Here is a 57671-nt window from a genome sequence, read left to right on the forward strand (position 1 = left end):
TGGAGATCAGCGCCGCCACGATAATCGCGGTGCCGGTGGCCGACAGCCAGTCGAATTTAAACACCGCTGCGTAAGGCGTGATGGCATTGACGACAGGCGGCATCTTCGCCACCAGCTTGTCGAGGAACGGGATAGGGATATTCACTACCAGGTTGTAGAGCGCGCCGCCAGGGGCAAACAGCGCCTTAAACGGGGGAATGCTCCACAGCGTGACGGTGGCCGTCAGGAACAGGAACGGCATCCAGGCGCGGACAATCTGCCCGGTGCGGTATTTTTCCACCACCAGCGGCTGTTCAACGCTGTTATCCGCAGGCTTAAAGCGAAAGATGCGTACCGGCTTCCACACGCGCAGGAACAGCGTCAGGCACACCAGTGAGACCAGCGAAGAGATGATGTCCGGCAGTTCAGGGCCGAGGAAGTTCGAGCTGAGATACTGCGCGAGGGCGAACGATCCCCCGGCGACGATCACCGCAGGCCAGGTCTCTTTGATCCCGCGCCAGCCATCCATGATCGCCATGATCCAGAACAGCACGATCATGGTCAGAAATGGCAGCTGGCGGCCAACCATCTGGCCGATCTCGAAGCTGTCCAGTCCCGTGACCTGCCCGGCAACGATAATCGGTATCCCCATTGCGCCGAAGGCCACCGGTGCAGTATTGACGATCAGGCACAGGCCCGCCGCATACAGCGGATTAAAGCCAAGGCCGACCAGCAGCGCGGCGGTGATCGCCACCGGCGCACCGAACCCGGCGGCCCCTTCAAGAAAAGCACCAAACGAGAAGCCGACAATCAGCATCTGCAAACGCTGATCGGGGGTGATCGACAAAATTGAGGCGCGAATAATATCGAACTGCCCGGTTTTCACCGAAATTTTATACACAAAAACGGCGGCGATAATAATCCAGGCTATCGGCCATAGGCCATAGAAGAAGCCATACACCACCGAAGCCAGCGCGCGATCCACCGGCATGCGGTAAAGAAACAGCGCCACCATCAGCGCCAGCACCACGGTGATGGTGGCGGCCAGGTAGCCTTTCAGCTTGAGCTTAATCAGCGCAAAGAAGAAAAACACGATCGGGATGGCGGCGATCAGGCTGGATAGCCAGATATTGTTGAGCGGATCGTAGACTTGTTGCCAGGGTTGCATGCAGGGTTCTCCAGAGTTTTTTCTCCCCCTGCTGATTATGGTCCTACCAATTCAGCTGTCTGGGGTTAACAGCTGCTGATAGTTAATATTTTGTTAGTTGAATACAATGATTGTTGCTTGATTTTTGCTTTTTTGTGGCCGGGATGGTTCTTTTTTTACGATTGGTAGGACCATATTAAGCAGGGAGGAGAGGCCAGGCTGAGGAGATAAAAAAACGCACCCGGGGCGGGTGCGTCTGAACAGGCTGATGCCGGGTTAACGCCAGGCGCTGTTGCCGACGACCGAATATTTGCCGCCGCCCTGGAACAGGATCACCAGTGAGGCGAACGCAAAGAATACCATGCTCTCAATCGCCCAGGCACCGACCGGGCTGAGGCTGAAGGTGTCGCCAATACCGGCCAGCAGCCAGGCCACCACCATGGTGCCAATCAGGGTCAGGGCCGACAGGCGGCAGAGAATGCCGAAGATCAGCAGCAGCGGTGCCACCACTTCTCCCAGCAGCACGCCGTAACCGATAAAGGATGGAAGGCCGTGTGCGGCCAGCATGCCCTGAATGCCACCAATGCCGGAATGCAGCTTATGCCAGCCGTGGAATAGCATCAGGCCGCCCACCGTCAGGCGCAGCAATAATTTGGCAAAATCAGGATGAGAAAACATCTGGTTAAAGCGGGTAAGCGTATTGGCTATCATCATTGTTATTCCCGTGTGAGGTTATCATCAGATAATACTCATTCTCATCTTTTGGCATACGACTAGTGACGGAAGCGTTGTCCGAAGTCAAAAAATGCGGGAAAGAGTGGGACGTTTCAGGAAGGGCGGTGATGGGTTCAACGGGCTGACCGGAACAGAAGGTCAGCCCTTACGGGAATTGTGTTACGCCGTGTTGTTGATTCTGCTATCAGAAGCCCATCGTTACACCCGCATAATACGCGCGGCCCGGCTCGTTATAGGTAGAAGCGCCGTCGTTTTCACGGTAAATCTTCTTATCAAACAGGTTGCTGACGCCGCCTTTCACGCTTACGTCTTTGGTGAATGCGTAATTGAGGTTCAGCCCGACAACGGAATATGCACCGATCTCGGTCGTGGACATCGGCGAATCGATTTCCATGCGGCTTTCCACGAACTCACGCGGTTTCTGGCGTCCGTACAGCGTCCAGTTCAGCTCGGTGGAGAATTTATCGGTAATCTGATAATCCAGCATCGAGTTGATAGTGTACTTAGGAATGATCGACAGCGGGTTGCCGGTTTTCTTGTCTTTCGACTCCAGCATATAAGTGGCATTGGTGCGCCAGTCGAGCACGTCACTCACCACCGGAATGGTCAGGCTGGCTTCCAGCCCTTCCACCAGCGCTTTGCCGCCATTTTCCCATTGCAGGATATTCCTGTCATCGGAGGCGGTGCCAATCAGCTCGGTGCCGGAGACAATTTTATTTTTGTAGTCATTGCGGAACCAGGTGACACCGGCTGCATAGCCGTCGGCAGCAAACTCCAGCCCCAGCTCTTTATTGACGCTGACTTCTGCATCCAGATTGGTGTTACCTAACAGGTAGCAACCGACACCATTGTTAATGCCTGAAGGGCAGCCGTTACCCCGGGTGCCCAGCAGATAGCCTTCGCTTGACTGGTACAGGTTCGGGGCTTTAAACACCCGCGCAATACCGGCTTTCAGTTTGAACCCTTCACCCAGATCCTGAGAGAAGTTGAAACTCGGGCTGAAGTTACCGCCAAATTCACTGTGGTGATCAAAACGCAGGCCCGGGATCAGGAAGGTGCCTTCCCACGGCTGGATGTTGTCTTCGAAATAGAGTGCCGCCGTGGTCGCGCTGTTCTTGCTGCTGCGATCGGCAGGATTGCCCGACATATCACCGATGATAACGCCGCTGGCGTTGGTGGCCGACATCGAGGCGCTATCGTCCAGTTTTTCGTGGTTCCACTCGGCGCCAAGGGTGACGGTCTGCTCAATCCAGCGGTCCAGCGGGATATTGGCCTCCGCGCTGGCATGATAGTTTTCCAGGCGGCTGGTACTGTACTCGTCGCTGTTAATCATCCCTTCCACACGGCCAGTAGAGCCTTCTTTCAGGCGTGTGTTATTGGTTTTTTCATAGTTGAAGGCGAGCTTAGAGTCGCCCCATTCCCAGAAGCCATTATGGGTCAGGCCGTAAGACTGACGGTACAGGCGGTTGGTCTCGGAACCGTACAGCGAGTCGACCAGGCCACCGGGGCTGATGTTGCCGTTGCTGTACTGGGTATCTCCGGCGTAGATATTGCCCTGGCGGCTGTAGCCGTAGCTGAAGTCGAGGATCTGCGATGGCGTCATTTTCCAGGAAACCAACGCATTAATATCTTTGTTGCGCACCCCTTCACGGCCTGCGGCATAAGATCCGTTTTGCGCCTGGTTGATATCGGCGGCATCGGCGTCGGTTTTGTTGAGGTTACCGTACAGGCGCATGGTCAGTGCATCACCGGCCAGCGGGCCGCTCAGGCTGAAGTTGGTGCGTTTCGTGTCGCCTTCTTTGCTGTTTTCCGGCTGATTGGTAAACAGGGAAAGTGAGCCGTGCCAGTCCTGGGTTGGACGTTTGGTATGGATGTTAATCACGCCGCCAGCGGCACCGGAGCCGTAACGGGCAGCGGCCGGGCCACGCAACACTTCAATGCGCTCGACCATTTCAGCAGGCACCCAGTTGCTGTCACCACGGGTATCACGCTCACCTTTCCAGCTGTAACGCACGGAGTTACGTGAGCTGACCGGCACGCCGTCAATCAGGATCAGGGTGTTTTCCGGGCCCATGCCGCGAATATCAATCTGGCGGTTATTTCCCCGGCTGCCGTTGGCGCTGTTTCCGGTCAGGTTGACCCCGGGCATTTTGCGGATGATGTCGGATAAATCGTTAACCGGCGGGTTCTTAGCGATATCCTCTGCCGTAATGATAGAGACGCCAGGCTGTTGTTTTAACTCCTGTTCCGCTGTTTTATGAACGGTCAAAACATCGTCATCTTTGCCATCAGTCTGGGTGTCGTCGGCAGCGACGGCTGTTCCGGCAATCATCGCTGTCAGTAAAAGCGCCAGAGGGTGTAATCGAAAGCGTCCATTCCAGGTCATCGCATCATCTCAAGTGTAATACCCATCATATCGAATTATTGTGGGCATAATTTTGTAAGTGAATGTGCATGATAACGATAATTGTTATCATTTCTATCCTAGTTAGTACGAATCCTTAAAATCTCCACAATTGGGTGCTTTTGTCAGTAAAGGTAAGGGTTTTTATTTTATCCTTTTATTAACAGCAGGTTAAGGTGAGCATCTTTTCTCCATAATCTGCTTAATTGATCCGAATTATGGATTTTGGCTTTTTTTTGCACAGTAAATAACCCGTTCTGTCTATCCATCCCGCCATGTAGCCGTTATTATCCGGCAACAAAATCAAACGCGAATCGTTCTCATTTTTGCTACTTATCTGATTCTCAGGAGAGAAAATGCGCTTCCCTCAGGCCTTCGCTTTATCGCTGTTTTCCGTCTTGCTTGCCTGTACGCCTGCGACCTTTGCCGCTGATGCACCTGCACTGACGGTCGTTCATGCGCAGGGTTCCACTGCCGTGCCGCAACATCCGCAGCGCGTGGTGATCCTCAGCCCGGCAACGCTGGATATTGCTGATGCCCTGGGGATTAACCCGATGGGTGTGCCACAAACCAGCGCGCACTATCCGCAGCATCTGGCGAAGTACAGCGGTAAGGCGTATCTGAATGCCGGTACGCTGTTTGAACCCAACTTTGAAGCCCTGAGCAATGCCAAACCCGACCTGATTCTTGCCGGCGCCCGTGCTCATGATGCCTACGATAAGCTGAGTGAAATTGCCCCGACTCTCGCACTGGATCTGGACCCGAAACACTTCGTGCAGAGCCTGACCGAACGCACTGAACAGCTGGGTGCGATCTTTGGTAAAGAGGAGAAAGCGCAGCAGGTGATAGCGGCGTTTAACGCACAGATTGCCGACCTGCGTAAAGAGTCGGCCACCGCCGGTAGCGCGATGATGCTGATGATTAACGGCGGCAAGATCAGCGCACACTCACCGGGTTCGCGTTTTGGTTTTATCTACGATGTGCTGGGCTTTAAACCGGCCACGGCTTTCCCGGAAACCGGTAAACACGGTAATGCGGTCTCCCCTGAATTCATTATGGAAGCGAACCCTGACTGGCTGTTTGTGCTGGATCGCGACAGCGCCATTGGCCGCAAAGAGGGCGCGTCCGCACAGCAGGTGCTGGATAACCCGCTGGTGCGTAAAACCAATGCCTGGAAAAAACAGCAGGTGGTGTATCTCGATTCCGGTTCGCTTTACATCGCTGGCGGTATTCAGAGCTACAGCAATCTGATGACCCAGGTGAAGCAGGTGCTGGATAAAACGAAAACTCAGCCGTAAATGAAATCCGTCGCCTTTATTGCAGGCCTGGCATTACTGCTGGGCCTGATTGTTTGTAGCCTGTTTGTCGGCGTCAGCCGCGTCACACTGATCAACCTGTGGTCAGACCCTTCAATGCGCGAGATCCTGTTGATCAGTCGTTTTCCCCGCACCGCCGCGTTGCTGCTGGCGGGAAGCGCGATGAGCGTGGCAGGGCTGATGATGCAGATGCTGACGCAAAACCGCTTTGTTGAGCCTTCAGTGGTCGGCACCACGCAGTCTGCCAGTCTGGGATTGCTGCTGGTGATGATCATCAGCCCCGCAGCCCCCATCATGCTGAAAATGGGCGTTGCCACGCTGTTTGCCCTCGCCGGTACGGCGTTGTTTATGCTGCTGATCCAGCGTATCCGTATGAAATCCTCCCTGATGGTGCCGCTGGCCGGCATTATGCTGGGGGCGGTTTTCAGTTCGGTTACCACTTTCCTTGCGATGAAGTTTGACCTGCTCCAGTCACTGGGCGGTTGGGAATCTGGTGACTTTTCCAGCGTGATGCAGGGCCGCTACGAACTGCTGTGGGCGGTGGGAGCGATCACGCTGCTGGCGGCGCTGATGGCCGACCGTTTTACCGTGGCGGGCATGGGACGTGACTTCGCGGTGAATGTCGGGCTGAGCTATCGCCGCGTGATGCTGATCGGGATGGCGATGATCGCCATGATCAGCGGCGTGGTGGTGGTGGTGGTCGGCGTGCTGCCGTTCCTCGGCTTGATTGTGCCCAATATTGTCAGCCTGGCATTGGGTGACAACCTGCGGCGCACCGTGCCCTGGGTGGCGCTGGTGGGGGCGATGCTGGTGATCGGCTGCGATATTCTCGGCCGTCTGATCATCCACCCGTTTGAAATTCCGGTCAGTGCATTGCTCGGCGTGCTGGGCGCGATGATCTTCCTGGTGCTGATTGTGAGGTCGAAACGTCATGCGCACTGATGCCTTGTCGCCTGGCAAACGCCTGCTGTTGCTGGCAACGCTGGTACTGGTGCTGATGGGGGTATTTATGACCCTCGATCTGCACGGCAATATCGCTTATATCCTGCGGCATCGCGGGCAGATCCTCGCCACCATGGTGCTGGTCGGGTTTGCCTCAGGCATCAGTACGCTGCTGTTTCAAACCCTGACCCGTAACCGCATTCTGACGCCGTCGGTGATGGGGCTGGAGTCGCTGTTTGTGCTGATGCAGACGCTGCTGATCTTCGCGCTCGATGTCGGCGGGCTGAATATGCTGGGCAGCGTGGGGCGCTTTATGGCTGAAAGTGCGCTGCTGGTGATGTTTGCCACGTTGCTGTATCGCTGGCTGCTGGGAGGGGCCGGGCTGGATCTGCACCGGGTGCTGTTGATTGGGCTGGTGTGCGGCACGCTGTTCCGCAGTCTCTCGGGCCTGATGCAGCGCCTGATGGAACCGGGGGAGTTCGCGGTGCTGCAAAGCCGCATCTTCGCCACCTTTACCCGTGCCGACAGCGATGTGCTGCTAATTTCCGCCGGGGTGATTGGGCTGGTCGCCATGCTGGTCTGGCGACTGCGTCACCGCCTGGATGTGATGGCGCTGGGGCCGGATAGCGCCATCGCGCTCGGCATTGCCTGGCAGCGTCATGTCACCGGTTTACTGCTGCTGATCTCGCTATTGGTGGCGGTGTCGACCGCGCTGGTGGGGCCAATGATGTTCCTTGGCCTGCTGATCGTCAATCTGGCCTATCCGCTGATAGGCAGCTGGCGTCACGCTTACCTGCTGCCCGGCTGTGTGCTGATTGGCATTATCACGCTGGTGGGCGGGCAATTGGTTCTGGAGCGACTGCTGAATATGGCCGGAACGCTGTCGGTGGTGATTGAGTTTAGCGGTGGGGCATTGTTCATCTATTTACTGTTGAGAAAGGGCGCGAAGTGATCGAAATTAAGCACGTCAGCAAACAGTATGATAATCAACCCGTGTTGCAGGATATTTGTGAAACGCTGCCATCGTCGGGGATAACCTCGATCATTGGGCCAAATGGTGCCGGAAAATCGACGCTGCTCTCGGTGATCAGCCGTTTGCTCAAGGCAGACAGCGGCGAGGTGAACGTTGATGCGCTCGACGTCAGCGATGCCAACAGCGAGAAGCTGGCGAAGGTGCTGTCAGTGCTGCGCCAGGAGAACCATTTTACCAGCCGTCTGACGGTGTGGGATCTGGTGAGTTTTGGCCGCTATCCCTACAGCAAAGGGCGGCTCAATGAGAACGATCGCCAGCATATTGAGCAGTCGCTGGCGTTTCTGGATTTGCTGCCGTTGCGTCATCGCTATCTGGATGAGTTATCCGGCGGTCAGCGCCAGCGCGCTTTTGTGGCGATGGTGCTGTGCCAGGACACGCAATATGTCCTGCTGGACGAGCCGCTGAACAATCTGGATATGAAGCACAGCGTGGCGATGATGAAGCAGCTGAGACGCGCCGCCGATCAGTTAGAGAAATCGATTGTGCTGGTGATCCACGATATTAACTTTGCCTCGGCTTACTCCGACTTTATCCTGGCGATGAAGGACGGGCAGGTGGTTTTTCGCGGTACGCCGGAGCAGGTGATGGTGCCAACGGTGATTGAGCAGATCTTCGATCTGCCCGTGACCGTCGAACAGGTCAACGGCCAGCGTATTGCGATGTATTACCGTTAACGAAGCAGGGTAGGGAAAGCGTCCTGCCCTGCACTTCATTGCATTATCCGTCACCATCGATCTCATTTTCAGCCTCGTGCGCGCACAGAAATGTGTCGGCATCATCGACAGAAACCTCAAAGCGCGCTGTCTCATTAAATTCATCTCCTGAGCCATCGATCGCATCAGTCGGATTGCTATAACAAATACCGGGTTCAATATCCATATTATCAGTCTCCTCTATTGCCAATAAGCCAGCATGGCATAAATAAAAAAATAATAAGTTTGTTTTTTAAGATATAACGGCACCTGTCACAATAATGGTTTTTTTATTTCTGCTTTTCGTTTTTTAATCTTTATTTATAGTGGTTTTATTGAGGTTAATTAAAATAAATATCACGTTATCACTCTGTTATTTCCAGCAACTAAAATATCGTTAAAAGAGGGAGGTGAATTCAGTTATGTTCCTGCTATTGTGTTTGCGTCCTTGGTTGTATTAAGAGATATTTACTTCTTAAAATCTTGCTACCAACTTCCGGTGGTAAGGGTTCTTAATAAAATGGAGATTATTATGAATAAGTTAATTGCAAAGATTACTGAAGATAACAACTGGAAAAAATGGGTTGAGTTAAACTCAACAGGCAATGCGGGTTGTGTATCCGGCGAGAAAAATGGGTGTATATCCGCTAAGCGCGGCTGTATTTCGGTGAAAGCAAAGTCCGGCTGCATCAGCTAATCCGTTAAGTTAAGGCGCTCTGCCATTCGGCAGAGTTCCTCTTTTCCCGATACAATGTCAGAAAATAATTCTATGCTTAATCATCATCAACCCTCAGCAGAAGTCATATCGTATGTCAAAGATATTCCTGTTTATCGGCGTGCTATTGATAACCATTATTTTCCTGTGCTGGAAAAACCAGAAATAGCAAAGAATTTCCCTGAAAACTGGATGACACCTCAGCTTGCCGATGCTCTCGCCTCGGGAAAGGCCGAAATGGTGCTCTCCACCGGAACCCACCATGCAAGAATGCAGATTATCCGGCCTCCTCTGTTTCTGCTTCACTCTTACTATGAATTGTGGCGTCAGCACCCGGATATCGGTGTTACGTGGGCACTGGGCTGTCAGAGGATCTCACTGACAACCATGCTGGCGACGGAGCATGTTGCCCGTGTTAATGCCAAAAAAGGCACATCACAGTCGGCGTTACAACGCCGCAGATTGGATGCGCGCACGCTGTATCTGAATAAGGTGCTGGACCCGGCACGCTGGAGCCGGGATGATGTGGTCGACATGCTGGATGATATTAAATCCATTCAACAGCAGCATCCCGCAGGGTTATATCACCTCGACTGTTCCAGTTATCACTTGATGCATTTACTGTTGAAAATAGCAGAGTTCAATCTGGATGATGATTTCCCGGAGCCTGGAAGTATTGTACATGCTTATGAGTACACGCCATCGAATGTCAGGGCGTTTTTAATCAACCGGTTTGCCTGCCCGGTTATTGACCTGTTCGGCAGCACAGAATTGGGTTACTTATACTATAACGACCGCCAGGGTCGCTATGTGCCATATCTCGACAAAATGGCGATAGAATTGATTCCATTTGTTGCGGGTAGCTCTGTTTATAGTCTTATTGTTTCCAGTGTGCGTAATCCCTATATGCCATTAATACGCTATCGCACCGGGGACTGCGTTCAGACTACCGATGGTACGGCAAATCCCGAGAAAGTCATGCGGTTCTGTGGTCGGGAAAAAGAAATGTTGTTCACGCCGAAGGGGATATTATCACAGGCGGATTTTGATGATTTAATCGCTGCTGTTTCTGGTGATATTTTTATTTACCAGTTAAAGGTGAATGAAGATGACTCGCTGTTGTTGTCTTATACCACATTTGGCCAAAACCCGATTTCATCAATGTTAACTGAAAAACTTCATGGCTTAATTGTTAACTCAACAGGGTTGGATGTGTTGATTACGCACCAGACTCATATCCCCATTGGAAAATCAGGGAAATATGCATGGATACAACAGTAAACCGTCAGAGTGAGATGGGCCGCGCAGGGATCATCACTCACGAAAACCTCAGAGAACTGATTGGTAATGAACTTTATAATGAAACGCTGGAATATACCCTGCGTCAAACAGGATTAGGGAGGACAGAAGCAGAACAGCAGGTCATCGAATGTCTGCGATTTCTTTACCTTATCTCGGCTTTTCCACAGCGATTAGGCGGCCTTTTTCTTCCGGTGGAACAGGCTATTGATGAGGTCTGGCACTTCCTTATTTTGCAAACCCGAGAATACAGAATACTTTGCGAACAGAAGCTGCCCGGGCGTTTTTTCATTGAGCACCGAAGCATGCCTTATAACCAGTATGGTCAGGAACCCGGGCGTGAACAGATGGCGGAAGAGGCGTTACGCTGGTTACCGTTATATCGGGCAACGTTCGGTGGGTTTGATGAATGCTCCGCCCCTTGCTGGACAATGGTCAGGTTTCTCCACGGACAGATGAACATGTCGCTGGAGCACATCAACGCGCTTAATGGCGAAATGGACGAATGACCCAAAAAAACATCGTGGGTTTATCTCAGAAGAGAATGGCCAGGCAGGGGGCATTGGTGGCTATCCTGCTTGCTCAACTGATGATTGTGGTTGACGGTACGGTCATCTATACCGCGCTTCCGGCTATTGCGGCGGAGCTGGGGTTGTCGACCGCCACCCTGTCATGGGTTCCCAATATTTATATGCTGACACTGGGCGGGTTTATCCTGCTGGGGGCGCGCACCGGCGATCTTCTCGGGCATAAGCGCGTGTTTATTATCGCCAATATCGTGTTTATTTTTGCCTCCTGCTCTGCGGGCCTGGCAGACTCTTTCCCGGGAATGCTTATCAGCCGGGCATGTCAGGGGATCGCAGCGGCATTCGTTGCGCCAACGGCATTATCACTGCTGATGCTCCTGTTTATCCACGGCCCGGCCAGAGAGAGGGCGATAGGGTTTTATACCGCTGTATCAGGCGGGGGGAGTGCGTTGGGGCTTCTTGCGGGGGGGATCCTCACCAGCTGGCTTTCGTGGCGTTACGTTTTCTTCATCAATTTGCCGCTGGGCTTCTTGCTACTGGTGGCGGGTTCTCGCTATTTGCCTGCCTCCGACAAAGAGAGGGGGCGCTTTGATATACCCGGCGCATTAACCTGTACAACGGGCATGATTTTGCTGGTGTATGGTTTGGTACAAACCACGCAGTCAGCCGCAAGCCATGTGGTGATATCTCTGATGGCGGCGGCGGCTTTCCTGCTGGTTTTCATCGTCATCGAGCGCAGGGTTTCCCAGCCGATGCTGCCGTTAAGCCTGTTTCGTTGCCCGCAGCGAACGGGCGCTTATCTCAGCAAGCTATTGCTGGTTGGAGGGATGCTGGGGACCTTCTTTTTCCTGACACAATATGCCCAAAATATACTGGGTTTTAGTGCTTTCGATACTGCGCTGATCTTTCTCCCTTTGTCGTTAGCACAGTTCATTGTCGTGATTTTTGCGCTGCCCCGCCTCGCCTCCTGTTTTAGCCACCGCAGTCTGCTGATCGCCGGGCTGCTTGTTGCCTCCTCCGGCATGCTGTGGCTGTACAATCTGGATAGCCGCGCATTGCAATTTGCGGACTTTATGGTGCCGATGCTCTTGCTGGGGACGGGTTCGGGGGCGGCTTTGGTGCCTCTGGCACTGTTTGGTGTGAGCGGTGCTACGACAGCAGAATCAGGAGCAGCGTCGGGGATGGTGAATGTCACCCATTATCTGGGGGGAGCGGCAGGTACGGCAGTTATGCTCGGCCTTTCTGAGGCCGTGCACTCTTTTTTCTCTTCCGGCATTTCCGACGGGCGCCAGATGATGGCCATCTCAGCTTCATGCGCAGCGCTGTTCTTTGCGCTGGCCATCGTTATTTCGCTGCTCACTGCACGCAGGGGATCACCGCGCCATAGTCACCAAATATAGTCACAAACAGCCGTTCGGATTGGTCGATTAACCACCCCAGCAGTGCCAGCCCGGACGTATCAAGCGAGCAAGAGAACGGAATAACGTCGTGCCCAAACTCCCTTGCTGAATGATGAAATAAAGCGGGGCATTGCTGCCCCGTGCGCGCTTACGATGTCTGGCTGGGGCCGCTTGCCAGCGCTTTGGTGCGCGTTGACCACCAGCACAGCAGCGACCCGAGGCTGACCATGCCCGCTCCCTGCCAGAAATTCACCGACAGGCTGGAGTTCAGCAGAAAGGCCGCCAGCACGGCCGAGATCACCGGAATAAAGTAGGAGGCGGTGGCCAGCACGGTGACGTTACCGTGCAATATTCCGGTATTCCAGGCCGCATAGCCAAAGCCCATTGCCATCGCAGCCAGCACCAGATTGATCAGCACAGGCAGGTTGAAGGTCATTTCCGGCTGCGGTGCCGAGAAGTATTTCACCCATAACACCAGCGCGGTCAGCATAAAGAACAGTGTGATGCCGTTACTGCCTTGTGCGATCTTCTTCGTCACCACACAATACATTGCCCAGATGATGGCCCCGCTGAAGGCCAGTCCATAGCTGAGAGGATTAGACGCAACGTTGTGGGCGATCTCCGTATAAGAGAGCTGATGGTCCCCGGCCAGCACCCGGCAAATTCCGGCTACGGATATCAATAATCCGGGAATGATCAACAGGCTGCATTTCTGCCGGGTGACTATCACCGATAATACAATCGTCATGCTCGGCCAGAGATAGTTCACCATACCGACCTCAATCGCCTGGGTACTGGTGTTGGCATATCCCAGCGACAGCGACAGACAAAGTTCATAGCAAACAAACAGCAGGCTGCCTGCGATCAGATAAGCACGTGGGAATTTTTTGATATTCGGGGAGCCCACCGTCAGCATTAACAGCAACGTACTGAGTGTATAAATGATTGCGGCCCCGCCGACGGCACCTAATCCCTCACTGACCCCGCGAATCAGCCCGACAATCGCGCTCCACAGCACGATGGCGATCAGCCCGATCAGCGTTGCTTTTTTTTGTGTCATGGTGGGGTCCCTGCTGTGATGATTTTATCCGTCAGGATTTTACAGGGTAGATCGCCTTTTTACATCGAATTAATGGCTTATGATTCATGATCCGCCAACCGGCTGATATGAATGCCAATCCAGGTTAACTCATCGTTGGGTAAACGGAATTGATATTTTTCCTGAATATAATCGCGCACAGTACAGGCGACCGACATTGCTTGTGGGTGGAACTTGACCATCTCGTGATAAAAATCATCACTGTGTTGTGTCGCAACTTTCTGTGCAATCACCCGCTCGGCGAAATAACGCAGGTGCGTAATAAAACGATTGTAATTAACACTGTTAATATCGATATTTTTATTCAGTTTATATCGGACGATTTCGGCAATACGGTTAACTAACTGAACCTGTTGATGCGCATCCCCACTGTCCGCATCGCCGGAGGCATTAATCAGATGAAAGGCGATATGCACCGCTTCGTCATCATCCAGCGCCACCCGGAAACGGTCGTTGGCGAGATCGCGTGCCTGCACGCCGATCTGATATTCACGCGGGTAATAACGTTTCACTTCCCAGGAAAGCTTATTTGCCAGCGGGTTGCCCGCTTTGCAGCGCTCAACCGCATAGAAAAGATGCTCCGCCAGGGTGAAAAACAGTACGTTGTTCAGCTTCTCAACGTACTGCTTTTGCGCCAGCGCAATGATGTCGTGGGTCAGGTCAAAATACGCGGCCGGAACCGTATCGGTAAGTGAGAGAAAGTGCTGTGTTTTAAACCCTTCCAGCGGGATAAACACCTGTTCGATCGTATTCATATCCACCGCAGCACCGGGTTTGGCACCGAAGCCGATCCCCTTGCCGAACACAATCAGCTCTCGCTGGTCCTGTTGCACCAGCAGCATGCTGTTATTCAGCGATTTCTTCACTTTCATCGAAAGGGTTCCTTGACGGTCAGCTCAGGTCGCTGCCGTTACTGGCAATAACCTGTTGATACCAGTAAAACGAATCTTTACGCAGACGCGCCAGGCTGCCGTTGCCGTCATCATCCTGATCAACATAGATAAAGCCGTAACGTTTGGACATCTGCGATGTTCCGGCGCTTATAATGTCAATGGTTCCCCAGCTGGTAAAGCCCAACAGATCAACCCCTTCGTCTATGGCCGCCTGCATTTGTTCAAAGTGTGATCTGAAGTAGTCAATGCGGTAGTCATCGTGTATCTGACCTTCGACCACCACGTCTTTTGCCCCCAGACCGTTCTCCACAATAAACAGCGGTTTCTGGTAGCGGTCGTACAGTTCCAGCAACGAAATTTTCAGGCCGACCGGGTCAATCTGCCAGCCCCATTCGGACGCAGGCAGGTAGGGGTTTTTCACGCCGAGGACGGTATTGCCCGGAATGCGTTCGGCATCCGGCTGGGTGGACTCGGTGATCGACATATAGTAACTGAACGACAGGAAGTCGACGGTGTACTGGCGCAGGATCGCCAGGTCGTCAGGCTGCATTTCAAGGTGAATGCCGCGCCGTTCCAGGTCGCGCAGGATCAGCGGCGGGTATTCGCCTTTGACCTGCACATCGGTGTAGAAGTAGTTTTCCAGGTTTTTCTTCAGCGTGGCTTCTACGTCCTGCGGATGGCAGGTGCGGGAGTAGGTGGTCAGTTTGGTCAGCATACAGCCCACCTGGCTGCCGGGGATTTTCGCATGGCAGTCACGCGTCACCAGCGCTGAGGCAACAAACTGGTGATGCAGCCCCTGATAGATGTCCTGTACTGCCTGGCCGGGCGCGCATTTCTCTTCGCGGATCCCGGCGGTGGTGAACGGGTGGCGATGAATACTGTCGATCTCGTTAAAGGTCAGCCAGTAGCGCACCAGATCTTTATAGCGGTCAAAGCAGGCATTGCTGTAATGCACAAAGGCATCCACTACCTTGCGATCGACCCAGCCGTTGTATTTTTCACTCAGTTTCAGCGGCATCTCGTAATGCGACAGCGTGACCAGCGGTTCGATGTTGTGCTTACGCATTTCACGGAACAGATCTTCATAGAATTGCAGGCCCGCTTCATTCGGTTCGGCCTCTTCGCCCGACGGGAAGATGCGTGACCAGGCAATGGACACGCGCAGTACTTTGATGCCCATCTCCGCAAACAGCGCGAGATCGTCTTTATAACGGTGGTAAAAATCAATGCCGCGCCGTTTAGGATAGCGTGCGTCGTGGGTGCCGTTCAGCGCATCCTGAATGTTCTCATCGGTCAGCGCCATATGGCCGCTGTAATCCGTCAGGTCGAGATTGGATTTGTGCGCAATGGCATCGGCAACCGACGGGCCTTTGCCCGCGACGTTCCATGCGCCTTCGGCCTGGTTCGCGGCAATGGCCGCACCCCACAGAAAGTTTGGGGGGAAAACCGGGGTGTTCTGTTTCATACCGACTCCTTTAAAGTCATCACGTTACAGGGATGATTGACCGCGTTGGCCGAGGTGTTTGCTGACACCTGATAACGCTCACTGTTGGTCACCACCATGACCACCACCGGATCAAATCCGGCGGCGATAATCGCCTCAAGATCGAACTCAACTAACAGATCGCCGGACTTAACCGACTGATTTTCTTTAACCTTAGGAAGGAAGCCGCGACCGTCCATTTTGATGGTGTCGATGCCAATATGGAAAATCAGCTCCGCACCGTCGCGGGTTAACATGCTGAGCGCATGACCACTTTCAAACACGCTGCTGATGGTGCCATCAGCAGGAGCAAACAGCGCGCCGCGCGTGGGGATCACAGCAATGCCATCGCCCATCATGCCGGAGGAGAACACCTCATCATTCACCTGGGCTAAGGGGATCACCGTGCCCTCTGCCGGGCTGTTGAGCGCGAAGTCACTGACGGCCGGGGTAAGGGGGCTGGCCGCCTGCTGCGGCTCTTCATGCCAGAACAGCAGCGTGGCGGCAAAGGTGAGCACAAACGCCAGTGCCGCACCCAGCAGGGCATAGAGAATATTCGACGGGTTATCGGCGGCCACAAACATCGAGATACTTGCCAGCCCCGGTCCCACCAGTGCGAAGGCTTCCACCGCCATCCAGCCCATAAATCCGCCGCCGATCACGCTGCCGAAAATCACCGCATACAGCGCCTTTTTGTTCAGCAGGGTGATGCCATACAGCGCCGGTTCGGTAATGCCGCACAGGGCGGAAAACGCCGCCGACAGCGCGGTGGATTTCTTCACTTTGTCGTGGCTTTTAAGGGAGATCGCGAAGCAGGTCGCCGCTTCAGCAATGTTGTGGGCCAGTGACGCGGGCAGATAGAGCATCTCCCGACCAAACTGCGACATTGAGGCCACGACGTAAGGGATCATCGGTTTGTGCATCCCGGACGCCACCATAAATGGCAGCACGCCCGCCAGCAGCGCGGTGGCAACAAACCCCAGCTTGCTGAACAGCCAGAGGATCGCTGTCGCCATGCCCGCACCCAGCTCATAGCCCAGCGGGCCGAGGAACAGCAGCGTGACCGGCACCGTCACCATCAGCGACAGCATCGGTGAAAGAAACACCCGCACGGCAGAGGGAGAGTAGCGGTTAAACAGCTTCTCGGTTTGCGCATAGAGCAGTACGCACAGGATGGCGGGAAACACCTGCGAGGCATAGGTGACATTCTTCAGATCGAGGGAGAGAAACTGCGCGCCCTCTGCCAGCTGTTTGGCCATCGCGGGCAGTACCATCACCGACACCGCCGAAACGGCCACCAGAATATTCACCTTCAGCTTGGTGGCGGTGGTGATTGCCACCAGGATGGGCAGAAAGTAGAGCGGGGCGGAACCGATGTTATCCAGCACTTTCCAGGTGGAACTGCTGCGGCTGAGCCAGCCGAACAGATCCAGCAGCAGCAGCAGGGATTTTAGCACCCCGCCGCCAGCAATCGCTGGGATCAGTGGCTGGAAAATGCTGATCACGAAGTCGACAAACCAGGCTCCGGGGCTGACGCGTGCAGAAGCTGCTTTCACGCCCGGCTCACGTCCGGCTGCCATCTCGCGCACCGCGTCATAAATGCCGATCACCTCTTTGCCAATAATCACCTGACACTGCACGTTGACGCGCACGCCGAGAATGCCGGGTACTTTTTCCAGCGCACTTTGCTGTACCAGCCCGTTGTCATTGAGCGTCAGCCGCAGGCGGGTTGAGCAGTGCTCTATGTGGTCAATATTATTGATGCCACCCACCAGGGTAATAATCTGCTTTGCCGTTTCCATGTGGTTCATCTGACGACCCTCTTTTGCGCAAAAAAAAAGACCTGAAGCCCCCCGGTGAGAGAGAGCTTCAGGTCTTGCCTGGTGGATACCAGTGACACGCCTGGGATCACTTCTATATTCTGTCGCGGTTAAAGGCAACCAGATTGCATTTTGATGAACAGAATTTGTGAGCCGTACTACAGATAGGGATCAGGCGAGTTTAATCAGCACCATGCCTGTCAGCAGCAGCGCCACGCCAATCCAGCCTTTGTAGTTGAGGCGCTGGCCGAACAGTATCCAGCCTGCGGCAATGGTCGCGACCAGCCCAAACCCGCCCCATAACGCGTAAGCAACGGACAGCTCAATACCTTTTACCGCCTGCGACAGCGCACTAAAGGCAGCCAGTACGGACAGCAGTGACAGCACGCCCCAGGCTTTACGCTTAAAACCCTCCGACAGTTTAAGAAAAACGTTGGCGGCGATTTCCAACAGGGTTGCTGCGCACAACCAGACGGCGTGTACCCATTCAAACGGCTGCATGTTGCCTCCGGCTGGTGGTGCCTGATTTAATCAGGGCAATGCCTGCCACCAGCGTTGCCAGACCGAACATTTTGGCGGGTGAGATCGACTCATCAAATAACAGCACGCTGAACAGCGTAATAAATAAAATACCGACCCCTTCCCACATGGCATAGGCAACGCCCAGCGCAATTTTTTTAATCGAAACGGAAAGGGCAATATAAGAGAGGGCAATCATGATCAGCATAAGAAAATATCCCAGCTGATTATCGCTAATGCTCGACCACTTCATAAACAGCGTCCCGGTGATCTCGAGTGCGATCGCCAGTGCCAGTAACATCCAGTAAAACATGATTTTTCTTCCATAGAATACGTCTACGCGCCAGCCCGAAAAGAAGTCAGGCTGCCTGAAACAGCAGGGGATGTGTTTTAGGAAAGGGGACTAAAGCGCGTTACGCCAGTGTTGTTCACCGGAAAGCGTATAAGCGGAAGAAAAAAGGGAAGAGCGGTTCTGCCAGGCCTTGCACATATTATCCATAATATTTACAACTTATCCGCGCTGTTGCTTCTCATCGGTTGCGGAAAGAAAATTGTCCTCAGTGATTAACGTCGCTCCTCTTTTACCCGAACATTGAGGGTTGTGCTGGTTAATTTTCAATTCTTTACGCTGGTTTTTTCCTTTATTAGCAGTCGATTTCACTAAATTACATGTTGTAAGGCGTGATAACGCTGACTTTGGAAAATTGCGCCTGCTCTGCGGGCGGAGAAATAAAACCGTGAAACGCCAGAATACTGTGAAAAATGCGCCGCGCATCCTGCTGCAATTCATGATGGATAATCGCATCCAGCTTGCCGTCACTGAGTAGCTGACGGTTTTCGCTGTCCAGATCATGGCCGATAAACACCTCAATCGTGCGCCCGGCGTCAGTAAAGGCTCGCAGGATGGCTGTGTTGCCTCCGCCTGCGCAGTAGACCGCCCCCAGTGATGAATGCTGTTCCAGCTGCCGGGACAAGGCGCTGTAGGTTGGAGAATCGATGCCATAGCCTTCGCTGATGCGGCGTATTTTCAACCCCGGCGCCATCGTTGACATCGCGGCACAGAACCCGGCTGCGCGCTCCTCCTCGCCAAGAAAATGCGCGCTTCCCGTGACCACCGCCACGTCGGGCTGATGCTGCGCCAGCAGGCGAGACATCAGCCAGGCAGCCGTTTTGCCCGCAGACGAATTGTCCATGCCCACGTAGCGAATGCGCTGGCTGTCCGGCAGATCGGTCACCAGCGTGACGACCGGCACGCGCTGTTTAAGCAGATCCTCAATCACCCCGGTCAGATCCCGGTTGCTTTCCGCTTTCAGGATGATGCCGTAGCTGTCGCTGGCGCAGCGTAACATCAGCTGGCGGATCTTCTGTGCGCTGATCTCCTCGAAAAGATGCAGTCGCAGAGTGAGACGAAAGGGCGCGAAGCTGCTCAGCTCGGCCAGCAGCGCATCGGTGACCAGCTGGCTGAAGCGAGCGGGAGTATGCATGATGACATCAACGGTCAGGGTTCTGCCGCTGGCCAGATTCATGCGCTGCTGCTGCTCCAGATCGCGGATTGCCTGCGAGATCCGCCGCTCGGTTTGGGCATGAACGGCACCGCGCTTGTGCAGGGCGCGGTCCACCGTTGCTTTACTGACGCCCGCCTGAGCGGCGATCTGTTTAATGGAGAATTTCATCATTGAGGTCTTTTTGAGGTAACCCGGCACGGAGGGAAATAATGTAGCGGTTAAATCAGTTGCAGGAAATCGTTTAATTGTGTAAAAAACAGTGTCAAATCTAACTGATAATCATTTTTATTTGCCTTTAGTTTCTTACCAGGAACCTGCATCCATGAATACCTCTGTGTTTAACCCGCGCGCGCTGGTTTGTGCGTTATCGTTTGCCGTGCTGGCGGTCACTACCTCCGCATCGGCTAAAGTCCAGACTCTGACCGATGTTATTGGCCGGGAAGTGAAAGTCGACCTGCCCGCGAAACGCGTGGTGCTGGGCTTTTACTTCGAAGACTACATGTCCGTTGGCGGCGAAAAAGCGTATGACTCCGTGGTCGGGATTTCCCGCGAAGCCTGGGAAGGCTGGGTGCCAGCGAACTGGAATATGCACGTCGCGCATCGTCCCTCGCTGAAAAACATCCCGGATGTGGGTGAAGTGGAAGCGCAGAGCTTCTCGGTGGAAAAAGTGCTGAGTCTGAACCCGGATCTGGTGATCCTCGCAGACTGGCAGTTCCAGGCCCTGGGCCAGGATGTACAGCGCATCGAAAAACAGGGCATCCCGATTGTGGTTATCGACTACAACGCGCAGACCGTTGAGCGGCACGTTGCCTCAACCCGCGTGCTGGGCACGCTGACCGGGCAGGATGCGCGCGCCAGTGAAATGGCGGCACTCTACGCCGGTGCATTGAAGCAGGTGGCGGATCGCATTGCCACGGCGGGTAAACCTCAGCCGAAAGTGTATGTTGAGTTCGGCAACAAAGGGCCGGAAGAGTACTCCTTTACCTACGGCAAAAATATGTGGGGCTCAATGGCCACCGCCGCGGGCGGCAATAACATCGCCACGCCGTTCGTCGAGTGGTGGGGACCGCTGAACCCGGAGCAGGTACTGGCCTCTAAACCGGACGCGATCTTTATCTCCGGCCGTGAGAACAACAAAAATCCCAACGCGTTGCCGATGGGCCAGGGCGTTAATCTTGCTGACGCTCGCACTAAGCTGAAAGGCTTTGAACAGCGTCGCGGCTGGAACGAGTTACCGGCAGTGAAAAATGGCAAAGTCTTTGGCGTTTATCAGGGCGCATCGCGCACGTTGTCTGACTTCGCCATGGTGCAGTATATGGCGAAGCAGCTCTATCCTGAGCTGTTTAAGGATATCGACCCGCTGGCGAACTATCTGAATTTCTACAAAAAATACCTGCCGGTCACCCCGGAAGGGACATTTGTGGTGAGTGTCAAAGAGTAAGTTGACGAAATCTGCCAGGGGCGGCCGCTGTTTGGGCCGCCCCTTGTTGTTATACAGGACCGCTGAATGAACACTCCCACCGACAACCGTGCAGCCATTGCTGCGCATCGCGCGCGCGAAGGCAAACGCTGGCGTTACGTATTCCTCTTCCTGCTGCTGACCGCGCTCTGCCTGGTGCTGGATATTGCGACCGGCCCGTCAATGCTGGCGCCTTCTGAAGTGATTCGTTCTCTGACCGGTATCGGTGAGCGTGCGGCCATGACGGATGCGATTGTGCGTGAGTTTCGCCTGCCGATGGCGCTGATGGCGCTGGTGGTGGGGGCTGCGCTGGGGGCGGGCGGGGCACAGATGCAAACCCTGCTGAATAACCCGATGGCCAGCCCTTATACCCTGGGAATGGCGGCGGCGGCCGGTTTTGGCGCGGCGTTAAGCCTGGCCTTTGGCGGCTTTGGACTGAATCCGATGATTGCCGTGCCGATTGGTGCGTTTATCTTCTCCATGCTGGCGGCGCTGTTCCTGTTTATGCTGGCCTCAATGCGCCGGGTGCGTACCGAAACCATTATTCTTGGCGGCATCGCGCTGCTGTTTCTGTTCCAGTCGATGCTGTCGCTGATCCAGTTCCTCTCTTCCCCGGAGCTGTCGCAGCAAATTTTATTCTGGCTGTTTGGCAGCCTGACCAAAGCGACCTGGCCGACGCTGATCCTGACGGCGGTCGTGACGCTGGTGTGCTGCCTGCTGCTGATGGCCGACTCGTGGAAGCTGGCTGCGCTGCGCATGGGGGAAATGCGCGCACTCAGTCTCGGCGTTAACGTGCGCTACCTGCGGATGAAAGTGCTGGTGATTGTGGCCGTCATGACCGCCACCGCCACCAGTTTTGTTGGTGTTATCGGCTTTATCGGGCTGGTGGCGCCGCATATTGCACGCATGCTGGTGGGGGAAGATCAGCGATTTTCGCTGCCGATGTCGGTGCTCAGTGGCGCACTGATGCTGTCAGCGGCGTCGGTGCTGTCTAAATCCATCGTGCCCGGCGCGCTGTTCCCGGTCGGGATTGTCACCGCCATTGTCGGTGTGCCTTTCCTGCTATGGCTGATTTTTTCTCCCCGGAGGAGCGCCCTGTGATCCAGCTTGATAATGTCTCTGTTCATCGTCAGGGCCGACCGATTATTGATGCGGTCAGTGCCGGACTGGAAGCCGGTAAAATCCATGTGATTATCGGCCCGAACGGCACCGGAAAAACGACGTTGCTGAGTGCTATCTTTGGCGAGCTGGCGCTGGCATCCGGGCAGATCCGCTGTGGTGGATATCAGCTGGCGGCGGGAAAACAGCCTGGCCGGGTGCTGCATGCCTGGCGTGAGATCTTCGCCTATCTGCCGCAGGACAGCAGTGCTGATATTGGCCTGACGGTGCTGGAAGTGGTGGTCCTTGGGCGGCTGGGCAAACTCTCGCTGCATATTGATGATGAAACGCTGGAAGCGGCCATGCAGCGGCTGGCGCAGGCCGGGATCGCCCATCTTGCCGGGCGCGATATCGCCTCGCTAAGCGGGGGGCAGCGCCAGATGGTGCTGTTTGCCCAGGTGATGATGCGTGAGCCTCTGGCGATGCTGCTGGATGAGCCGGTCAGCGCACTGGATCTTAAGCATCAGCTGGCCCTGCTCGACCTGGTCCGGCGTGAAACCCGGGCGCGGGGCTGGGTGACGGTAATTGTGCTGCACGATCTTAACCTGGCCTGCCAGTATGCAGACAACCTGCTGGTGGTGGCGCAGGGGAAAATCCAGGCTGCCGGGAACCCGCGCGATGTGGTAACCGCCGAACTGATTGCCGCCACGTATGGCGTTGAGGTTGAGATCCTGCGCGATCGCGCAGGAAATCCGGTGATCCAGCCGCTCAGTACGGCGGTGTTGTAAACCCACAGACAGTGGCACGGCGATCCTCCTGTGCCACTATCTGCGGTATTTTTAAAAAAAATTCAGTACCAGCTCGCATTTCAATGAATGATGGAGGGAAAGATCGCGCTGTCCAGTGTATGTTGCTCCCTCAGGAGAATGTGGATTACAGGGCATGTACGAATTTACGTTGATTTTATTGTTGTTACAGCAGATGTGTGTATTTTTGGTCATCGCCTGGCTGATGAGTAAAACCCGTCTGTTCATCCCCCTCATGCAGGTTACGGTGCGTCTGCCCCATAAGCTGCTGTGCTACATCACCTTCTCGATTTTCTGCATTTTGGGCACCTATTTCGGTCTGCATATTGAAGACTCAATTGCTAACACGCGCGCCATTGGTGCGGTGATGGGCGGCCTGCTGGGTGGCCCGGTAGTCGGCGGTCTGGTGGGCCTGACGGGGGGATTGCACCGTTACTCGCTGGGCGGTATGACGGCGCTCAGTTGCATGATCTCCACGATTGCCGAGGGGCTGCTGGGCGGCCTGATGCACAGCTATTTGATCAAACGCGGACGCAGTAACAAAGTCTTCAGCCCGCTGACGGCAGGGGCCATCACGTTTGTCGCTGAGCTGGTGCAGATGGCGATTATCCTGCTGATTGCCCGACCCTTCCAGGATGCCCTGCACCTGGTGCAAAGCATTGCGGCACCGATGATGGTGACCAATACCGTGGGGGCGGCGATGTTTATGCGCATCCTGCTGGATAAACGGGCGATGTTTGAGAAGTACACCACGGCGTTTTCTACCACGGCGCTGAAGGTCGCCGCCTCGACCGAGGGGATATTGCGCCAGGGATTTAACGAAGAGAACAGCATGAAGGTGGCGCAGGTGCTCTATAAAGAGCTGGATATCGGCGCGGTGGCGATCACTGACCGTGAACGCCTGCTGGCCTTTACCGGCACCGGGGACGATCACCATCTGCCGGGTAAGCCGATCTCCTCTTCCTATACCTGGCGTGCCATCGACAGCGGAGAAGTGGTCTATGCCGACGGTAACGAAGTGCCTTACCGCTGTTCGTTGCACCCCAACTGCAAGCTGGGTTCGACGCTGGTGATCCCGCTCAGAGGGGAAAATCAGAGTGTGATCGGCACAATAAAACTCTATGAACCGCGCAACCGCCTGTTCAGCTCCATCAACCGCACGCTGGGCGAAGGTATCGCGCAGCTGCTGTCTGCGCAAATCCTCGCCGGGCACTATGAGCGTCAGAAAGCGTTGCTGGCCCAGTCCGAGATCAAACTGCTGCACGCCCAGGTGAATCCCCATTTTCTGTTTAATGCACTGAATACGCTGATGGCGGTGATCCGCCATGACAGTGAAAAAGCCGGGCAACTGGTGCAATATCTCTCCACGTTTTTCAGGAAAAACCTGAAGCGTCCGTCGGAGATTGTCACCCTGGCGAATGAAATCGAGCATGTTAACGCCTACCTGCAAATTGAGCAGGCGCGTTTTCAGTCGCGACTGAGCATCCGGTTGTGGGTGCCGGAGGAGCTGGCTTACTACCAGCTTCCTGCGTTTACCCTGCAACCGATTGTGGAAAATGCAATAAAACACGGCACCTCACAGCTGCTCGGCATGGGTGAAATTACCCTTAAGGCCAGCCGTGACGGGCAGCATCTGGTGCTGGATATTGAAGATAACGCTGGGCTTTATCAGCCCAAAGAGAGCGGTGGTGGGCTGGGAATGAGCCTGGTGGATAAACGTTTGCGCGTGCGATATGGCGACGCTTACGGAATCACCGTCACCTGTGAACCGGATTGTCTCACCCGCATTACACTGCGGTTACCGCTGGAGGAACCCCTATGATCAGCGTATTGATTGTCGATGATGAACCACTGGCGCGCGAGAACCTGCGCGTCATGTTACAAAAAGAGCCGGATATTGAGATTGTCGGCGAGTGTGGAAATGCTGTTGAGGCGATCGGCATGGTGCATAAACTGCGCCCTGACGTTCTGTTCCTCGATATCCAGATGCCGCGCATCAGCGGCCTGGAAATGGTCAACATGCTTGACCCGGAGGACCGTCCCTGGATTGTCTTCCTCACCGCCTTTGACGAGTTTGCGGTGCAGGCGTTTGAAGAGCATGTTTTTGACTACCTGTTGAAACCGGTGGAGGCTCCGCGACTGGAGAAAACGCTGACGCGCCTGCGTCAGGATCGTCATGGGCAGGATGTCTCTGTGCTGCCGGATAATCAGCAGGATCTGAAGTTTATTCCCTGTAGCGGGCAGAGCCGTATCTATTTGTTGCAGATGGAAGATGTGGTGTTTGTCAGTAGCCGCCTGAGCGGGGTCTACGTCACCAGCCTGGAGGGGAAGGAAGGTTTTACCGAGCTGAAGTTACGTACGCTGGAAAACCGCACACCGCTGCTGCGCTGCCATCGCCAGTTTCTGGTAAATATGATCCATCTGAAGGAGATCCGTCTTGAGGATAATGGCCAGGGAGAGCTGTTACTGAGCAGCGGCCACACTGTGCCGGTGAGCCGCCGCTATCTGAAAAGCCTGAAGGAGGTTGTGGGCTTGTAAGCTAGGTTTTTAACCCGGCAAAGGCTGCACGGATTTCCTCTTCCGGTAGCTCAATGCCGATAAAGACCAACGTGCTGGCAGGCTGTTCATCAGCCTGCCACTCGCGATCCCAGTCAGCACTGTACAGACGCTGCACACCCTGGAACAGCAGGCGACACGGCTGATCGGCAATCCACAGCATCCCTTTGTAGCGCAGCAGCCTGTCGGCAAAACCGGCCAGCAGCCCCTCCATCACTTTCGAAACCGCCTCCAGTGCCAGCGGGTAGTCCAGCTCCAGCACCACGGAGGAGATGGCATTCTGTTGCTGCGGGATAAACTGAAAACGCGGTTTCGGCGTGACAATCGCCTCTTCCAGCATAAATCCCCGGGTATCAAACAACAGCGCCAGGTCGATATCGCCGTGGATCACCGGGTAGATCGGTGCGCGCGCATTGATGCGCTGCAAACGCTCCATCAGTTCCGGTGGCGTGCCACTGATATCCGTTTTGGTCAGCAGAATGCGGTCGGCGTAGCCTATCTGCGACTGCGCCAGCGTAAACTGATCCATCTGCTGCCCGGCATGTACGGCATCGACCAGGGCGATAACGCCGTCCAGCAGATAGCGTTCACACAGGATCTCATGGGAGAAGAAGGTCTGAATAATCGGGCCAGGATCGGCCATGCCGGTGCATTCAATGATGACGCGATCGAACGTGATATCGCCGTTATCGCGGCTGTCGAGCAGGTCCAGCAGCGCGGTTTCCAGCTCGCCTGAACGGGTACAGCAGATGCAGCCGTTAGTGAGGGTGGTGATTTGCGTGGCGCGATCGCCGAGTAGCTGATTATCGACGGCGACGGCACCAAACTCATTCTCAATCACCGCAATCTTGTAGTCCTGCTGTTCATGCAGAATATGACGTAACAGCGTGGTTTTTCCCGCGCCGAGAAAACCGGTCAGTACCGTGACAGCAATGGGGTTCATAGGTTATCTACCTTGATAGTCGTCTTGCATCAGCAGCAGCGCATGCCGCCTTTTCCATCTCCGCCATAGCGCGCCTGCTGGCGCTCTCGGAAGAACTCTTTATAGGTCATCACCGGTTTATCCGGGTGATTGGTCTGCATGTGTTCAACGTAGGTATCGTAATCAGGAATGCCGACCAGCATACGCGCTGCCTGACCGAGGTATTTTTTCGCCGCGCCGAGATTATCAAACATCCATCATCCCCCTATATTCAGGGCGAGGCACGCCTCGCCCGACACATCACTTAGTGGCCTGAAGAGATTTTCACCCCTTCTTTCGGCACAGCGACATATGGTGTTTCAGTATCCGTTGGCGTATCAGACCGGCGTGCGTTCAGCCAGGCTTTAATGCCGTAGAAGATAATACTGTACACCACGATGAGGAACAGAATGCTCAGACCCGCATTTGTGTAGTTGTTGATCACAATATGATTCATATTGCTCAACTGCTGAGCCGTCAGCTCAGCGCTACCCGTGGCCATTTTGGTTTTGTACTCGCTGGCCATATAGAAGAAGCCTTCCATCTGCGGATTGGTGCTGAACAGTTTGAGCGCCAGCGCCCAGGTGGTACAAATCAGCAGCCAGATAGCCGGTATCATCGTTACCCAGATGTACTGCGTGCGCTTCATCTTAATCAGCACCACGCTCGCCAGCACCAGCGCTACGGCGGCCAGCATCTGGTTGGAGATACCGAACAGCGGCCACAGACTTTTCACGCCGCCCAGCGGGTCGACCACGCCCTGATACAGCAGGTAGCCCCACAGCCCGACACAGCCTGCGGTGCCCACAATGCCGGCCAGCAGTGAATCGGTTTTTTTCAGGAATGGCACAAAGTTACCCAGCAGATCCTGCAACATAAAGCGGCCGGAACGGGTACCCGCATCCAGCGCGGTCAGGATAAACAGGGCTTCAAACAGGATGCCAAAGTGATACCAGAAGCCCATATCGGCAAACGGCAGAATCTTGTTAAAGACATGGGCAATCCCCACGGCCAGCGTTGGCGCACCACCCGCACGGTTCAGCACCGACGGTTCACCGATATCTTTCGCGGTTTGCAGGATCTCTTCAGGGGAGATAACAAAGCCCCAGGAGCTGACGGTGGCGGCCGCCTGTGCGGTCACTTCCTGCAGCTGCGCCATAATCATCGGCGCGTTGGCACCGCCCAGCTCATGCAGGTTTGGCATCACGATGCCGAGGCCTGCCGGTGGGGTGTTCATCGCGAAGTAGAGACCCGGTTCGATAATCGAGGCTGCAACCAGCGCCATCACCGCCACAAACGACTCCATCAGCATGGCACCGTAACCGATAAAGCGCGCATCGGTTTCACAGGCCAGCAGTTTCGGCGTGGTGCCGGAAGCAATCAGCGCATGGAAACCGGAGACGGCGCCACAGGCGATAGTAATAAACAGGAACGGGAACAGCGCACCTTTCCACAGCGGGCCAGTACCATCAATATACTGGGTCAGCGCGGGCATTTTCAGCTCAGGATTCAGAATCACAATCCCGATAGCCAGGCCAACAATCACCCCGATTTTCAGGAAGGTCGCCAGATAATCGCGCGGTGCCAGAATCAACCACACAGGCAGCAGCGCAGAAATAAACGCATAGCCAATCAGGGTAAAGGTGATGGTGGTGTCTTTAAAGGTCAGTGCCGGGCCCCAGTACGGGTCGTGGGCAATCACGCCACCAAAGTAGATCGACGCAATCAGCAGGATCACGCCAATCACGGAGATTTCACCGACCCGCCCCGGCCGGATAAAGCGCATATAGATGCCCATAAACAGCGCAATCGGCACCGTTGAGCAGACGGTAAACACGCCCCACGGGCTTTCTGCCAGCGCTTTCACCACGATCAGGGCCAGCACCGCAAGGATGATAATCATGATCAGGAAGCAGCCGAACAGCGCAATGGTACCAGGAACCGGCCCCATCTCATTTTTGATCATCTCACCGAGCGAAGCACCGTTACGGCGCTGGGAGATAAACAGCACCATAAAGTCCTGCACCGCTCCGGCCAGCACCACGCCCGCCAGCAGCCACAGCACGCCGGGCAGGTAGCCCATCTGCGCCGCAAGAACCGGACCGACCAGCGGCCCCGCTCCGGCAATCGCCGCGAAGTGGTGACCAAACAGTACGTTACGGTTGGTCGGTACGTAGTTCAGACCATCATTATTGAGCACCGCAGGCGTTGCGCGGGTCGGGTCCAGTCTCATCACCTTCTGGGCGATGTAGAGGCTGTAATAACGATACGCCACCAGATAGACCGACACGGACGCCACAACGATCCACAGCGCACTGATATGTTCGCCGCGTCGGAGTGCGACCACGGCCAGACAGCAAGCACCGATGATCCCGAGGATCATCCAGGGTATATGCTTGAATAGCTTATTTTTATTCATAAAGGACCTGGCTTTATACAAAGTGAGATTGTGTGCAATCGAAAGAATTTTATACCGTGGCTATGGTGGCGAATTTCAAGTGGCGCCAGGGGGATAATTCGTTGAGTGGCGCTATGTGGGGTTAAGCGGTTGTTTACCGACGTAAGCGGTTTCGCCGGTAAACTAAATGGGTAAAATATGTGACTAGCGTCTCACTGGTGCTGTCTGGTTCTTTAGAGGGCAGTGGAAACGGCGTGTGGGTCGCTTATGGCCAGGTTGGCCATAAACACGGTTAGCTGTAGATGGTTACTTCACAGGGATGAAATTTATCGGCTTCGCCGGGCTACGGTTGTTAGGCCGTATGATCTGCTCCCCGTTTATGAGTCCCCCTGTCAGCTAAACACCCTCGCTCAGCTGCCGATGCTGTTCCAGTTCATAATCAATAAATGCGCCAATCATTGCCCGGTACACCTTCTCGATAATCTCTTCCGGCAGATGGTGTTCTGCCGCCTGCTGACGCACTTTATCAATCACCTTCTGCACACGGTCCGGCGCACGGACGGCATCGCTGTCTTTCTTGAATGCAGCGGCGGCTTTGACGCACTCTCCCCGCTGGGCAATCAGCGCCACCAACCGGGTGTCGATCTGGTCAATCTGGTTTCTCACCTCTTCAATAGAGTTTAATGTCACGCTCAATCTCCTGTACTAGTTTTGTGGATCAGCTTACCTTAAGTGATGCACATTGACCAGCAGGAAAAACCGTCAGGCGCGTTAATGTAAATTTCTCTGGTGTGGATCATTTTTATCCTGAAATTTCCCAATATTGCTGATATAACGAAACCTTAAAAAATTATCTTTTGTGAAACTTTTCAATGGCTCAGGGACTTTTCGCTGTATTTGACTTAAGGGAAGGGCGATGAGCGAACACTCAGGAAGAACCGATAAAATGACCTCTGATTATGAATCTCTGGCATCGATCCTTGCACGTCGTGCGCACCTGCGTGCGCTGTTCATCAGCCAGCAGTTTGCGGCACTGGATGTGTTACTGGAGCAGCAATCCCAGCCCTGGCTGAACGGCGTCAGCGAAGCTTACGACTACGAGTGGAGCATCGATATGCTGTTCGACCCGCTCCAGCCAGTGGCTGACACCCTGGCCGCGCTGGAAACCTGGGTCGCGGATTATCCTGATTCCTACCATGCTCATCTGCTGCTGGGGTGCTACTGGGAGCGTGCTGCGGGCCGTATTCGTACCCAAAATGGCGGCGAATACGTGACGGACGACCGCTGGATGGGGGCAGAGCTGGCGCGCGATTTGGGGATTGCCGCGTATCTGCGCGCGCTACCTTTGCACCCGAAACCCGCTTATGCGCTGTTCCGTATTTTCCGCCTGAGCTGTTACCTGGGCGAGCCACAGTGGTTATTAGCGCTGGCGCTGGGCGAACAGCCGGACAACTACACCGATCGCCAGGCAGAGGTGGACCCGGAGGTCTGGGCCGCCGGAATGCAGCGACTGCGCGATGAAGGTGGCAGCGAGCTGGCTATCATCCCCCAGGCTTTACCTGCCTGTTTATCGGCGCGCAGCGAAACGGAACAGCATGACAGCAAGCTTTACTGGCTGCGCGTGACGCTGGAAGCGCGCCCGAATCTGTACGCGATCCTCAGCTCCTGGGTGCATTTTCTCTACCCTCGCTGGGGTGGCAGCCATCAGGAGATGTCTGCGTTTATCGACAGCGACTGGTGCCGCGGGCTGTCTGAGAGTGAACGTAACGGCTTACGTATGACGCAGGCCTGGGATTATCTTGGCTATGTGGCGCTGATGCCTGGGGCCAACGACCGCGAGAACATTGCCTTTTGTCTGCAACAGTATGATGCCCTGCTAGCGCTTAACCTCACGCCGCGCCAGCATGCTTCTGTGCTGCGCAACTACGCCAACTTTCTCAGCCACTATGCGCGCACTCAGGAAGGCAATGAAGTGCACTGGAATAAGCCCGAGATGCAGCAGGCTTACGATGCGCTGGTCAAGGCGTGGCAGGTTGATCACCCGGTTGCCGATCCGGGGCTTCACGATGCGTTCAGTACGTTACTCTCCTGCCTGGATTTTGCGGGTATCGAGGACAGCTTTGGCCTGCGTCCGCTATGGCTGGATCGCAGTCAGCAGTGGGGCGACTGCCAGTACGAAGTGCTGGTGGCGGGGCTGGCGAGCAAATACGGTTTCTATGACATCCGTCAGGGGCAGTTTGACCATGAGCGGCTGATCCCGCTGGGCCTGGCGCTGGAGTCCGACCTCGATATTGGCCAGGCGGGCGCCAATCTGTTTGAGGCAGCCTCTGAAGAGGCGGGCGTTTTCCTCACCCAGGCTGCGGCCGATGCCGGTGATGCTTCGGCGATGGCCGGATTATACGACCTCTATTCAGGCAGGATGTCGCGCCGCTATGGCCGCGATGCGGCAGCGTATGAAGACCGCGAGCAGGCGCTGGTGTGGATGGCGCGAGCCGCAGAGGCCGGTAACGTGATTTGCCAGTACAACCTGGGGTATGTCATTGCCCGTGAAAACGACATCGTGAATGCGCAGCAGTATCAGCGCGCACGCGATCTGTTTATCGGGGTGATGCACGCTGAGAATCTCGGGCTGGAAGTGTGGCAGCGCGCCACGCGTGAGCTGTCGGGGCTGATCCTGTTTAATCAGCACGCCAGCGAGGCGGATTGTCGCTTCGCGCTGGATGAGGTGCTGGCTGCATTGTGGAACGATGAGCATCCTGACAATCAGGAGTTCGCTGCGGCTTATTATGCGTATGCTTTCTTCATCGGAAAAGGCAGTATGCCGAACCGTTATCTGGCCAAAATTTGGGTGGATCGCGGCCTTGCCATTAGCCCGCAGGATGAATATTTGCTGGAACGCGCAGGCGAGATTTATCAGCGCGGGGCGCTGTTTGGCGGGTTTCGCTCGGCACGGGCTTTCCGGCGCGATAAAGCGCGTATCGATGAACACGGCAGGGCGCTGACTTTTGATGCGGGGATGGAGCCAGTTTGAGATAAGCCCGACTTTATATGACAGGGGAGCCACGCCGTTGGCGCGTGGCTTTTTTGAGATTATTTTTTTTTGTTCTTAATTCTTTTATAACGCCAGGATTTGAACCCTAGACGTAATGGGCTAACAACAGATTGACATAAAATAAAAATGGAGAATGTGAATGTATTTACTGCTATTACGTCCCGAGGTGAATGATTTTCTAAAATAGATGATACATTCAATAATAAGAGTAAAATAAAAAGAAAGCATGCCATGCTGAAGAAGAACGAACCTAAGTTTTTTATCTCCAGCCTCAACGTCTCATCATAATCTAACGCATTATCCCCCTCGGCCTGCTCCTCTTGTTTCGCTCGCTCTCTGGCTCTTCTGAACTTCTTTAAATCTTTTTCGCTAAAGCCATTGGCGAGTAAATCCTTTTCTAATTCGGTCATAATGGCGTCCCTTTAATTAATTATTCTTATTACGACCTTACCAGGTCGTGCTGGGGTAAGAATAAAGGATGCGGCGGTGGAAAGACAGGGCCGGGATCAGGGAATCTATCTGCATCATAAAAATGGACTATTTGCTATCTGTTTTTCAATAAGATGGATGTGTTGCTGCCAATAAATTACGTCTGGATGCGCACCCCGACATTCTGCACCACTGCTGCGTGACGCCGAAGCGTGAATTTGTTAATAATAAATTGCGTAGGTAGTTAATGTACTTCAAGGAGAAGAGATAATTTATGGATATTTATCTAAACAGAAGAAGTAACGATAACAAATATTTCTCTGCCATGGGGCAGTCTGCTGCCTCGGATTTACACCGGGTAGCAGAGATCGTTGGCGGAAAACATATACGCGATCACTTTATCCGCGCCCGATTTCTTGGTGAGGTGAAAGCATTTGCTAACGCGAATCTGCATGAAATTAGCAACGCGAAAAGTGATGCTCAGTGTAAAGCCGCCATTAATAATATTAAGGAGGAGAGCAATAACATCAGCACCCAGGGCGACCGGCTGACGATGGGGCAGGCAAAGATATTTCTTACTGTCAGTATGGAGAAATATAATAAAGAGCTGGGTTATACCATTGATGCTGTCGGATTGGCTTTGGGGGCTGGGCAGTTTTTTGGCAGCGGAGCAATAGTAAAAAGTGCATTTGATAGTGCATCTGTGATAGGGAAAATTGCAGGTTTTTACGTGATGGCTAGTGGTGCAAGTTCAACATCAGAAAGTTTACTTAAATTACTGGGTAGTGACAGTGCTCCTAATTTATTGAGAGACTCTTATGTTGGCATCGCTCATTTTATGGGGTTTGATAAGAAAGCTGGCCTTACGGCTTACCACTCTATGGAAATCATCACTTCAGCTTACGGTGTGTTTAGAATGAGTGTCAAACCGGATTCCTGGCGTTTATATAAATTTATTCCATCTGATTTTTATATTCAAGTTGGCAGAATGAGCAAAGCATCTTTAATGTTGGAAGTGGTTGTTTCAGGTAATAACTTGAGATTTATTTATGGGATGCATTCAGGTGGTGAATTGTAAGGTTTGACTTTAATATCTTAATTGCCACGATGTTAACACGTGGTATTTTTATTTGTTGTTTTTCAATCTTTTTTTATATAAGCATGACTTTAATCCCAGTATTAATGGGTTAGCAATGCTTGAGCATAGATAAATAAACACGGTAATGATAGTGCTTAGTGTCATCATCTCTAGTGATGAGTATTCTTCTGATATTTGTGATGTATTAAAAAGAATGAGTATGACTAGTATGGAACATGTAATGCATAGAAAAGTTGAACCCAATGCCTTGATCTCCTCTCTCAACGTCTCATCATAATCTAACGCATTATCCCCCTCGATCTGCTCCTCTTGTTTCGCCCGCTCTCTGGCTCTTCTGAACTTCTTTAAATCTTTTTCGCTAAAGCCATTGGCGAGTAAATCTTTTTCTAATTCGGTCATGATGGCATCCCTTTATTCAATCATCCTTGTTATTAACTGATCAGGCCGTGCTGCGGTAAGAATAAAGGATGCGGCGGTGGAAAGACAGGACCGGGATGGAGGAAGTGATCAAGACCACTAAAAATGGATGATTCGCTATTTATGACAGAATAAACGGGAAAGCAGGGCTGCAACAGTGTGCAGCCCCGGAATATCGGATTACTGGCTGATGGTCTGTTGCAGCGCGGCAATCGATGAGGTCACGCCCGCTTCAACGGACATGGTCAGGTCTTCCATCTCCAGCGATACCCAGTCGTTGTAGCCCATCATGCGTACCACGGAGAAGAACTCCTTCCACCATTGCAGATCCTGACCGCAGCCGACCGCCACGTAGTTCCATGCACGGTTTGCCACATCTTCTACCGGTTTGGTTTCCAGCAGACCGTTAATTGCCACCAGGCCGCGCTCCAGACGCACATCTTTACCGTGTACGTGGTGGATCGCCGGGCCAAGTGCACGCGCAGCCGCAATCGGGTCCGCGCCCATCCACAGCAGGTGGCTTGGGTCAAGATTCAGGCCGACGGTTGGCCCAACGGCATCACGCAGGCGGAACAGCGTTTCCGGGTTCCACACCAGCATGGAGCTGAAGTTTTCCAGCGCAAATTTTTCCACGCCGCACTCTTTGGCGCGGGCAACCAGCCCCAGCCAGTAAGGGATCGCCACTTCGTTCCACTGATAGTCGAGGCAGTTTTTCAGCGTCGGCGGCCAGCTAACGGTGTAGGTGATCCAGTTTGGGATGGTGTCGTTCGGGCTGGCCGGAGGCAGGCCGCTCATCATGACGATTTTCTTCACGCCAAACTCACCTGCCAGCTGTAACGCTTTATCGGTGTCGCTTTTGTGGCGCTGGCCCGGGTCGAGCGGGTTACCGGAGACGTTCAGCGCGGCAATCTGCATGCCACGGCTTTCCAGTGCCTGGAGAACCTGCTGGCGTTTCGCCTTGCTTGCCAGCAGTTCATCGGTGCGCAGGTGCGGCGCGCCCGACCAGCCGCCGGTGGTCATCTCCACGCCGTAAACGCCCAGCTCCAGCAGTTTATCCAGCATCTGTTCGAAGGGCAGGTGGCCCAGGCTGTCGGTACAGAACGATAATTTCATCTTGTTAACCTTACTCGTAATTAACCCAGGTGGAGCCGTTGTCGGCAGAGCGAACACAGTTTTCAATCCAGCGAACGCCTTCCAGACCGGCATCAATATCGGGATAGATCAGGGTATCCAGCGTCTGCTGGTCACCGCGCTGCTGGGCGCTGATGGCAATGGCGAATTTCAGATAAATATTGGCCCAGGACTCGGCCAGACCTTCGGTGTGCAGCGCGCCCAGGCGCTCATCGGCCAGCGCACTCTCATCCAGGTACGGCATGCCGTGATGCATCATCTGCGTGGGTTTACCCTGAATTTCATACTTCAGTTCGCCAGGGTTGTAGTCGTTCCACTCCAGGCTGGCCTGTGAACCAATCACGCGAATAAACTGGCTGTCCATCGACCCGGCGTTAATGGAAGACGCCCACATACGGCCCACGGCGCCGCCTTCGTAATGCATCAGCACCATGGCGTTATCTTCCAGCGGCGCGCGCGACGGGATAAAGCTCTGGCGGTCACACAGCAAAGAGGTGATGTGCAGATCCGGCAGCACCAGCTGTGAGATATAGAAGGTATGCGTCGAGATATCGCCCAGCACGAAGGTTGGCCCGGCAACTTTCGGGTCAACGCGCCACTTCTGGGCTTCGCTGAACTTGTCGGCGCTGTCATTGGCGCTGAAGCCGTGGGTGTATTGCAACTCCACCATACGTACATCGCCGATCTCACCGTTGGCGATCATCGCGCGCATCTGCATCAGCAGCGGGTGGCCGGAGAAGCCGTAAGTGACGCCGACGATCAGCCCTTTGGCCGCCGCCAGTGCTTTGATTTCACGCGCTTCGGCGGTGGTGAAGAACAGCGGCTTCTCGCAAATAACATGGATACCGGCATTCAGCGCCGCTTTAGTGATTTCATAGTGGGTGCCGTTTGGCGTGGCGATGGTCACGACTTCGATGCCGTCAGCACGCTTCGCTTCTTCCGTCAGTAATTGCTGGTAATCGTCGTAGCAGCGCTCTGCCGCCACGCCGAGGTTAACGCCGAAATCCCGGCCGCGTGCGGCGTCGATATCAAACGCGCAGGCCACCAGTTGATAGGCGGTGTTGTCACGCAGCGCACCGCTGCGGTGTTTGTAACCGACCTGGCTCAGGCGGCCGCCGCCAATCATTGCCCAGCGAAGCGGGCGGGGGATTTTTCTTTCACCATTTAACATTATCGACTCCTGAGTTGTTGTTTGCACCCGGGTGCAAAATAGGGCGTAACCGTGTTGATTCCAGACCGGGATAAGCGGTGATGCTGCTGCCTGTCATGTGCTGCACTCTTCAAGATGGCGAATATTAAGTCAATCGACATCATGCAAAACTCACAAGCGTGATCACAAAATTTCAACAAAATGCACCCGGGTGCATGCGCTTTTTCATTCGCCCTCAGAGGGGATGAGATCGGCTTACTTCTTATTTTTCTCGGTAAAGCTCAGGTAGTTTTCTTTGGTGACGACCTCGTAAGGGATCCAGTTGTAGGTTTCGGTTTTCTGTTTTTCTACCAGAGACTTAACCACTTTTACCGCGCCAGTCGCCTGGCCTTTTGCATCCTGGAAGACGGTGACCGCCATTTCGCCATTTTTAATAAATTGCAGGCCGTCCGGCGTGCCATCAATGCCCGCCACGACGATGTTGGATTTCTTCGCCTGATTGATTGCCATGATGGCGCCAATCGCCATTTCGTCATTGTTGGCCGCGATGCCGTCAATCGGCGCACCGTTGAGTAACCAGCTGGATGTGACATCCACCGCTTCGTTACGCTGCCACTTCGCGCTCTGCCGCTCGATCACCTTCATCTCTTTGTGCTGTGCGATCACTTCTTCCACTGCTTTGGTGCGCTCGCGCGCCTCTTCGTTGGAGAGCGCGCCCATCAGAATGGCAATATTGCCCTTGTAGTTCATTTTCTTCGCCATCGCTTCCATTTGCAGCCTGCCGCTCAGTGCGGAGTCCGAACCGACATAGGCCTGGCCTGCACCGAGTTTGACTTCCGGTTTACGGTTAACGAACACCAGCGGGATATTGGCGCGCTTCGCTGCCTGCATCATCGGCAGAACGCCCTGGGTATCCACCGGGTTGAGGATGATGGCGTCCACGCCCTGATTGATAAAATCGTCGACCTGCTGGATCTGCAACGCGACGTCGCCTTTGGCATCAGAAAACTGGCTGTCCATCTCAAGATTTTTCAGCTCGCCGATCATCTGCGTGCGCAGAATGGAGACAAAATTTAAATCGAAGTTAGCCAGCGCCACACCGACCTTCACGTTTTTTGCCTGAACGCCGAAGGCCAGCAGGGCACTGAACATCACCAGTAATACTTTTAATATTTTCATGGGGTTATTCCGTAGGTTGAGGTTTTATCGTTATAGGAAAACGTTAATTGCAACCGGGTGCAAAAAAGGGCGGTTATCCGCCACGATGTGACTGTGGCTTTCCGGTGCGTCAGTGGAATGTCGGCCACGCCTAAAATTTAGTCAATCCCCGGAAGACCAAATCATCGGCTTCTGTCACAAAAAACTAACATCTTGCACCCGATTGCAAAAATAATTGCAATCGGGTGCAGAAATCGAACATAATCGCAACATTAGTAAGGGAACTCCTAAGGCCGTCAGCACCGGGGCACAGATATCGCGGCGGACAGTTTATTTTCACCGGCGTTTAGCGTTCAATGCAGGGTTACCAGACTCCAGAACGCAGGTGTTATGACTAAGAATGTAAAAATGCGCCATAAAACCACCGCTAACGATGTGGCGAAACGGGCGGGAGTATCCAAGTGGACGGTATCCCGCACCTTCACGCCGGGTGCATCGGTATCCGATCGGGCGCGTGAGAAGGTAGAAGCGGCGGCGAAAGAGCTGGGCTATCGGCCCAATCTGCTGGCGCGCAGCCTGTCGAAGAAAAGAACGCAGATTATCGGCGTGGTGATTGATGAGTTAAAAAATCCGCACTCGATGATGATGCTGGATGTGGTCACCCGGCAGCTTCAGGCACGCAGCAATATGGCGCTGGTGCTGAATATTACCCCTGGGGAAAACTACCGCTCGGTGCTGTCGATGGCTGACCAGCTCCAGGTGGACGGCATTCTGTTTCTCGGCACCATCCTGACGGAGGAGCTGATCGCTATTGCTCACGATATGCACCATATCCCGCTGGTGCAGGTGTGCCGCAATAACGACACGGACGAGATCGACGTGGTCAATATTGACGGTTTCCGCGCCGGGGGAGAGATTGCCCAACTGCTGCTGACGCAGGGTTACCAGCGTTTTGGCTATATGAAAGGGCCAGACACCCAGGGACACCACCTGCTGCGGATGGAAGGTTATCAGGACCGTCTACAGCAGAGCGATTTTGCCATTGAACAGGTGCTGAATGCCGGGCATTACGATCGTCAGAATGGCTACCGGGCAATGACCGACTATCTGCAATCGACTACGGATGTTGTGGATGCGATTTTTTGTGAAAACGACATTCTGGCACTCGGTGCCCTGCAGGCGTTAAAGCAGCAGGGCAGGCAGGGGCAGATCGGCATTGTCGGGTTTGACGATATTGATGAAGCGGGCACCGATGACTGGATGCTGACCAGCTGGAGCCAGGGGATTGAACGGCTGATTGATGAAGCGCTCAACCGCCTGATCGATGACGTCAGCACCGCAGAAGGTGACTGGCGCTGGGGCGAGATCCGCATCCGGCAGTCGCATCTGAAACACAAGTGTTAATGCTGAAGTCAGTCCGGTGCGCGAGGGTAGCCAACGCACCGGCAGCGTGAAGGATGAAGGGTATCATGGGGTGTGGTTAATTCCGCCGTACACACCCCGCTAATAATAAAACGGATAATTCCGGGTATAAGTCACACTTCTTTCAATCATAACGACCTGGAAAAGGCTGAATGTCGAGCCTGGAACTGGCGTCAATTTTATTACCTTTGGTTAATGAAAATAATGGCAAAGATATTCTGCCGCTTTGTGCGAGATCTTTAATTATCTCGCAGGGATAACGACGTCTAAAATTCATCAAGGAAATAAACATGAACCGCAGAGAAGCGATATTTTCGCTGAGTTCGATCGTGGCGGCGCTGGCCGTAACGCCAACATTACGGGCGGAGGAGATGAAGGGCGTTCCGCACGATACGCAGATGAGCCCCGACCATCTGCCGCAGCCGGTCTGGCAAAAAGGCTATCGGGTACTGACCAATGAAACCGACCGTCAAAACCTGACCGCGCTGTTTGATCGGCTGATCCCCGCTGACCGTTTTGGCCCGTCAGCCAGTGAATCAGGCTGCATCGAGTTTATTGATGCGGAACTGGCCGGGGATTACGGTTCCGGCGCAGCGCTTTATCTGGACGGGCCGCTACAGCCGGAAAACGAGGAGAAACTGATGGGCAGCCCGCAGTTTCTGACCTCGCCTCGCGAACGTTATCTTACCGGATTGAAAGCGTTAGAAGCCTGGGCGCAGAGCCAGCACAAGGCATCATTTCATTCACTGAATGTCGATCAGATTGATATTTTCCTGACGAAAATGGAAAAAGGGGAAATTAATCTTGGTAATGACATTAACAGCCAGGCGTTATTTGAACTGATGCTGCAAAACGTGCGTGAAGGCTATCTGGCCGATCCTATCTATGGTGGTAATAAAAATATGTCCGGCTGGAAGATGATTGGTTTTCCAGGCGCAAGATATGACTACCGCCCCTATGTTGACCGCCACAATCAAGATCTTCAGCTGATTCCGGTTAGCCTGATCCCAAACGATTAAAAATAGCTGGAGCAAAGCAAATGTCACATATCAGAAACCGGGCCGACGTGGTGATTGTCGGTCTGGGCTGGGCGGGTTCCGTCATGGCAGAAGAACTGACCCGTGCCGGATTAAACGTGGTCGCCATTGAACGTGGTGCCTGGCGCGATACCTCGACCGACTTCCCCCCGGCCGTGGACCCCGATGAATTACGCTGGAAATCCCGCCGTAAAATTATGCAGCCGATGAGCGTGGAAACCACCACCTTCCGCAACCGCAGCGATCAGGATGCGGCCCCGGTACGCAACTGGTCGGCCTTCCAGTTTGGCTGGAACGTTGGCGGAGCAGGAACGCATTGGGCGGGGATGTCATGGCGTTTTTCGCCGTGGGATTTCGCCGTCGCCAGCCAGACGCGCGAACGCTACGGCGCGGCAAAAATGGCCGGGCTACAGCTGCAGGACTGGGGCGTGACCTACGATGAAATGGCCCCGTTTTACGATCGCTTTGAGCGTATCGCCGGGACGTCCGGTATTGCCGGGAACCTGAACGGAGAAAAGCGCCTGGGCGGCAATGTGTTTGAAGGCCCGCGCTCACGCGAATACCCGACTCCGCCGCTGAAAGACACCCACTGGATGCGCAAATTCAGAAACACCTCGCAAAAGATGGGTTACCACCCCTTCACCATTCCGGCAGGCAATATTTCCCAGGCCTATGTGAATCCGTTGGGTGTCACGATGGGGCCTTGTACCTACTGTGGTTTCTGCGATTTTCACGGCTGCGGTAACTTTTCTAAATCCTCGCCGCAGGCCTGTATTTTACCGGCCCTGATGCGCCGCCCGAACTTCACGCTGTTAACTGATACCGAAGTGCTGCACGCGGTGAAGCATGACGACGGCAAAACCGTGAAGGGCGTGAAATTTATCACCAAAGAGGGCGAGGAAGGTTTCCAGCCTGCGGATATCGTCTGCATTACCGCCTATCAGATGGACAACGTGCGGCTGATGCTGCTGTCCGGCGTCGGTGAGCAGTATGATCCGCGCACCGGGCGCGGGACCATCGGGCGTAACTATAACTACCAGACCTGTTCAACGGTGACCGGCTTCTTTGATAATGAAAAGATGAACCCGTTTATCGGTGGCGGCGCGCTGGCGGTGCAGATTGATGATTTCAATGGCGATAACTTCGATCACAGCAACGTAGACTTTATCGGCGGCGCGGGCATTATGGGCTTCTCCACCAACGGGCGCCCGATCCAGAACATGGATAACCTGCGTCCAGGCACCCGACGCTGGGGCAGCGAGTGGAAGGCCGGTTACGCCCGTGATTATCAGACGGCGGGCACCATCTTCTGCCAGGGCACCTCGATGCCGGTGCGCGATGCCTTCCTCGACCTCGATCCACGCTACAAAGACCGCCACGGCCAGCCGCTGCTGCGCATGACCTTCGACTGGAACCAGAACGATATCAACATGGCGAAGTACGTCACCGATCGTGCGGTGAAAATCATGCAGGAGACCGGGGGCCAGCATCTGGTGGTGGATAACCAGTCTGAGAAAAGCTGGAACCCGTATCAGCAGCACAGCTCGCACACCATCGGCGGTGCGGTGATGGGCGCGGACCCGACCACGTCAGCCCTGAACCCGTTCCTGCAAAGCTGGGATGCCCACAATCTGTTTGTTGTTGGCGCGTCGGCTTTCCCGAATAACGGCGGTTACAACCCGACCGTCACCGTGGGGGCGCTGGCTATCCGCGCCGCGCAGGCGATCTATCAGACCTATATGAAGAACCCTGCGCCGCTGGTGGAGGCATAATGATGAGCAGAAAAAAGACAATAACCTGCGGTATTGCTGCGCTGGCCGTGCTGGTGGGGATTGCAGCCTTTGGCCGCCTGTGGGTGGTGATGGAGAGTTCGCGCTCGGCGGTGGCGGATGACCAGGTGGCGCTGGCCGATGTGCAAAGCCAGGATAAGGCTGCCATCGCGCGCGGTGAATACGTGATGCGCCTGTCGGACTGCGCCGCCTGCCACAATCCGAACTTTGCCGGAGGCTACAAAATCGATACGCCGTTTGGCGTGCTGGAAACCTCCAATATCACCCCGGATCGGGAAACCGGCATCGGCAAGATGACCGAGCGTGATTTCTTTAACGCCGTGCGTCAGGGGCGGGGCGATCATGGTCTGCTCTATCCGGCAATGCCTTACACCGCCTACACCCAGATCAGCGATAAGGACATGCACGATCTGTGGCTTTACTTCGCCAGCCTTGAGCCGGTAAAGCAGCGCATTGATGAAAATGCCGGGATGAACTTCCCCTACAATATTCGTCTGGCGATGGCGGGCTGGAACATGCTGTTCTTCGACAATAACGGCTTTAAGCCGGATATGCTGAAGAATGAGGCGTGGAATCGCGGCAAGTACATTGTTGATGGTCCGGCGCACTGTAGCGTTTGCCATACTGCCCGTAATGCGCTGGGCGGTGAGATCGGCAGCGCCTATTTGCAGGGCGGTAGCCTTGGCGCCTGGTTTGCACCGGATATTACCCCCAACCCGCATGCTGGCAACGGAAGCTGGAGCGACGAGGACATCACCCAATACCTGAAAACCGGATCGAACGGCAGCAGCGTCGCCGCCGGGCCGATGGCGGAAGCGGTTGAGCACTCCACGCAGTATTTCAACGAGCGTGATTTACAGTCCATCGCCACCTATCTGCGCGGTGTTACGCCATCTTCCACCCCGGTTGCGCAGGGGTTCCGTATGGATGAAGCCGCCCGCAGCAACGCTGCATTAAGCTATGAGGTGAACTGCTCCGCCTGCCACGGTCTGAAGGGCGAGGGAATTAGCGGCATGGTTCCGGCGTTTGCCGGAAACCCTGCGATGCAGAACAACCCGACCAATATGATCCATGCGATGCTGCGGGGCGCACGCGCGCCGCACACCGAAGCGCGGCAGACGGCGGCAGGGATGCCCGCGTTTGACTGGAAAATGGATGATGCCCAGATTGCTCAGGTGCTGAATTTTGTGCGTAATTCCTGGGGGAATCAGGGTAATGAAGTCACCCGCGAACAGGTGGCCACTTTGCGCGAACAGACCGGAGCGCAGCAGAAGCTGCCAACACCGGCGATGAAGTAAGAGTGACCAGGTCTGCTGCCGAAAACAACTCAGGATGCGTAGGGGCTGACCTTCTGTTTCGGTCAGCCCGTGATGTTGAGCAGGGTGCCGACCCGGCGTTACGGGGCGATCGGAAAAGATGATCGCCCCCTACGAAAGATCACAATGGCGTCGGGGTTTAAAACCCACAGCGAGTCATTGTGCTGCGGGAATGGGGCCAGTTTGAAGTAAGCCAGACTATCAGCCACAAAAATGACGAGGGAATTTCTCAGCAGGTTACCTGTATGAGTGCGTGACCGCGCGCCTGAAAAGTGGGATAAATGCTTCGCTGGAATAAAGCCAGAAACCACCTGCTAATAAGAATGACAGAATGGAAAGGGCGTAAGGAAATAAATGATAAAGATAAAATATGGCATCGCACTCGGGTTCTCTTTACTGGCGAGCAATGCGCTGGCCGCCGGGTTTGACTGCACGTTAACCGGGTTGAATGAAACGGAAAAAACTATCTGCTCGGATACCTATCTTTCCGGCCTGGATAACGTCACCAACGGCTATTTTGTTAAAGCGATGGACAACAGCTACGGCGTGGGAACGCTGGCACGGGATCAACGCCAGTGGCTGGCAGAAAGAAACCGCTGTGGGGCCGATACGGAATGTATTAAGCAGCGCTACATCGAGCGTAATAAAACGCTGTCGCGTGCCGGGGTTTATCATCAGGTCAGCGAGGTGTTTATTCGCCCTGGCGATAAGCTGGATAAGCCTGTCGCCCCCGGATTAAAGAATGATGCCGGGTTTACGTTATCAGAAGAGCCGTGGCGCGTGCGGCAGCTGATCTCTTCCAGTGATGTCACGGAGCTGACCGCAGGCAGCACCGGACATAACATCACTATCCTGACGCATCGCATCGTCAACAAGGACCTGATTGTCTTTGTTGTGCTGTATGTGGACCGTGATGATAAGAAAACCGCCTATCTGCTTAGCCTGAAAGAGTCAGTGAAACCGCAGGTACAGGCAGGCTACGAGGGATATAACCTTGAGCTGACGCTACTGGACAATAACAGTGCGCCGGAGGGTGACATCCTCTATCGCGTGGCGGAATACAGCGGTTCCGGTGTGACCGTGAACAGCGCCAGCGACTATGCCACGCCGCACGCTTTTGCACTGAATGTGTTGCCGAAAGAGATAGGCAGCATCAAAGAGGTCAGCCTGCCTGCCAGTGCTGCCGATGCGAAGAAGTGGGTGGGTTATTGCGGCAGTCAGGAGTGTAACAGTCGGCTGACATCCCCGGATGGTCAGTGGCGCCTGGCTTCGGCAGACCGCAGTAATAATGACGTCGATGAAGGCATGTACTTCTTCCCGCTCGACCGACCGGATGCGGGTGTTAACGTGTTCCTGCCGCAGGCCGATACGGCAAAAGGCCCGGATTACAGCTACAACCGCAACTACGTCTGGGGGCGGGGTTCCTCGTTCTATTTTGACAACGAGGGCGGCTACGCCTGCATCTGGAAAACCGATCTGGCAGACAAAACCACCAAACGCATTCTCCCGGTTGAGGCCTTCTTAAAGCCACACTACGTTAACTATAATGGTGAGGATATGATTGTCGCGTCTTACACTTATTATAATGAGAATGGCGACTATCTGAGTGAAGAGGTTTACCTCGCCAGGAAATAATTAGCTAATTGCAGGATTTTTTTGAAGAATAAAGCCTGGTTTTACCAGGCTTTATTTTGTCTATGACTTTTTATTTTAACATATCAAAAATTGTTAGTTTCGGTGAGTGATTCTAATTTGAGTTAGTGCCGAATTCATCGTTATGTTGGCGTAATGTTAGTGTAAATTTAATTGTAAAACTTTTTATTCTTTGCTAAAAGAAATTAAAGTATTATTTTTTCATCGGTGTGTTACAGCCCGGTTTCATTTAGATTTCAAATAAGTGACTAACAATCTTATTATTGTTCTATATTATATTTTTTCATAGCATTAAACCTTTACCGGGGCATAAGTTCAGTACGATCAATCACATGGAAGAGATTGGCTGCGATTTAATTAGTTGATAATTAAATTACAACAAATGTCATCTATAGGTAAAAGGTATGATGAACGAGCATTCTCTTCCCCCTGCCAATGTCATCCGTTCGCTGCTCCAGCATCCCCATGAGCTGTCTATTTTCACCCACGATATGCCCAGTGCGCTTAAGGCCGATGTGGCCGAACTGAACCAGGAGACGGGCTTTCTGGTGCTGGAAGTTAAGTACGGCGGTGCGGATATCGGGCAATACCTGGCGAATGGCACGGTGAGTTTTGATCTGGAAGCGTTCAAAGGCAGCGAACATTCTGAACGCGAAACCTACAGCCTGAGCCACATTGCGGCCACACTGCTCAAAACTGACGCCATGCTGTATCGGCTGGAGTGTCAACTTCCTGACTCTGTTTTTGCGGGTGAAAAGCGCGGTGAAACGCGTATCCCTTTTATCCTGGGTATGCGTGCGCGCGTCAGTATCGAAGTTTATCGCCATGTTCTTAATGTCCCCGGACAAGTGCGCAACCTGTCTGTTGGCGGCTGCATGGCTGAAATCGATCTGGCAGAGAGCATCGCGCTGACGGAGGGGCAAACAGTACCTGGCGTGGTGATGGAGTTTCCTGACGGACAGCGATTTTATACGCAAGGAAGCATCCGCCATATTCGTCCTTTTGGTAACCACGGCCATGCCGCCATCGGCATTCAGTTCACCGGCATGTCTGCTTACCAGAACGAAATGTTGATCCATTACGTGAATGAGGCAGAAAGAGAAGCCGCCTTTCGCGCCGGTTTAACTGGTCGCATGGTGTATCACTCCTCTCTGTTTGCCGTGGGTTCTAAGGAGAAAGCTATTCTGCAACACGAAAGCCATCTGCGCGAAAAACACGAGCGTCAGACACCAATGGAACGGGGCGTGATGGAGGTTGCCCACCAGATTCAGGTGGGATTGATGTACATCAAAACCCATCATGTGGTGCCGCAGGCGATCTTCTATGACTGTGCCGACACGCTGATATACCTGGTGCGTGCGGATCGTAAAAACCTACTCTATGCACTCTCCTTTCTGCGCGACGAGCCTGACTGGTTACGGCACGCGGTGGAAGTGGCGGCGCGGCTGGCAGAGATGATGCTGAAGCGGGACCCGCACGACCTCCAGGTACGCGAAGCCGTTTTAGGGGCAATACTGCATACGATGGGTAAACCGCTGCTGGTGAGTGAAAGCCTGCCTTCCCTGAAAGTCACTATGAATCCTGCGCAGAAAGAGATACTGAAGAACCATGTCACGGCGCTTTGCGAAACATTGCACAGTGCAGGGTGGGAACCCGGGCCGGTATGTCGTGATATCATTGAAAACGCTAACGAACATCTGGACGGAACGGGCTATCCTGCGGGTAAGAACAAAGAGCAGATGTCAGAGCTGGTGCGGCTGATTTCCGTGATTAAAGCCATCGATAAGCTGATGCACGCGCGTAACGGTATTCCCGGACGCACACCGATGGAGGCTTATCGGGTCATCTACGAAGCGGGCAAGACCTATGACAGTAAGATGCTGGTGAGATATGTTCAGCGCTACGGATTTTATCCGATTGGTTGCCTGGCAAAATACTCCGGCGGCTTTCTGGGATGGATCATGGACGTCAATAACAAAGGTGCTCCGGTGAAAGTACATTTAGTGAAAAACCTGAGATTTCCTGATACCACGATTAGTAGTATTGTCTCCGACAGCGACCTTTATCAGGTCGGAAAACTGGAGGGGATTGTTTGCCCGACAGATTTTGGTATGACGGTAATAAAAATTTAATATTCGTGGTTACCGGTGCATCTGAAAGTTTAATTAAGTTAATTAGGTTGATTAATTAAAAAATATAATAATATGATTTTAAATTTGAAATGGAGTTACTTGCGCCATGCCGGGAAAAAGAGTGAAATCGCCGAACGATGAGCATCTTGAGTATATTTGCAGGATGGCTTTTCTTACCGGCCTGGTGGTCACTGTGGGATGGCTGGCCGTGTTTGTTGTTTTAAAAGAATGGACTGTGGTGATCTCGCTGCTGACCCTGGGGGGAGCGGCATTTTTTAGCTGGCGTATTGCGATGCGCGGCAATTTCTCCACCGGGCTGATGCTGGCACAGCTGGTTCATATGGCCTATGCGATCATCTACTGTCTGTTGTGTGATGTGCCGGAACCGGGTATTCCCAGAACCACCCATCTCTATCTTCTGACCATCGCGCTGGTGGGCTACATCAACTATCAGCGCCGACGCACGCGGGTACAGATGGCAATGATTGTGGCCTGTTTGCTGTCGTTTATGGTCTTCAGTAGTGCTGACCTGGTTTTTCCGTTTGCCAACCCTTTACCGCGTCCCTGGCGCGCCACAATTTCAATGGCCAATGCCATTCTGGCGACCGTGATCCTGTGTGGCGGCATTGTGGCGATGCATGCTGACTTCTCCCGCCGCAGTGAAAAAATCAGGGCTATCCAGCATGCGCTCTACAATAATGAGTTAGTGCTGTTCTATCAGCCGCTACTGAATGCCAGCGGACAGATCAACGGGGCTGAAGCCTTACTGCGCTGGCAAATCCCCGGTAAGGGAATGGTCCCGCCGTCGGAGTTTATTCCTGATGCACAACTGGCCGGACTGATGCCCGCCATCGGAGACTGGGTGATCGTCAGCGCCTTCAGAGAGCTGGCGCAGTGGCAGAAAAACCCGGCGACCGCGCATTTGACGCTTTCCATCAACATCACCGTTGACCATCTGATGAAGCCGGACTTCGTCGCGAATCTCATGCATCAGGCCCAGGCAACGCAGGTGTCTCCTTCACAGGTTAAGCTTGAGCTGACGGAAAGTGTGTTCGCCACGGACATTGAAACCGTGGTGGCGAAAATGCATACGCTGGCTGCCGCTGGATTTCGCTTCTCCCTTGATGATTTCGGTACCGGATTCTCATCGCTCAGTTATCTGCGCCGGCTGCCGCTGGAGCAGATAAAAATCGACCGCAGCTTTATTTCCGGGGCGACGGAAGGGCCAAAAGGGGCGGTGATCGCCATGAACATTGCGCGAATGGGGCTTGAGCTGAAGCTGGAAGTACTGGCCGAAGGCATTGAGACGGCGGAGCAGTGGAAAGTGATGCAGGAGTTCGGCTGCACGGCGTTTCAGGGCTTTTACTTTTCCCGTCCGTTAAGCATCAGGGATTTCCGTGCATTCACCTCGCAAAACAGAGCGGCCGCCGCGAGTGCATAGTATGGCGGCCGGACTGATGATGTCGGTTAAAACAGCGTGTTGATCGCTGAATAGGGCGTCGCCGTTGCCATCAGCGGCGCCGTTTCATCATCCGATAAGAAACCACGTACCAGCTGTTCGTTGTGCGCCCAGAGCGTTTGCGGCAGCCAGGAACCTACGCTGAGGCGGCGCACGCCGTACTCATTCAAACGATCTAACGGCGGCAGGCCGGGCCAGATAATCACGTTGAGCAGCAGGTCGCTGCTTTGGGCAATCGTCTGCATCTCTTCTGCGTCCACTAATCCCAACACAAACAGACCATCAGCCCCGGCGTGACGGTAGTTCTGAGCCCTGAGGATCACTTCGCCAGCCTTATCTTTGGCCGGGACCAGATTGCGTGCGTACACGTCAGTACGAACATTGATATACAGTTCAACGCCTGCGCTATTGCTGGCAGCTCTGATGGCTTCGACCTTGCGGCAGAGCAACTGTGGATCGGCGCTGCCATCTTCGATATTGATACCCACCACGCCCACATCGATCAGTCGTCTTACCGTGTCGGCCACGGTGGCTGGGTGCGGGTGATAACCCCCTTCGATATCGGCGCTAAGGGGGACGCTGATCACGCGGGCGATGGATGCGGCACGGGCAACATATTCAGCGACCGGGAGCTGGTTGCCGTCGCGATAGCCCAGCGACCAGGCCACGCCCGCGCTGGTGGTGGCAATCGCCTGTGCGCCCAGGGTTTCGATCTGGCGTGCGCTACCGGCATCCCAGGCATTGGGCAGGCGCAGGGGAGAGGGCTGGCGGTGAAGGGCGTGAAACAGGGGGACGGAAGTGGTGTTCATCAGATGTTCTCCTAAAAAGAACGATTCTAATCATGCTTATTTTTATTGATAATAGCCGCCAATAATATTCATTCATCTATTGAGATTGATAATGTCAGCGCCGCCTCTGCACCTTGTGCAAGCCTTTATCGCCGTAGTAGAACACAACAGTTTTGCCCGTGCGGCGGAGGCGCTGGCGATCACCCCTTCTTCTGTCAGTCGTTTTATCAAGACGCTGGAGCAGCAATTGGGCACCCAATTGCTGAACCGGACTACGCGGGCGATGTCGCTGACCGATACCGGGCAGCGCTATTTTTCTGAATGCCAGCAGGCGTTAGGCCAGTTGCGCGATGCCGCCGATCGGGTGCGCGATGAACAGGTCAGGCCGCAAGGCCGGTTGGTGGTCAGCGCACCCGTGGCGTTTGGTCATACCCATGTGGTGCCGCATCTGGCCGCGTTTCTTCAGGCCTGGCCTGAGGTGCAGCTGGATCTGCGTCTGAATGATGGTTACGTCGATCTGGTGGCGGAAGGGGTGATGCTGGCGCTGCGTATTGGGCAGATGAAGGACTCTTCGCTGGTCGCCCATAAGATGCTGGAGAACCGGCGTATTCTGGTGGCATCGAAGGCCTATCTCGCGCTAAGAGGCTCTCCCTCAACCATTGAGGCGCTTGGGCAGCACGCCTGTATTGTCTCTGCGGCCAGCCAGGATGGTCTGACCTGGCGTCTGTTTTCGCAGGGTGAACAGCGCACGCTGCAACCCCGTGGGCGCGTTACCGTCGACAACGCCGATGCGGCCCGGCGGCTGTGCATCGACGGCCTCGGCATTGCCTTTCACTCTGCGTTAACGATGGCGGCGGCGATCAATGCGGGGGAACTGGTGCAGGTGCTGCCGCAGTGGACCGGGCGTGAAACCGGGTTGTACTGTGTGCGGCCCAACCGCCGTATTGGCCCGGCGGCCCGGGCGTTTATTGAGTTTTATTCAGCGCGCTGGTCGGACGATGTGAAGCCCGTCAGCTAAACAGCTTTAACGCCTCAATACGTGCCAGCGCGGTGTTCAGCGAGTCATCATCGGCGGTCAGGCTGATGCGGATATAGCCTTCGCCGCCCGGACCAAATCCGCTGCCGGGGGCCACGATAATATGCGCCTCTTTCAGCAACCGCTCGGCAAACGGCTGCGCGCGCCCTCCGTCAGGCACCGGAAGCCAGAGGAAAAAGGTGCCCTGATTGGGCGGCACCGGCCAGTTCATGGCGGCCAGCTTTTGCAGCACCCAGTCGCGGCGCTGGTGATAGACGTTGGCTAACTGCTGTATCTGCGACGCAGGCAGTGACAGCGCCGTGATGGCGGCATCCTGAATCGCGCCGAATACCGTGCTGTAGCTGTGCGTGTGCAGTTTTTTAAACGCGCGGATAATCGAGGCATTCCCCACTGCAAAGCCAAAGCGCCATCCTGCCATGCAGAATGTTTTCGACATCGTATAGGTTTCCACCCCCCATTCTTTCCCTCCCGGCTGTGCCAGCAGGCTGACCGGGATATCGGCGGCATGGCGGCCAATCGCCGCGTAGGCAAAGTCATGCAGCACCGGCGTATTGTGCTGCCGGGCAAAGTCCAGTGCCGCGTCGAACAGTTCCGGGGTTGCCATCGCGCCGGTCGGGTTGTGCGGATAGTTCAGGATCAGCAGCCCGCTATTGCGTGCGACTTCTTCCGGCACGCGTGAAAAATCTGGCAGGAAATTATCCTTCTCCTCCAGCGGGATGCCGTAAAATTGCGCCTGTGACTGCACCGCTGCTGAGCGGTACATCGGGTAGCAGGGATCGGTGGAGATGAGGGTTTGCCCCGGACTGACCACGGCACGCGGAATGCCGTTCACGCCAATGTGCGAACCCTGGAACACGGCGATTTCATTCTCAGGATCCAGCGCAACGCCATAATGGTTAAGGTAGAAATCAGCAATCGCCTGGCGCACCTGCGGCTTGCCCCAGAAAGAGGGATATTCGTGGTTGGCGGGGGATGCCGCCGTGGCTTGCAGCGTAGCGATAATCGCGGGTGGCGTTGGCTGTCGCGGGCTGCCGCTCGACAGGTCAATCATTGACAGGACAGAGGTATCCACCTCTCGTGCCAGTTTTTCCAGCACGCTAAATAAGTTCTCTTCCAGTGCATTAACCAGAGGGGAAGCTGCGAAATCAGGCATGGTATTCTCGGCGTAAACAGTAATGTTCCACTATGACATTAATGTCGACGCCCGCTTAAAAGATAAAAATAACTATCGATGTGTAATAAGTGGATATGTCATTGCTGATTATCCTTATCACAAAAAAGCAAAATCAAACGCTGCTGTTTTACTTACAACCTGAAGAGTGCTGTGATTTAATCAATTTTATTCGCACTCTTTTCAGGGAAAATATTGATGAAAAAGCCCGTTCTTCTCGGCATTGTTGTTGCTTTGTTATCGATCTCTTCATTTCTTGCAAACGCTCAGGATAAATTAATTCGTGTCGGGTTTAACCCCGGGCCTTATAAAGAACAGTTCGAAAAAGGTGTGGCACCTTATTTGATCAAGAAAGGCTATAAAGTTGAGTATAAAGATTTCAGCGATGGCATTCAGGTTAACGATGCCGTTGCACGCGGTAATATTGAAGCCAATATTATGCAGCATCCGGTTTACCTGCAATCGGTTAATGAACGCCTGGGTATTGATAATACCGGTATCGTTCAGGTGCCGACGCCGCCGATGGGGCTGTATGCCGGTAAGATCACACAGCTGGCGACCCCGAAACCGGGCACCACCATTTCCGTGCCCAATCAGGCAGCAAACGAGTATCGCGCAGCCCTGGTGCTGCAAAGTCTGGGATGGATTAAGATCGCCGACAACAGCGATGCGGCCACCTTCTCTCAGCGTAACATTACGGAAAACCCGTATAAAATCGTGCTGAAAGAGATGGATAACGCCCAGCAGGTGCGCGCACTTCCCGATGTCGATTACGGCCTGATTCAGGGTAACTTTGCAGTATCCAACGGCATTAAACTTGAATCCGCACTCAAGCTGGAATCGGCCAGCAGCAAATTTATTAACGTGGTAACCGTCGCCGGAAAAAATAAAGAGGCTGAATTCGCCAAAGACATTATTGCCGGTTACCATTCGGTGGAATTCAAACAGTATATTCTCGGGCATGGGCAGTACAAAGGCTATCTGTTCCCTGACTATCTGAAGTGAATAATGTGATGATTGAATTTCGCCAGGTCAGTAAAACCTTTTCCAGAAACGGTAATGATATTCTGGCGCTGGATCATATCAGCCTGAATATCGACAAAGGTGATGTGTTCGGGATTATTGGTTACAGCGGTGCCGGGAAAAGTACCCTGCTGCGTTTAATCAATCGTCTTGAGTCACCCGGCAGCGGCGAGGTGGTGATTAACGGCGAGTCGTTACAGCACGTCAGTGGAAAACGCCTGAATGCCGTGAAAAAAGATATCGGCATGATCTTTCAGAATTTCAATCTGCTGAATTCGAAAACGGTATTTCACAATATCGCCATCCCGTTAATTTTACAGGGGCGCGACCGGGCGTTCATTCAGGCTCGGGTGATGGAGCTGCTGGCGTTCGTCAATCTCAGTGACAAAATCCACAGCTACCCTAACGAGCTGTCCGGTGGGCAAAAGCAGCGCGTGGGGATCGCCCGCGCGCTGGCCACTAACCCGTCGGTGCTGCTGTGCGATGAGGCCACCTCGGCGCTGGACCCGCATACCACGGTACAGATCCTGCTGCTGTTGCAGGAGATCAACCGCCGCTACGGCATCACCATTGTGCTGATTACCCATGAAATGTCGGTGATCCAAAAAATCTGCAACAAGGTGGCGGTGATGGAAAACGGTCGGGTGGTGGAGCAGGGCGATGTATTTACCCTGTTTGCTGAACCCCAACATGCGGTCACCGCCAGTTTTGTCCAGTCGGTGATCCACGACCGCCTGCCGCAGAGCGTGGTCGATCTGTTGCAGCGTTCAGGCAACGGGCAGACGCTGCGGCTGGAGTTTGTCGGTGCCACGGCGCAGCAGCCGATCATTAACCGCATTATCAAAGACTACGCCATCGAGGTGAATATTCTGTTTGCCAGTATGTCCGAGGTTCAGAGCACCATCCTCGGTTTTATGATCGTGCAGATCCTGGGCGAGGAGCACCAGACCGCCAGCGCCGTGCATTACCTTCGCGAAGCAGGAGTGAAAATCACCCATGTTTGATTTTATCGATACCGCCGTGACGGGCGATCAGTTCCTGCTGGCGCTGCATGACACCCTGGTGATGATCGCCGTATCGCTGGGCTTTGGTTCGCTGCTGGGGATCCCGCTGGGGATTGTGCTGGTGGTGTGCCGTCCTGGCGGCATTCTGCCGAACCGTTTTGTGCATCAGGTGCTGAACCCGGTGATCAACGTCCTGCGTTCGCTGCCCTTTATTATTCTGTTGATCACGATCCTGCCCTTCACCCGCCTGCTGGTGGGCACCACCATTGGCACGGCGGGGGCGATTGTGCCGCTGATCGTGTTTATCGCCCCGTATATTTCGCGGCTGGTGGAAAGCTCCCTGCTGGAGGTGGATGAGGGCATTCTTGAAGCGGCCGATGCGATGGGCGCCACGGTCGGCCAGACCATCTGGCACTTTATGCTGCCGGAGGCCGCATCGTCACTGATCCTCGCGCTGACCACGGCGACTATCGGGCTGCTGGGGGCGACCGCGATGGCGGGCACCGTCGGCGGGGGCGGCATTGGTGACCTGGCGATCACCTACGGCTACCAGCGGTTTGACGCCTTTGCCACGCTGGTGACGGCGCTGGTGCTGATTGTCATCGTCCAGCTGATTCAGACACTCGGAACCCGTCTGTCGCGCCGCATCCGACGCGAATAACGACCCTCTTTTAACCTATTAAGGAGTCATAACATGCCAGTTGTAGAGAGCTTTACCCTCGACCACACCCTCGTCAAAGCGCCGTATGTGCGCCAGGCGGGTTATGAACGTCATGCTCTGGGCAGCGTGGTGCAAAAATTTGACCTGCGCTTCCTGCAGCCGAATGCCGACGCCATTCCCACGGCGGCCCTGCATACGCTGGAGCATCTGCTGGCCTTTGGCCTGCGTGAAGAGCTGGAAGGTGTGATCGATATTTCCCCTATGGGCTGCCGCACCGGGTTCTACCTGATCCTTTGGGATGAGCATCAGCCTGCGGATATCGCGGCCGCCTTAACGCGCGTGCTGCAACGCGTGGTGACGGCGACCGATGTGCCTGCGGTGACGCCGCTGGCCTGCGGCAACTACCGTGACCATTCACTGTTCTCCGCCCAGGAGTATGCGAAACAGGTACTGGAAGCCGGGATCAGCGACGACGCCTTCAGGAGGTAATCCGCGATGCTGACGCTCGATTTCAGTGGGCAGACCGCCGTGGTAACGGGCGGTTTGCAGGGGATCGGCAAAGCGATTGCCGATCTGTTATTCGCGGGCGGCGCGAATGTGGTGATTGGCGATATCGCCGCGCCATTGCGCCAGCAGCGGGAGCGTCAGCTGATCGTGCCGGTGGACGTGGCATCGCGTCCTGCGACGCAGGCGCTGATCGATGATGCCGTTGCGACCTTTGGCGGCGTCGATATTCTGGTGAACAGCTGCGGTGTTTCGGCCATGAGCCGGGTTGATGCCATGAACGATGATGACTGGCAGCGCATTCTCGATGTGAATGTGAAAGGCCTCAGCTATCTGTCCGAAGCCGCCATCCGCGTGATGAAGGTGCAGCAGGCCGGGCGCATTATCAATATCGCCTCCCAGGCGGGGAAAAATGGCTACCGGCTGATGGGGCAATATGTGGCCTCCAAACATGCGGTGCTGGGCCTGACGAAGGTGATGGCGATTGAGCTGGCGCGGGACAACATCCTGGTGAATGCGGTGTGTCCCGGCATTGTGGAAACCGAAATGAAGTGGCGTGAACGGCGCGAAGGGGCAGAACTGCGCGGCCTGACGCCGGAAGCGATCTACGCGGAAGATTGCTCCCAGGTGCTGCTGGGGCGCACGGCGCAGCCGCTTGATGTTGCCAACGTGGTGGCCTTTCTCGCCAGCCCACTCTCCTCTTATATGACCGGCCAGGCGATTAACGTCACGGGCGGCATGACGATGCACTGATGAGCACAGAACAAGACAAACCTGATAACCACGACCTGGCGGTGATGCACTGGGGAACCTATCGTGTCTCCGTCACCGACGGCCAGCTCACTGGGGTCAGCCCGGTGGAGTGGGATCGCAATCCATCGAAAATCGGCCAGTCCCTTCCGGGCGCAGTGCAGGGATCGTCACGCGTACAGCGCCCGGCGGTACGGCTGGGCTATTTACACCATCGTGCGGCCTCCCGCGACGGACGCGGGCGCGAACCCTTTGTTGAGGTGAGCTGGGACGTGGCGCTGGCGCTGGTGGCGGATGAGCTGAAGCGGGTGAAAGCGGAGCAGGGTAACGAGGCGATCTATGCCGGATCCTATGGCTGGTCGAGTGCCGGGCGCTTTCACCATGCGCAGAGCCAGTTGCACCGTTTCCTCAATGGCTTTGGCGGCTACGCGGGCAGCACCAATACCTACAGTATTGCCGCCGGAGAGCGCATTTTGCCGCATATCCTCGGCGATCTTGATGATCTCCAGCGCCAGCATACCCACTGGCCGGTGCTGGCAGAGCACTGTGAGCTGTTTGTCGCCATCGGCGGTCTGCCGCTACGCAATGCGCAGGTCAACGGCGGCGGGGCGAACGATCACGCGCTGCAACACTGGCTGGACACCTTGCGCAGCAACGGTACGCGCTTTATCAATATCAGCCCGGTGAAGAACGATCTGGCGGCGGTGGAGGATGCCCGCTGGCTGGCGATCGCACCCGGAAGCGACACGGCGCTGCTGCTGGCGGTGTGCCAGGTGCTGGTAGACGAAGCCCTGTATGACAGCGAATTTGTTGCCAGCCACACGGTGGGGTTTGAACAGTACCGTGCTTATCTGCTGGGAGAACATGACGGTGTGGTAAAAAGCCCGGAATGGGCGGCACCGCTCACTGGCTTAACCGCCGACAGCATTCGTGAACTGGCGCGCGAGATGGCGCGCCATAAAACCATGATCAATGTTGCCTGGTCGGTGCAGCGCGCACGCCAGGGCGAGCAGGCATTCTGGGCGGTGGTAGCGACCACGGCGCTGCTGGGGCAGATCGGCACGCCCGGCGGCGGGCTGGGGTTTGGCTATGCCTCGACCAATCTTGCCGGGTCGGACCGTCATCGCTTTTCCGGGCCGCGCTTGCCTGCGGGCGTGAATGCGGTCGCCACCCGCATCCCGGTGGCGCGCATCGCCGATATGCTGCTGCATCCCGGTGAGCCTTATGAATTTGATGGTAAAACGCAGACGTATCCTGATATCCGCCTGGTCTACTGGGCGGGCGGCAACGTGTTTCATCATCATCAGGATCTGAACAAACTGACCCGCGCCTGGCGCCGCCCGGAAACGATTATCGTCCATGAGCAGTACTGGACGGCGCAGGCCAAATTCGCCGATATCGTACTGCCTGCCACCACCTCGCTGGAGCGGGAAGATATCGGCAGCGCCAGCAATGACGGCTTTATGATTGCCATGCGACAGCACCTCGCGCCGGTCGGGCAGGCCCGCGATGACTACGCGATTTTCAGCGATCTTGCTAACCGGCTCGGCTTTGGCGACGACTTTACCCATCAGCGCGATACGCGTGGCTGGCTGGAAGCGATGTACCACGAGGCCCGGCCGCGTGCGCAGGAAGAGGGCATTGAGCTGCCCCCGTTCGACGTGTTCTGGCAACGCGGTAAGCTGGAGTATCCGCGCCCGGAGATGCCGCAGATCCTGCTGGCGGCGTTCCGCGCCGATCCGCAGCGGGCGCCGCTCACCACGCCTTCCGGCAAAATTGAACTGTTCTCGTCCACGGTTGCCGGGTTCGGCTATGCGGAGTGCCCCGGCCATCCGTTCTGGCTGGCCCCGGAGGCTGACGATGCGCGCTGGCCGCTGCATCTGCTCTCCAGCCAGCCACGAACGCGGCTGCACAGTCAGTACGATCACGGCACCCTCAGCCAGCAGACCAAGATTGCCGGGCGCGAACCGCTGTGGCTGCACCCGCAGGATGCCGCGCAGCGCGGCCTGTCGGAGGGCGATATCGTCAACGTGTTTAACGCACGCGGCTCGCTGCTGGCCGGAGTGCATATCAGTGACGGCATTCGGCCGGGCGTGGTGCAGATGTCGACGGGTGCCTGGTATGATCCGATCAATACCCGCGAGGCGCAGCCGCTGGATAAACACGGCAACCCGAACGTACTGACCGACGATCGGGGCAGTTCCCGGCTGGGCCAGGGATGCACGGCGCAGAGCTGTCGCGTGGAGATTGTGCGCTTCGATGCGCCACTGCCGCCAATCACCGCCTGGAACCCGCCGGAATTTGTTCCCGACCCTGCACGCTAAACCTTATTTGACCCGGAGTTGATGATGCTAACGATTACCGCGCCCACGGCGTATCTGCAACAGCCCGGCCTGCGTAAACAGGCAGGGGAACACATCCAGCCTCATGCCCGCGTGCTGCGTATTCTGACCTCGCCACGCGCCTGGCAGGCGGTGAACCCTGAGCTATCTCACAGCCTGGAGAGCGCGGGTATCCGCTGGCAGTTGGAATATCTGGACGGCGAATGCACTGATGAGGCCATTGTTCGCCTGCGGGACAACGTGGTTGCTCAGGGTGCGCAGGGCATTTTAGCCGTGGGCGGCGGCAGGGTGCTGGACTGCGCCAAAGCGGCGGCAGACACGCTGGACGACGTGGTGCTGATTAACTTCGCCACCCTCGCGG

Annotated in this window: 52 protein-coding genes (2 of these 52 running past the window's edge); 30 read left to right on the top strand and 22 right to left on the bottom strand. The window is 54.8% G+C overall.

The genetic code is table 11. From position 1 onward, the window contains the following. The 3 genes from lldP to ACFL9S_RS12460 all read right to left on the bottom strand — a co-directional run. On the bottom strand, positions 1-1147 hold the 5' portion of the coding sequence (gene lldP / locus ACFL9S_RS12450; RefSeq protein WP_405262223.1) for an L-lactate permease. The gene continues 506 nt to the left of window position 1, outside the view; only the first 1147 of its 1653 coding nucleotides appear in the window; it begins with the start codon at positions 1145-1147; its stop codon lies off the left edge, out of view. A gap of 255 nt (positions 1148-1402) precedes the next feature. Next, positions 1403-1837: a DoxX family protein gene (locus ACFL9S_RS12455; RefSeq protein ID WP_405262277.1), complete on the bottom strand. Its 435-nt coding sequence runs from the start codon at positions 1835-1837 to the stop codon at positions 1403-1405. 208 nt (positions 1838-2045) lie between these two features. Further along, the gene (locus ACFL9S_RS12460) at positions 2046-4247 is read right to left on the bottom strand and encodes a TonB-dependent siderophore receptor (protein ID WP_405262224.1); all 2202 of its coding nucleotides are present in this window, start codon (positions 4245-4247) and stop codon (positions 2046-2048) included. A gap of 374 nt (positions 4248-4621) precedes the next feature. Here ACFL9S_RS12460 and ACFL9S_RS12465 point away from each other — a divergent pair, with 374 nt between their 5' ends. The 4 genes from ACFL9S_RS12465 to ACFL9S_RS12480 are packed head-to-tail and all read left to right on the top strand — an operon-like array spanning position 4622 to position 8230. Beyond that, positions 4622-5563, top strand: a complete 942-nt coding sequence (locus tag ACFL9S_RS12465; RefSeq protein ID WP_405262225.1) for a siderophore ABC transporter substrate-binding protein — start codon at positions 4622-4624, stop codon at positions 5561-5563. Then, a complete protein-coding gene (locus ACFL9S_RS12470; protein WP_405262226.1) occupies positions 5564-6523 on the top strand; it encodes an ABC transporter permease in 960 nt (319 codons plus the stop codon). Further along, the gene (locus ACFL9S_RS12475; protein ID WP_405262227.1) at positions 6513-7475 is read left to right on the top strand and encodes an iron chelate uptake ABC transporter family permease subunit; all 963 of its coding nucleotides are present in this window, start codon (positions 6513-6515) and stop codon (positions 7473-7475) included. The genes ACFL9S_RS12470 and ACFL9S_RS12475 overlap by 11 nt, the downstream gene beginning before the upstream one ends. Continuing rightward, on the top strand, positions 7472-8230 hold the full coding sequence (locus ACFL9S_RS12480; protein WP_405262228.1) for an ABC transporter ATP-binding protein: 759 nt from the start codon (positions 7472-7474) through the stop codon (positions 8228-8230). Before ACFL9S_RS12475 ends, ACFL9S_RS12480 begins: the two co-directional genes overlap by 4 nt. 43 nt (positions 8231-8273) lie before the next feature. Here the strand turns inward: ACFL9S_RS12480 and ACFL9S_RS12485 are convergent, their stop codons facing one another. Next, positions 8274-8435 carry a hypothetical protein gene (locus ACFL9S_RS12485; protein WP_405262229.1) on the bottom strand — a complete coding sequence of 54 codons (162 nt, stop codon included), beginning with the start codon at positions 8433-8435 and terminating at the stop codon, positions 8274-8276. 345 nt (positions 8436-8780) lie between these two features. On the opposite strand from ACFL9S_RS12485, the gene ACFL9S_RS12490 reads away from it, so the two are divergent. The 4 genes from ACFL9S_RS12490 (at position 8781) to ACFL9S_RS12505 (ending at position 12189) form a co-directional block, all read left to right on the top strand. Continuing rightward, positions 8781-8945, top strand: coding sequence for a hypothetical protein (locus tag ACFL9S_RS12490; protein ID WP_405262230.1), 165 nt, complete (start codon positions 8781-8783; stop codon positions 8943-8945). 72 nt (positions 8946-9017) lie between these two features. Next, positions 9018-10244 (top strand): hypothetical protein, encoded by a 1227-nt coding sequence (locus tag ACFL9S_RS12495; RefSeq protein ID WP_405262231.1) that lies wholly within the window; start codon positions 9018-9020, stop codon positions 10242-10244. Further along, entirely contained in the window at positions 10229-10771 is a 543-nt protein-coding gene (locus tag ACFL9S_RS12500) for a hypothetical protein (protein WP_405262232.1), read from the top strand. Before ACFL9S_RS12495 ends, ACFL9S_RS12500 begins: the two co-directional genes overlap by 16 nt. 56 nt (positions 10772-10827) lie before the next feature. Then, positions 10828-12189, top strand: a complete 1362-nt coding sequence (locus ACFL9S_RS12505) for an MFS transporter (protein ID WP_405262233.1) — start codon at positions 10828-10830, stop codon at positions 12187-12189. 148 nt (positions 12190-12337) lie between these two features. Here ACFL9S_RS12505 and yddG read toward each other — a convergent pair whose 3' ends face one another. The 7 genes from yddG to ACFL9S_RS12540 form a co-directional block, all read right to left on the bottom strand. Continuing rightward, a complete protein-coding gene (yddG, locus tag ACFL9S_RS12510; protein WP_405262234.1) occupies positions 12338-13249 on the bottom strand; it encodes an aromatic amino acid DMT transporter YddG in 912 nt (303 codons plus the stop codon). A 77-nt stretch (positions 13250-13326) separates the two neighbouring features. Further along, complete coding sequence (locus tag ACFL9S_RS12515; protein WP_405262235.1) at positions 13327-14160, bottom strand: PRD domain-containing protein; 834 nt, start codon at positions 14158-14160, stop codon at positions 13327-13329. 19 nt (positions 14161-14179) lie between these two features. Continuing rightward, complete coding sequence (locus tag ACFL9S_RS12520) at positions 14180-15646, bottom strand: glycoside hydrolase family 1 protein (protein WP_405262236.1); 1467 nt, start codon at positions 15644-15646, stop codon at positions 14180-14182. Continuing rightward, on the bottom strand, positions 15643-17475 hold the full coding sequence (locus tag ACFL9S_RS12525; RefSeq protein ID WP_405262237.1) for a beta-glucoside-specific PTS transporter subunit IIABC: 1833 nt from the start codon (positions 17473-17475) through the stop codon (positions 15643-15645). Before ACFL9S_RS12525 ends, ACFL9S_RS12520 begins: the two co-directional genes overlap by 4 nt. 180 nt (positions 17476-17655) lie before the next feature. Beyond that, the gene (gene mdtI, locus ACFL9S_RS12530) at positions 17656-17985 is read right to left on the bottom strand and encodes a multidrug/spermidine efflux SMR transporter subunit MdtI (protein ID WP_405262238.1); all 330 of its coding nucleotides are present in this window, start codon (positions 17983-17985) and stop codon (positions 17656-17658) included. Then, positions 17972-18316 (bottom strand): multidrug/spermidine efflux SMR transporter subunit MdtJ, encoded by a 345-nt coding sequence (gene mdtJ / locus ACFL9S_RS12535; RefSeq protein ID WP_405262239.1) that lies wholly within the window; start codon positions 18314-18316, stop codon positions 17972-17974. Before mdtJ ends, mdtI begins: the two co-directional genes overlap by 14 nt. Before the next feature lie 352 nt (positions 18317-18668). After that, positions 18669-19679 carry a LacI family DNA-binding transcriptional regulator gene (locus ACFL9S_RS12540; protein ID WP_405262240.1) on the bottom strand — a complete coding sequence of 337 codons (1011 nt, stop codon included), beginning with the start codon at positions 19677-19679 and terminating at the stop codon, positions 18669-18671. A 151-nt stretch (positions 19680-19830) separates the two neighbouring features. On the opposite strand from ACFL9S_RS12540, the gene ACFL9S_RS12545 reads away from it, so the two are divergent. From ACFL9S_RS12545 to btsR, 5 genes are all read left to right on the top strand, one after another. Next, positions 19831-20949, top strand: a complete 1119-nt coding sequence (locus tag ACFL9S_RS12545; protein ID WP_405262241.1) for an ABC transporter substrate-binding protein — start codon at positions 19831-19833, stop codon at positions 20947-20949. Positions 20950-21015: 66 nt separating this feature from the next. After that, on the top strand, positions 21016-22068 hold the full coding sequence (locus ACFL9S_RS12550) for a FecCD family ABC transporter permease (protein WP_405262242.1): 1053 nt from the start codon (positions 21016-21018) through the stop codon (positions 22066-22068). Further along, the gene (locus tag ACFL9S_RS12555; protein WP_405262243.1) at positions 22065-22853 is read left to right on the top strand and encodes an ABC transporter ATP-binding protein; all 789 of its coding nucleotides are present in this window, start codon (positions 22065-22067) and stop codon (positions 22851-22853) included. The genes ACFL9S_RS12550 and ACFL9S_RS12555 overlap by 4 nt, the downstream gene beginning before the upstream one ends. A 154-nt stretch (positions 22854-23007) precedes the next feature. Then, positions 23008-24693: a LytS/YhcK type 5TM receptor domain-containing protein gene (locus ACFL9S_RS12560; protein ID WP_405262244.1), complete on the top strand. Its 1686-nt coding sequence runs from the start codon at positions 23008-23010 to the stop codon at positions 24691-24693. Beyond that, positions 24690-25409 carry a two-component system response regulator BtsR gene (gene btsR, locus ACFL9S_RS12565; protein WP_405262245.1) on the top strand — a complete coding sequence of 240 codons (720 nt, stop codon included), beginning with the start codon at positions 24690-24692 and terminating at the stop codon, positions 25407-25409. The genes ACFL9S_RS12560 and btsR overlap by 4 nt, the downstream gene beginning before the upstream one ends. 1 nt (position 25410) lies before the next feature. Here the strand turns inward: btsR and yjiA are convergent, their stop codons facing one another. The 4 genes from yjiA to ACFL9S_RS12585 all read right to left on the bottom strand — a co-directional run bounded on the left by yjiA (position 25411) and on the right by ACFL9S_RS12585 (position 29476). Continuing rightward, positions 25411-26370, bottom strand: a complete 960-nt coding sequence (yjiA, locus tag ACFL9S_RS12570) for a GTPase (RefSeq protein WP_405262246.1) — start codon at positions 26368-26370, stop codon at positions 25411-25413. Positions 26371-26399: 29 nt separating this feature from the next. Next, positions 26400-26603 (bottom strand): YbdD/YjiX family protein, encoded by a 204-nt coding sequence (locus tag ACFL9S_RS12575; protein ID WP_133843580.1) that lies wholly within the window; start codon positions 26601-26603, stop codon positions 26400-26402. Between the two features lie 50 nt (positions 26604-26653). After that, positions 26654-28807, bottom strand: a complete 2154-nt coding sequence (locus tag ACFL9S_RS12580) for a carbon starvation CstA family protein (RefSeq protein WP_405262247.1) — start codon at positions 28805-28807, stop codon at positions 26654-26656. Positions 28808-29182: 375 nt separating this feature from the next. After that, the gene (locus tag ACFL9S_RS12585; RefSeq protein WP_405262248.1) at positions 29183-29476 is read right to left on the bottom strand and encodes a chorismate mutase; all 294 of its coding nucleotides are present in this window, start codon (positions 29474-29476) and stop codon (positions 29183-29185) included. 226 nt (positions 29477-29702) lie between these two features. Here ACFL9S_RS12585 and ACFL9S_RS12590 point away from each other — a divergent pair, with 226 nt between their 5' ends. Further along, entirely contained in the window at positions 29703-31817 is a 2115-nt protein-coding gene (locus tag ACFL9S_RS12590; protein WP_405262249.1) for a DUF4034 domain-containing protein, read from the top strand. Positions 31818-31876: 59 nt separating this feature from the next. Here ACFL9S_RS12590 and ACFL9S_RS12595 read toward each other — a convergent pair whose 3' ends face one another. After that, positions 31877-32248, bottom strand: a complete 372-nt coding sequence (locus ACFL9S_RS12595; protein ID WP_405262250.1) for a hypothetical protein — start codon at positions 32246-32248, stop codon at positions 31877-31879. Positions 32249-32541: 293 nt separating this feature from the next. On the opposite strand from ACFL9S_RS12595, the gene ACFL9S_RS12600 reads away from it, so the two are divergent. Further along, positions 32542-33345 (top strand): DUF4225 domain-containing protein, encoded by an 804-nt coding sequence (locus ACFL9S_RS12600; protein ID WP_405262251.1) that lies wholly within the window; start codon positions 32542-32544, stop codon positions 33343-33345. 48 nt (positions 33346-33393) lie between these two features. Here ACFL9S_RS12600 and ACFL9S_RS12605 read toward each other — a convergent pair whose 3' ends face one another. The 4 genes from ACFL9S_RS12605 to ACFL9S_RS12620 all read right to left on the bottom strand — a co-directional run bounded on the left by ACFL9S_RS12605 (position 33394) and on the right by ACFL9S_RS12620 (position 37243). Continuing rightward, positions 33394-33765: a hypothetical protein gene (locus ACFL9S_RS12605; protein WP_405262252.1), complete on the bottom strand. Its 372-nt coding sequence runs from the start codon at positions 33763-33765 to the stop codon at positions 33394-33396. A 198-nt stretch (positions 33766-33963) separates the two neighbouring features. Continuing rightward, entirely contained in the window at positions 33964-34896 is a 933-nt protein-coding gene (locus ACFL9S_RS12610) for a sugar phosphate isomerase/epimerase family protein (RefSeq protein ID WP_405262253.1), read from the bottom strand. A 10-nt stretch (positions 34897-34906) separates the two neighbouring features. Beyond that, a complete protein-coding gene (locus tag ACFL9S_RS12615) occupies positions 34907-36085 on the bottom strand; it encodes a Gfo/Idh/MocA family protein (protein WP_405262254.1) in 1179 nt (392 codons plus the stop codon). 234 nt (positions 36086-36319) lie between these two features. Beyond that, positions 36320-37243 carry a substrate-binding domain-containing protein gene (locus ACFL9S_RS12620; RefSeq protein WP_405262255.1) on the bottom strand — a complete coding sequence of 308 codons (924 nt, stop codon included), beginning with the start codon at positions 37241-37243 and terminating at the stop codon, positions 36320-36322. A gap of 369 nt (positions 37244-37612) precedes the next feature. Here ACFL9S_RS12620 and ACFL9S_RS12625 point away from each other — a divergent pair, with 369 nt between their 5' ends. The 7 genes from ACFL9S_RS12625 to ACFL9S_RS12655 all read left to right on the top strand — a co-directional run bounded on the left by ACFL9S_RS12625 (position 37613) and on the right by ACFL9S_RS12655 (position 48013). Continuing rightward, on the top strand, positions 37613-38626 hold the full coding sequence (locus tag ACFL9S_RS12625; protein WP_405262256.1) for a LacI family DNA-binding transcriptional regulator: 1014 nt from the start codon (positions 37613-37615) through the stop codon (positions 38624-38626). Between the two features lie 308 nt (positions 38627-38934). Continuing rightward, positions 38935-39663, top strand: a complete 729-nt coding sequence (locus ACFL9S_RS12630) for a gluconate 2-dehydrogenase subunit 3 family protein (protein WP_405262257.1) — start codon at positions 38935-38937, stop codon at positions 39661-39663. Between the two features lie 20 nt (positions 39664-39683). Next, a complete protein-coding gene (locus ACFL9S_RS12635; protein ID WP_405262258.1) occupies positions 39684-41453 on the top strand; it encodes a GMC family oxidoreductase in 1770 nt (589 codons plus the stop codon). Further along, positions 41453-42769 (top strand): c-type cytochrome, encoded by a 1317-nt coding sequence (locus ACFL9S_RS12640; protein ID WP_405262259.1) that lies wholly within the window; start codon positions 41453-41455, stop codon positions 42767-42769. Before ACFL9S_RS12635 ends, ACFL9S_RS12640 begins: the two co-directional genes overlap by 1 nt. 372 nt (positions 42770-43141) lie before the next feature. Continuing rightward, positions 43142-44422, top strand: a complete 1281-nt coding sequence (locus tag ACFL9S_RS12645; RefSeq protein ID WP_405262260.1) for a lysozyme inhibitor LprI family protein — start codon at positions 43142-43144, stop codon at positions 44420-44422. Positions 44423-44844: 422 nt separating this feature from the next. Next, on the top strand, positions 44845-46572 hold the full coding sequence (locus ACFL9S_RS12650; RefSeq protein ID WP_405262261.1) for an HD domain-containing phosphohydrolase: 1728 nt from the start codon (positions 44845-44847) through the stop codon (positions 46570-46572). Between the two features lie 121 nt (positions 46573-46693). Then, the gene (locus ACFL9S_RS12655) at positions 46694-48013 is read left to right on the top strand and encodes a putative bifunctional diguanylate cyclase/phosphodiesterase (protein WP_405262262.1); all 1320 of its coding nucleotides are present in this window, start codon (positions 46694-46696) and stop codon (positions 48011-48013) included. 26 nt (positions 48014-48039) lie between these two features. On the opposite strand, the gene ACFL9S_RS12660 is transcribed toward ACFL9S_RS12655, so the two are convergent. Next, the gene (locus tag ACFL9S_RS12660) at positions 48040-48840 is read right to left on the bottom strand and encodes an isocitrate lyase/phosphoenolpyruvate mutase family protein (protein ID WP_405262263.1); all 801 of its coding nucleotides are present in this window, start codon (positions 48838-48840) and stop codon (positions 48040-48042) included. A 91-nt stretch (positions 48841-48931) separates the two neighbouring features. Between ACFL9S_RS12660 and ACFL9S_RS12665 the strand changes: the two genes are divergently transcribed. Continuing rightward, entirely contained in the window at positions 48932-49837 is a 906-nt protein-coding gene (locus ACFL9S_RS12665; RefSeq protein ID WP_405262264.1) for a LysR family transcriptional regulator, read from the top strand. On the opposite strand, the gene ACFL9S_RS12670 is transcribed toward ACFL9S_RS12665, so the two are convergent. Further along, the gene (locus ACFL9S_RS12670) at positions 49830-51008 is read right to left on the bottom strand and encodes an aminotransferase class I/II-fold pyridoxal phosphate-dependent enzyme (protein WP_405262265.1); all 1179 of its coding nucleotides are present in this window, start codon (positions 51006-51008) and stop codon (positions 49830-49832) included. The genes ACFL9S_RS12665 and ACFL9S_RS12670 overlap by 8 nt on opposite strands. A 216-nt stretch (positions 51009-51224) precedes the next feature. On the opposite strand from ACFL9S_RS12670, the gene ACFL9S_RS12675 reads away from it, so the two are divergent. The 7 genes in view from ACFL9S_RS12675 to ACFL9S_RS12705 are tightly spaced (at most 33 nt apart) and all read left to right on the top strand, a layout consistent with a single transcriptional unit that may run on beyond the window. Continuing rightward, positions 51225-52031, top strand: coding sequence for a MetQ/NlpA family ABC transporter substrate-binding protein (locus ACFL9S_RS12675; RefSeq protein ID WP_405262266.1), 807 nt, complete (start codon positions 51225-51227; stop codon positions 52029-52031). Positions 52032-52039: 8 nt separating this feature from the next. After that, positions 52040-53053 (top strand): methionine ABC transporter ATP-binding protein, encoded by a 1014-nt coding sequence (locus ACFL9S_RS12680; RefSeq protein ID WP_405262279.1) that lies wholly within the window; start codon positions 52040-52042, stop codon positions 53051-53053. Then, complete coding sequence (locus ACFL9S_RS12685) at positions 53046-53714, top strand: methionine ABC transporter permease (protein WP_405262267.1); 669 nt, start codon at positions 53046-53048, stop codon at positions 53712-53714. Before ACFL9S_RS12680 ends, ACFL9S_RS12685 begins: the two co-directional genes overlap by 8 nt. Before the next feature lie 33 nt (positions 53715-53747). Continuing rightward, positions 53748-54203, top strand: coding sequence for an S-ribosylhomocysteine lyase (locus ACFL9S_RS12690; protein ID WP_405262268.1), 456 nt, complete (start codon positions 53748-53750; stop codon positions 54201-54203). A gap of 6 nt (positions 54204-54209) precedes the next feature. Beyond that, a complete protein-coding gene (locus ACFL9S_RS12695) occupies positions 54210-54971 on the top strand; it encodes an SDR family NAD(P)-dependent oxidoreductase (protein ID WP_405262269.1) in 762 nt (253 codons plus the stop codon). Beyond that, positions 54971-57292 carry a molybdopterin-dependent oxidoreductase gene (locus ACFL9S_RS12700; RefSeq protein WP_405262270.1) on the top strand — a complete coding sequence of 774 codons (2322 nt, stop codon included), beginning with the start codon at positions 54971-54973 and terminating at the stop codon, positions 57290-57292. The genes ACFL9S_RS12695 and ACFL9S_RS12700 overlap by 1 nt, the downstream gene beginning before the upstream one ends. 24 nt (positions 57293-57316) lie before the next feature. Beyond that, a protein-coding gene (locus ACFL9S_RS12705) for an iron-containing alcohol dehydrogenase family protein (protein WP_405262280.1) crosses the window boundary here: on the top strand, positions 57317-57671 show its 5' portion. It continues 740 nt past the right edge of the window; the window shows 355 of its 1095 coding nt (coding positions 1-355); it begins with the start codon at positions 57317-57319; its stop codon lies beyond the right edge, outside the window.

The organism is Erwinia sp. AnSW2-5 (assembly GCF_045107195.1).
Taxonomy (GTDB): domain Bacteria; phylum Pseudomonadota; class Gammaproteobacteria; order Enterobacterales; family Enterobacteriaceae; genus Erwinia.

What these genes read in the sequence shown, in the direction of transcription:
- ACFL9S_RS12470 (WP_405262226.1), top strand. Translation starts at nt 5,564, where the DNA reads ATGAAATCCGTCGCCTTTATTGCAGGCCTGGCATTACTGCTGGGCCTG.
- ACFL9S_RS12460 (WP_405262224.1), bottom strand. Translation starts at nt 4,247, where the DNA reads ATGACCTGGAATGGACGCTTTCGATTACACCCTCTGGCGCTTTTACTG.
- btsR (WP_405262245.1), top strand. Translation starts at nt 24,690, where the DNA reads ATGATCAGCGTATTGATTGTCGATGATGAACCACTGGCGCGCGAGAAC.
- ACFL9S_RS12685 (WP_405262267.1), top strand. Translation starts at nt 53,046, where the DNA reads ATGTTTGATTTTATCGATACCGCCGTGACGGGCGATCAGTTCCTGCTG.
- ACFL9S_RS12540 (WP_405262240.1), bottom strand. Translation starts at nt 19,679, where the DNA reads ATGATGAAATTCTCCATTAAACAGATCGCCGCTCAGGCGGGCGTCAGT.
- yjiA (WP_405262246.1), bottom strand. Translation starts at nt 26,370, where the DNA reads ATGAACCCCATTGCTGTCACGGTACTGACCGGTTTTCTCGGCGCGGGA.
- ACFL9S_RS12475 (WP_405262227.1), top strand. Translation starts at nt 6,513, where the DNA reads ATGCGCACTGATGCCTTGTCGCCTGGCAAACGCCTGCTGTTGCTGGCA.
- ACFL9S_RS12650 (WP_405262261.1), top strand. Translation starts at nt 44,845, where the DNA reads ATGATGAACGAGCATTCTCTTCCCCCTGCCAATGTCATCCGTTCGCTG.
- ACFL9S_RS12675 (WP_405262266.1), top strand. Translation starts at nt 51,225, where the DNA reads ATGAAAAAGCCCGTTCTTCTCGGCATTGTTGTTGCTTTGTTATCGATC.
- ACFL9S_RS12545 (WP_405262241.1), top strand. Translation starts at nt 19,831, where the DNA reads ATGAATACCTCTGTGTTTAACCCGCGCGCGCTGGTTTGTGCGTTATCG.
- ACFL9S_RS12550 (WP_405262242.1), top strand. Translation starts at nt 21,016, where the DNA reads ATGAACACTCCCACCGACAACCGTGCAGCCATTGCTGCGCATCGCGCG.
- ACFL9S_RS12520 (WP_405262236.1), bottom strand. Translation starts at nt 15,646, where the DNA reads ATGAAACAGAACACCCCGGTTTTCCCCCCAAACTTTCTGTGGGGTGCG.
- ACFL9S_RS12500 (WP_405262232.1), top strand. Translation starts at nt 10,229, where the DNA reads ATGGATACAACAGTAAACCGTCAGAGTGAGATGGGCCGCGCAGGGATC.
- ACFL9S_RS12560 (WP_405262244.1), top strand. Translation starts at nt 23,008, where the DNA reads ATGTACGAATTTACGTTGATTTTATTGTTGTTACAGCAGATGTGTGTA.
- ACFL9S_RS12665 (WP_405262264.1), top strand. Translation starts at nt 48,932, where the DNA reads ATGTCAGCGCCGCCTCTGCACCTTGTGCAAGCCTTTATCGCCGTAGTA.
- ACFL9S_RS12525 (WP_405262237.1), bottom strand. Translation starts at nt 17,475, where the DNA reads ATGAACCACATGGAAACGGCAAAGCAGATTATTACCCTGGTGGGTGGC.
- ACFL9S_RS12660 (WP_405262263.1), bottom strand. Translation starts at nt 48,840, where the DNA reads ATGAACACCACTTCCGTCCCCCTGTTTCACGCCCTTCACCGCCAGCCC.
- ACFL9S_RS12515 (WP_405262235.1), bottom strand. Translation starts at nt 14,160, where the DNA reads ATGAAAGTGAAGAAATCGCTGAATAACAGCATGCTGCTGGTGCAACAG.
- mdtI (WP_405262238.1), bottom strand. Translation starts at nt 17,985, where the DNA reads ATGCAGCCGTTTGAATGGGTACACGCCGTCTGGTTGTGCGCAGCAACC.
- ACFL9S_RS12615 (WP_405262254.1), bottom strand. Translation starts at nt 36,085, where the DNA reads ATGTTAAATGGTGAAAGAAAAATCCCCCGCCCGCTTCGCTGGGCAATG.
- yddG (WP_405262234.1), bottom strand. Translation starts at nt 13,249, where the DNA reads ATGACACAAAAAAAAGCAACGCTGATCGGGCTGATCGCCATCGTGCTG.
- ACFL9S_RS12495 (WP_405262231.1), top strand. Translation starts at nt 9,018, where the DNA reads ATGCTTAATCATCATCAACCCTCAGCAGAAGTCATATCGTATGTCAAA.
- ACFL9S_RS12595 (WP_405262250.1), bottom strand. Translation starts at nt 32,248, where the DNA reads ATGACCGAATTAGAAAAGGATTTACTCGCCAATGGCTTTAGCGAAAAA.
- ACFL9S_RS12695 (WP_405262269.1), top strand. Translation starts at nt 54,210, where the DNA reads ATGCTGACGCTCGATTTCAGTGGGCAGACCGCCGTGGTAACGGGCGGT.
- ACFL9S_RS12700 (WP_405262270.1), top strand. Translation starts at nt 54,971, where the DNA reads ATGAGCACAGAACAAGACAAACCTGATAACCACGACCTGGCGGTGATG.
- ACFL9S_RS12690 (WP_405262268.1), top strand. Translation starts at nt 53,748, where the DNA reads ATGCCAGTTGTAGAGAGCTTTACCCTCGACCACACCCTCGTCAAAGCG.
- ACFL9S_RS12590 (WP_405262249.1), top strand. Translation starts at nt 29,703, where the DNA reads ATGAGCGAACACTCAGGAAGAACCGATAAAATGACCTCTGATTATGAA.
- ACFL9S_RS12455 (WP_405262277.1), bottom strand. Translation starts at nt 1,837, where the DNA reads ATGATAGCCAATACGCTTACCCGCTTTAACCAGATGTTTTCTCATCCT.
- ACFL9S_RS12580 (WP_405262247.1), bottom strand. Translation starts at nt 28,807, where the DNA reads ATGAATAAAAATAAGCTATTCAAGCATATACCCTGGATGATCCTCGGG.
- ACFL9S_RS12625 (WP_405262256.1), top strand. Translation starts at nt 37,613, where the DNA reads ATGACTAAGAATGTAAAAATGCGCCATAAAACCACCGCTAACGATGTG.
- ACFL9S_RS12575 (WP_133843580.1), bottom strand. Translation starts at nt 26,603, where the DNA reads ATGTTTGATAATCTCGGCGCGGCGAAAAAATACCTCGGTCAGGCAGCG.
- ACFL9S_RS12610 (WP_405262253.1), bottom strand. Translation starts at nt 34,896, where the DNA reads ATGAAATTATCGTTCTGTACCGACAGCCTGGGCCACCTGCCCTTCGAA.
- ACFL9S_RS12645 (WP_405262260.1), top strand. Translation starts at nt 43,142, where the DNA reads ATGATAAAGATAAAATATGGCATCGCACTCGGGTTCTCTTTACTGGCG.
- ACFL9S_RS12465 (WP_405262225.1), top strand. Translation starts at nt 4,622, where the DNA reads ATGCGCTTCCCTCAGGCCTTCGCTTTATCGCTGTTTTCCGTCTTGCTT.
- ACFL9S_RS12670 (WP_405262265.1), bottom strand. Translation starts at nt 51,008, where the DNA reads ATGCCTGATTTCGCAGCTTCCCCTCTGGTTAATGCACTGGAAGAGAAC.
- ACFL9S_RS12635 (WP_405262258.1), top strand. Translation starts at nt 39,684, where the DNA reads ATGTCACATATCAGAAACCGGGCCGACGTGGTGATTGTCGGTCTGGGC.
- ACFL9S_RS12605 (WP_405262252.1), bottom strand. Translation starts at nt 33,765, where the DNA reads ATGACCGAATTAGAAAAAGATTTACTCGCCAATGGCTTTAGCGAAAAA.
- ACFL9S_RS12490 (WP_405262230.1), top strand. Translation starts at nt 8,781, where the DNA reads ATGAATAAGTTAATTGCAAAGATTACTGAAGATAACAACTGGAAAAAA.
- ACFL9S_RS12680 (WP_405262279.1), top strand. Translation starts at nt 52,040, where the DNA reads ATGATTGAATTTCGCCAGGTCAGTAAAACCTTTTCCAGAAACGGTAAT.
- ACFL9S_RS12600 (WP_405262251.1), top strand. Translation starts at nt 32,542, where the DNA reads ATGGATATTTATCTAAACAGAAGAAGTAACGATAACAAATATTTCTCT.
- mdtJ (WP_405262239.1), bottom strand. Translation starts at nt 18,316, where the DNA reads ATGTTTTACTGGATGTTACTGGCACTGGCGATCGCACTCGAGATCACC.
- ACFL9S_RS12620 (WP_405262255.1), bottom strand. Translation starts at nt 37,243, where the DNA reads ATGAAAATATTAAAAGTATTACTGGTGATGTTCAGTGCCCTGCTGGCC.
- ACFL9S_RS12640 (WP_405262259.1), top strand. Translation starts at nt 41,453, where the DNA reads ATGATGAGCAGAAAAAAGACAATAACCTGCGGTATTGCTGCGCTGGCC.
- ACFL9S_RS12630 (WP_405262257.1), top strand. Translation starts at nt 38,935, where the DNA reads ATGAACCGCAGAGAAGCGATATTTTCGCTGAGTTCGATCGTGGCGGCG.
- ACFL9S_RS12485 (WP_405262229.1), bottom strand. Translation starts at nt 8,435, where the DNA reads ATGGATATTGAACCCGGTATTTGTTATAGCAATCCGACTGATGCGATC.